This is a genomic window from Calidithermus chliarophilus DSM 9957, assembly GCF_000430045.1.
GTDB lineage: Bacteria > Deinococcota > Deinococci > Deinococcales > Thermaceae > Calidithermus > Calidithermus chliarophilus.
The window spans coordinates 824,273-880,455 of the sequence record NZ_KE387027.1 but is presented as its reverse complement, the minus strand read 5'-3'; the positions used below and the strand labels follow the sequence as shown (position 1 = coordinate 880,455).

50 protein-coding genes and 1 pseudogene (1 of these 51 cut by a window edge) are annotated in these 56,183 nt (G+C 68.5%); 22 read left to right on the top strand and 29 right to left on the bottom strand.

Features of this window, described 5'->3' with window-relative positions:
- On the bottom strand, nt 1–743 hold the 5' portion of the coding sequence (locus tag MEICH_RS26380) for a phosphotransferase enzyme family protein (RefSeq protein WP_051304398.1). Its footprint begins 301 nt before the window's first position; only the first 743 of its 1,044 coding nucleotides appear in the window; its start codon is at nt 741–743; the stop codon falls past the left edge of the window.
- 64 nt (nt 744–807) lie between these two features.
- Here MEICH_RS26380 and MEICH_RS0121210 point away from each other — a divergent pair, with 64 nt between their 5' ends.
- Complete coding sequence (locus tag MEICH_RS0121210; protein WP_027894281.1) at nt 808–1,587, top strand: ABC transporter permease; 780 nt, start codon at nt 808–810, stop codon at nt 1,585–1,587.
- A 192-nt stretch (nt 1,588–1,779) separates the two neighbouring features.
- Here the strand turns inward: MEICH_RS0121210 and MEICH_RS0121205 are convergent, their stop codons facing one another.
- The 8 genes and pseudogenes from MEICH_RS0121205 to MEICH_RS0121175 form a co-directional block, all read right to left on the bottom strand.
- Complete coding sequence (locus MEICH_RS0121205; protein ID WP_027894280.1) at nt 1,780–2,493, bottom strand: ABC transporter ATP-binding protein; 714 nt, start codon at nt 2,491–2,493, stop codon at nt 1,780–1,782.
- On the bottom strand, nt 2,490–2,633 hold the full coding sequence (locus MEICH_RS30770) for an ABC transporter ATP-binding protein C-terminal domain-containing protein (RefSeq protein ID WP_420804473.1): 144 nt from the start codon (nt 2,631–2,633) through the stop codon (nt 2,490–2,492). The genes MEICH_RS0121205 and MEICH_RS30770 overlap by 4 nt, the downstream gene beginning before the upstream one ends.
- A 120-nt stretch (nt 2,634–2,753) precedes the next feature.
- Nucleotides 2,754–3,212, bottom strand: a pseudogene (locus MEICH_RS30765) (ABC transporter ATP-binding protein); the annotation flags it as partial.
- Nucleotides 3,213–3,292: 80 nt separating this feature from the next.
- Entirely contained in the window at nt 3,293–4,666 is a 1,374-nt protein-coding gene (locus tag MEICH_RS0121195; RefSeq protein WP_027894278.1) for a branched-chain amino acid ABC transporter permease, read from the bottom strand.
- Nucleotides 4,663–5,625, bottom strand: a complete 963-nt coding sequence (locus MEICH_RS0121190; protein WP_027894277.1) for a branched-chain amino acid ABC transporter permease — start codon at nt 5,623–5,625, stop codon at nt 4,663–4,665. Before MEICH_RS0121190 ends, MEICH_RS0121195 begins: the two co-directional genes overlap by 4 nt.
- 358 nt (nt 5,626–5,983) lie before the next feature.
- Nucleotides 5,984–7,147, bottom strand: coding sequence for a branched-chain amino acid ABC transporter substrate-binding protein (locus tag MEICH_RS0121185; RefSeq protein WP_027894276.1), 1,164 nt, complete (start codon nt 7,145–7,147; stop codon nt 5,984–5,986).
- 203 nt (nt 7,148–7,350) lie between these two features.
- Nucleotides 7,351–8,685: a glutamine synthetase family protein gene (locus MEICH_RS0121180; RefSeq protein ID WP_027894275.1), complete on the bottom strand. Its 1,335-nt coding sequence runs from the start codon at nt 8,683–8,685 to the stop codon at nt 7,351–7,353.
- Nucleotides 8,686–8,922: 237 nt separating this feature from the next.
- The gene (locus tag MEICH_RS0121175) at nt 8,923–10,035 is read right to left on the bottom strand and encodes a PQQ-dependent sugar dehydrogenase (RefSeq protein ID WP_027894274.1); all 1,113 of its coding nucleotides are present in this window, start codon (nt 10,033–10,035) and stop codon (nt 8,923–8,925) included.
- A 126-nt stretch (nt 10,036–10,161) separates the two neighbouring features.
- Between MEICH_RS0121175 and MEICH_RS0121170 the strand changes: the two genes are divergently transcribed.
- From MEICH_RS0121170 to MEICH_RS0121160, 3 genes are all read left to right on the top strand, one after another.
- The gene (locus MEICH_RS0121170; RefSeq protein ID WP_027894273.1) at nt 10,162–11,820 is read left to right on the top strand and encodes a bifunctional metallophosphatase/5'-nucleotidase; all 1,659 of its coding nucleotides are present in this window, start codon (nt 10,162–10,164) and stop codon (nt 11,818–11,820) included.
- 123 nt (nt 11,821–11,943) lie between these two features.
- Nucleotides 11,944–12,408 carry a hypothetical protein gene (locus MEICH_RS0121165; RefSeq protein WP_027894272.1) on the top strand — a complete coding sequence of 155 codons (465 nt, stop codon included), beginning with the start codon at nt 11,944–11,946 and terminating at the stop codon, nt 12,406–12,408.
- A gap of 207 nt (nt 12,409–12,615) precedes the next feature.
- Nucleotides 12,616–13,797, top strand: a complete 1,182-nt coding sequence (locus tag MEICH_RS0121160) for a bifunctional folylpolyglutamate synthase/dihydrofolate synthase (protein ID WP_027894271.1) — start codon at nt 12,616–12,618, stop codon at nt 13,795–13,797.
- Between the two features lie 46 nt (nt 13,798–13,843).
- On the opposite strand, the gene MEICH_RS0121155 is transcribed toward MEICH_RS0121160, so the two are convergent.
- The 4 genes from MEICH_RS0121155 to MEICH_RS0121140 all read right to left on the bottom strand — a co-directional run bounded on the left by MEICH_RS0121155 (nt 13,844) and on the right by MEICH_RS0121140 (nt 18,550).
- Entirely contained in the window at nt 13,844–14,890 is a 1,047-nt protein-coding gene (locus tag MEICH_RS0121155) for a protease complex subunit PrcB family protein (RefSeq protein ID WP_027894270.1), read from the bottom strand.
- A gap of 53 nt (nt 14,891–14,943) precedes the next feature.
- Nucleotides 14,944–15,825, bottom strand: coding sequence for an ABC transporter permease (locus MEICH_RS0121150; protein ID WP_245587728.1), 882 nt, complete (start codon nt 15,823–15,825; stop codon nt 14,944–14,946).
- A 9-nt stretch (nt 15,826–15,834) separates the two neighbouring features.
- On the bottom strand, nt 15,835–16,839 hold the full coding sequence (locus MEICH_RS0121145; RefSeq protein ID WP_027894268.1) for an ABC transporter permease: 1,005 nt from the start codon (nt 16,837–16,839) through the stop codon (nt 15,835–15,837).
- A gap of 115 nt (nt 16,840–16,954) precedes the next feature.
- Complete coding sequence (locus MEICH_RS0121140) at nt 16,955–18,550, bottom strand: ABC transporter substrate-binding protein (RefSeq protein ID WP_027894267.1); 1,596 nt, start codon at nt 18,548–18,550, stop codon at nt 16,955–16,957.
- A gap of 213 nt (nt 18,551–18,763) precedes the next feature.
- Here MEICH_RS0121140 and MEICH_RS0121135 point away from each other — a divergent pair, with 213 nt between their 5' ends.
- The gene (locus tag MEICH_RS0121135; protein ID WP_036219809.1) at nt 18,764–19,132 is read left to right on the top strand and encodes a YkvA family protein; all 369 of its coding nucleotides are present in this window, start codon (nt 18,764–18,766) and stop codon (nt 19,130–19,132) included.
- 238 nt (nt 19,133–19,370) lie between these two features.
- Here the strand turns inward: MEICH_RS0121135 and MEICH_RS0121130 are convergent, their stop codons facing one another.
- The 3 genes from MEICH_RS0121130 to MEICH_RS0121120 form a co-directional block, all read right to left on the bottom strand.
- Entirely contained in the window at nt 19,371–19,838 is a 468-nt protein-coding gene (locus MEICH_RS0121130; RefSeq protein WP_027894265.1) for an NUDIX hydrolase, read from the bottom strand.
- A 76-nt stretch (nt 19,839–19,914) separates the two neighbouring features.
- Nucleotides 19,915–20,988, bottom strand: a complete 1,074-nt coding sequence (gene prfA, locus MEICH_RS0121125; RefSeq protein WP_027894264.1) for a peptide chain release factor 1 — start codon at nt 20,986–20,988, stop codon at nt 19,915–19,917.
- 69 nt (nt 20,989–21,057) lie between these two features.
- Entirely contained in the window at nt 21,058–21,510 is a 453-nt protein-coding gene (locus MEICH_RS0121120) for a hypothetical protein (RefSeq protein ID WP_027894263.1), read from the bottom strand.
- A gap of 45 nt (nt 21,511–21,555) precedes the next feature.
- Here MEICH_RS0121120 and MEICH_RS0121115 point away from each other — a divergent pair, with 45 nt between their 5' ends.
- From MEICH_RS0121115 to MEICH_RS0121090, 6 genes are all read left to right on the top strand, one after another.
- On the top strand, nt 21,556–22,431 hold the full coding sequence (locus MEICH_RS0121115; protein WP_027894262.1) for a phosphotransferase family protein: 876 nt from the start codon (nt 21,556–21,558) through the stop codon (nt 22,429–22,431).
- Between the two features lie 295 nt (nt 22,432–22,726).
- The gene (gene upp / locus MEICH_RS0121110) at nt 22,727–23,353 is read left to right on the top strand and encodes a uracil phosphoribosyltransferase (RefSeq protein ID WP_027894261.1); all 627 of its coding nucleotides are present in this window, start codon (nt 22,727–22,729) and stop codon (nt 23,351–23,353) included.
- Nucleotides 23,354–23,489: 136 nt separating this feature from the next.
- Nucleotides 23,490–24,608: an MraY family glycosyltransferase gene (locus tag MEICH_RS0121105; protein WP_027894260.1), complete on the top strand. Its 1,119-nt coding sequence runs from the start codon at nt 23,490–23,492 to the stop codon at nt 24,606–24,608.
- Between the two features lie 67 nt (nt 24,609–24,675).
- Nucleotides 24,676–25,923, top strand: coding sequence for a glycosyltransferase family 2 protein (locus MEICH_RS0121100; RefSeq protein WP_027894259.1), 1,248 nt, complete (start codon nt 24,676–24,678; stop codon nt 25,921–25,923).
- A gap of 54 nt (nt 25,924–25,977) precedes the next feature.
- Nucleotides 25,978–27,096, top strand: coding sequence for a non-hydrolyzing UDP-N-acetylglucosamine 2-epimerase (gene wecB, locus MEICH_RS0121095; protein ID WP_027894258.1), 1,119 nt, complete (start codon nt 25,978–25,980; stop codon nt 27,094–27,096).
- Nucleotides 27,097–27,179: 83 nt separating this feature from the next.
- Complete coding sequence (locus MEICH_RS0121090; protein ID WP_027894257.1) at nt 27,180–28,148, top strand: hypothetical protein; 969 nt, start codon at nt 27,180–27,182, stop codon at nt 28,146–28,148.
- Between the two features lie 221 nt (nt 28,149–28,369).
- Here MEICH_RS0121090 and MEICH_RS0121085 read toward each other — a convergent pair whose 3' ends face one another.
- Together MEICH_RS0121085 and MEICH_RS0121080 are read right to left on the bottom strand one after the other, a co-directional pair.
- The gene (locus tag MEICH_RS0121085; RefSeq protein WP_027894256.1) at nt 28,370–29,584 is read right to left on the bottom strand and encodes an MFS transporter; all 1,215 of its coding nucleotides are present in this window, start codon (nt 29,582–29,584) and stop codon (nt 28,370–28,372) included.
- A 52-nt stretch (nt 29,585–29,636) separates the two neighbouring features.
- Nucleotides 29,637–30,302: a GntR family transcriptional regulator gene (locus tag MEICH_RS0121080; RefSeq protein WP_027894255.1), complete on the bottom strand. Its 666-nt coding sequence runs from the start codon at nt 30,300–30,302 to the stop codon at nt 29,637–29,639.
- A gap of 172 nt (nt 30,303–30,474) precedes the next feature.
- On the opposite strand from MEICH_RS0121080, the gene MEICH_RS0121075 reads away from it, so the two are divergent.
- The 6 genes from MEICH_RS0121075 to MEICH_RS29005 all read left to right on the top strand — a co-directional run bounded on the left by MEICH_RS0121075 (nt 30,475) and on the right by MEICH_RS29005 (nt 38,199).
- Complete coding sequence (locus MEICH_RS0121075) at nt 30,475–31,470, top strand: TAXI family TRAP transporter solute-binding subunit (protein WP_027894254.1); 996 nt, start codon at nt 30,475–30,477, stop codon at nt 31,468–31,470.
- A gap of 104 nt (nt 31,471–31,574) precedes the next feature.
- On the top strand, nt 31,575–33,728 hold the full coding sequence (locus MEICH_RS0121070; protein ID WP_027894253.1) for a TRAP transporter permease: 2,154 nt from the start codon (nt 31,575–31,577) through the stop codon (nt 33,726–33,728).
- Nucleotides 33,729–33,868: 140 nt separating this feature from the next.
- On the top strand, nt 33,869–35,266 hold the full coding sequence (locus MEICH_RS0121065) for an aminotransferase-like domain-containing protein (protein WP_084542456.1): 1,398 nt from the start codon (nt 33,869–33,871) through the stop codon (nt 35,264–35,266).
- 131 nt (nt 35,267–35,397) lie between these two features.
- Nucleotides 35,398–35,937 (top strand): cytochrome P460 family protein, encoded by a 540-nt coding sequence (locus tag MEICH_RS0121060; protein WP_027894251.1) that lies wholly within the window; start codon nt 35,398–35,400, stop codon nt 35,935–35,937.
- A 15-nt stretch (nt 35,938–35,952) separates the two neighbouring features.
- On the top strand, nt 35,953–37,152 hold the full coding sequence (locus MEICH_RS0121055) for a hypothetical protein (protein WP_027894250.1): 1,200 nt from the start codon (nt 35,953–35,955) through the stop codon (nt 37,150–37,152).
- Between the two features lie 168 nt (nt 37,153–37,320).
- Nucleotides 37,321–38,199, top strand: a complete 879-nt coding sequence (locus tag MEICH_RS29005; RefSeq protein WP_157202947.1) for a hypothetical protein — start codon at nt 37,321–37,323, stop codon at nt 38,197–38,199.
- A 32-nt stretch (nt 38,200–38,231) separates the two neighbouring features.
- On the opposite strand, the gene MEICH_RS26375 is transcribed toward MEICH_RS29005, so the two are convergent.
- Nucleotides 38,232–38,813, bottom strand: coding sequence for a YdcF family protein (locus MEICH_RS26375; protein WP_051304396.1), 582 nt, complete (start codon nt 38,811–38,813; stop codon nt 38,232–38,234).
- A gap of 208 nt (nt 38,814–39,021) precedes the next feature.
- Here MEICH_RS26375 and holA point away from each other — a divergent pair, with 208 nt between their 5' ends.
- Nucleotides 39,022–39,954, top strand: a complete 933-nt coding sequence (gene holA / locus MEICH_RS0121045; RefSeq protein ID WP_027894249.1) for a DNA polymerase III subunit delta — start codon at nt 39,022–39,024, stop codon at nt 39,952–39,954.
- A 185-nt stretch (nt 39,955–40,139) separates the two neighbouring features.
- On the opposite strand, the gene MEICH_RS0121040 is transcribed toward holA, so the two are convergent.
- Entirely contained in the window at nt 40,140–40,958 is an 819-nt protein-coding gene (locus tag MEICH_RS0121040; RefSeq protein WP_157202946.1) for a hypothetical protein, read from the bottom strand.
- Nucleotides 40,959–41,123: 165 nt separating this feature from the next.
- Between MEICH_RS0121040 and MEICH_RS0121035 the strand changes: the two genes are divergently transcribed.
- Entirely contained in the window at nt 41,124–42,329 is a 1,206-nt protein-coding gene (locus MEICH_RS0121035) for a caspase family protein (protein ID WP_169730717.1), read from the top strand.
- Between the two features lie 167 nt (nt 42,330–42,496).
- Here the strand turns inward: MEICH_RS0121035 and MEICH_RS0121030 are convergent, their stop codons facing one another.
- The 5 genes from MEICH_RS0121030 to glgC all read right to left on the bottom strand — a co-directional run bounded on the left by MEICH_RS0121030 (nt 42,497) and on the right by glgC (nt 48,440).
- Nucleotides 42,497–43,357 carry an ABC transporter permease gene (locus MEICH_RS0121030; protein WP_027894246.1) on the bottom strand — a complete coding sequence of 287 codons (861 nt, stop codon included), beginning with the start codon at nt 43,355–43,357 and terminating at the stop codon, nt 42,497–42,499.
- A gap of 9 nt (nt 43,358–43,366) precedes the next feature.
- Nucleotides 43,367–44,374: an ABC transporter permease gene (locus tag MEICH_RS0121025; protein ID WP_027894245.1), complete on the bottom strand. Its 1,008-nt coding sequence runs from the start codon at nt 44,372–44,374 to the stop codon at nt 43,367–43,369.
- A 78-nt stretch (nt 44,375–44,452) separates the two neighbouring features.
- Nucleotides 44,453–46,027, bottom strand: a complete 1,575-nt coding sequence (locus tag MEICH_RS0121020) for an ABC transporter substrate-binding protein (RefSeq protein ID WP_036219807.1) — start codon at nt 46,025–46,027, stop codon at nt 44,453–44,455.
- A 120-nt stretch (nt 46,028–46,147) separates the two neighbouring features.
- Nucleotides 46,148–46,837: a SagB/ThcOx family dehydrogenase gene (locus MEICH_RS0121015; RefSeq protein WP_027894243.1), complete on the bottom strand. Its 690-nt coding sequence runs from the start codon at nt 46,835–46,837 to the stop codon at nt 46,148–46,150.
- A gap of 340 nt (nt 46,838–47,177) precedes the next feature.
- Complete coding sequence (glgC, locus tag MEICH_RS0121010; RefSeq protein ID WP_027894242.1) at nt 47,178–48,440, bottom strand: glucose-1-phosphate adenylyltransferase; 1,263 nt, start codon at nt 48,438–48,440, stop codon at nt 47,178–47,180.
- A gap of 308 nt (nt 48,441–48,748) precedes the next feature.
- Between glgC and MEICH_RS0121005 the strand changes: the two genes are divergently transcribed.
- From MEICH_RS0121005 to MEICH_RS0120995, 3 genes are all read left to right on the top strand, one after another.
- Nucleotides 48,749–50,914 carry an AAA family ATPase gene (locus tag MEICH_RS0121005; protein WP_245587727.1) on the top strand — a complete coding sequence of 722 codons (2,166 nt, stop codon included), beginning with the start codon at nt 48,749–48,751 and terminating at the stop codon, nt 50,912–50,914.
- Between the two features lie 230 nt (nt 50,915–51,144).
- Nucleotides 51,145–52,062 carry an aldo/keto reductase gene (locus tag MEICH_RS0121000; protein WP_051304395.1) on the top strand — a complete coding sequence of 306 codons (918 nt, stop codon included), beginning with the start codon at nt 51,145–51,147 and terminating at the stop codon, nt 52,060–52,062.
- A 53-nt stretch (nt 52,063–52,115) separates the two neighbouring features.
- Nucleotides 52,116–52,625, top strand: coding sequence for a hypothetical protein (locus MEICH_RS0120995; protein ID WP_157202945.1), 510 nt, complete (start codon nt 52,116–52,118; stop codon nt 52,623–52,625).
- A gap of 170 nt (nt 52,626–52,795) precedes the next feature.
- Here MEICH_RS0120995 and MEICH_RS0120990 read toward each other — a convergent pair whose 3' ends face one another.
- The 4 genes from MEICH_RS0120990 to MEICH_RS29605 all read right to left on the bottom strand — a co-directional run.
- A complete protein-coding gene (locus MEICH_RS0120990) occupies nt 52,796–54,007 on the bottom strand; it encodes an ABC transporter permease (protein ID WP_027894238.1) in 1,212 nt (403 codons plus the stop codon).
- Nucleotides 54,004–54,681: an ABC transporter ATP-binding protein gene (locus tag MEICH_RS0120985; protein WP_051304415.1), complete on the bottom strand. Its 678-nt coding sequence runs from the start codon at nt 54,679–54,681 to the stop codon at nt 54,004–54,006. Before MEICH_RS0120985 ends, MEICH_RS0120990 begins: the two co-directional genes overlap by 4 nt.
- A 20-nt stretch (nt 54,682–54,701) precedes the next feature.
- The gene (locus tag MEICH_RS0120980; protein WP_027894236.1) at nt 54,702–55,901 is read right to left on the bottom strand and encodes an efflux RND transporter periplasmic adaptor subunit; all 1,200 of its coding nucleotides are present in this window, start codon (nt 55,899–55,901) and stop codon (nt 54,702–54,704) included.
- Nucleotides 55,902–55,992: 91 nt separating this feature from the next.
- A partial coding sequence (locus MEICH_RS29605) for a hypothetical protein (protein WP_036219803.1) occupies nt 55,993–56,183 on the bottom strand: 191 nt, incomplete at its 5' end.

Sequence of the window (56,183 nt, the reverse complement as noted above, 5' to 3'; positions counted from 1 at the left end):
ACGGGGAAGCCCAGCGCGCAGTCGTCGAAGTCGAGCACGGCCAGCCGGCCGCGCCAGAGCTTGAGGTTGAGCTGGTGCAGGTCGGCGTGGAGCGGGATGGGCACACCCGAGGACCACAGGCGCTCGAGCCCCTGCCGTACGTGCTCGAGGCCCATCTCGAACAGGCGCCGCCGCGCGGGCGGCATCCACTGGCGGTACTCGGGCTCGAACAGCGCGAAGGGGGCGAGGTGGAAGCGCGGCCAGTCCAGGGGGTCGAGCCCGGCGCCCGGCGGCAGCGCGAAGGAGCGGGCGTGCCGGTGCAGGAGGGCGGTGATCTCCCCGAGCTGCTCGAGGTTTTCGGGCGTGAGCCGCTCGGCCAGCAGCGGGCCGCTCAGCCAGCCGAAGAGGGCGCAGTGGCGCGGCTCGGGCACGCCGGGGGCGTGGGCCGTGGTGACGAGCTCGCCCGAGCGGTTGGGCACCGGCCTCGGGACCTGGAGGCCGGTGTCGCGGCGCAGCGCGGCCAGCCAGGCCATCTCGGCCCGGATCTGCTCGAGGCGGCGCACCCCGGGCAGGTTGACCCGCAGCACGTAGCGCTGCCCGTCGGCGGCCCAGACCCGGAAGATGGTGTTGTAGCTGTGCTGGAGCAGGGCGAGGCGGCGCACCTCGAGGTCGTAGTGCTCGAGCGCGGCCCGGGCCAGCCGGCGCAGGCGCAGAACCTGCGCCCGGTGGGAAAGCCGGGCGAAGCCGGAGTCGGGCGGGGTCATCGGCCTCCAGCTTGGAGAGCCTGAGCCCGAAATTCAACGCCCCCGATGGAGTAGACTGCGGCCGATGCGCCATCTGCGGGTGCTCAGGCAGTTCTGGGGCAGCGCCATCGCGGCCGAGCTGGAGTACCGGGGGAACTTCTTCCTGGCGACGCTCTCCGCTATCGGGCTGCTGGTGGGGAGCGTGTTCAGCCTCTCGCTGCTGTACCAGGGCGGCTACCGCCCCGGGGGGTGGCGGCTCGAGGAGGCCCTGCTGGTGCTGGGCGCCTTCACCGCGCTGCAAGGGCTGGCCGGGACGCTCTTCCAGCCCAACCTCAACCGCATCGTGCAGCAGGTGCAGCAGGGCACCCTCGACTTCGTGCTGCTCAAGCCCGTCGATAGCCAATTCTGGCTCTCCACCCGCATGCTCTCGCCCTGGGGCCTCCCCGACCTGCTGTTCGGGCTGGGCGTGTGGCTTTATGCCGGGTTCCGGCTGGGCTTCGGGCCTTTGGAGCACCTCGCCGGCCTGGCCTTCCTGGGGGTGGCCGGCTTCATCCTCTACGCGCTGTGGTTCATCCTGGGCACCACCAGCATCTGGTTCGTCAAGGTGGGCAACACCACCGAGGTGCTGCGCTCGCTGCTCGAGGCCGGCCGCTACCCCATCCAGGCCTTCCCCGCCCTGTACCGCCTCTTCTTCAGCTTCGTCGTTCCGGTGGCCTTCCTCACCACCGTACCCGCCGAGGCCGCGCTGGGCCGGGCCAGCCTGAACACCCTGCTGGTCGCGCTGGGCCTGATGCTGGTCCTGTTCGCCTTCTCGCGCTTCTTCTGGCGGCTGGCGCTGCGGAGTTACACGTCGGCCTCGAGCTGAGCCGGGGATGTCAATTGTCGAACGTCAAACGCTGAACGCCGATAGCTGATAGCTAGATGCCCAACGTTAGCAATAGGAATAGCGCCCTCTTGTGCTCTCGAAACTGAGAGCGCAGGCCTGGGCATGGGGGCCAAAAACCCGAGGGGCGACCCCGCGGGGTCGCCCCTCGGCTATCGGTTATCGGCGACCTCGTTAGTGACCGCCCAGGTAGGCTGCCTGCACCTCGGGCTTGGCGGCGAGGTCGGCGGCGGGGCCGCTGAGGGTGAGCTCGCCGGTCTGCAGCACGTAGCCGCGGTGGGCGATCTGCAGGGCGATGCGGGCGTTCTGCTCGACGAGCAGGATGGTCTTGCCGGACCTGTTGAGGTTCTGGATGGTCTCGAAGATGAAGTCCACGAGCACGGGGGCGAGGCCCATGCTGGGCTCGTCCATCAGCAGCAGCTTGGGGTCTTGCATCAGCGCACGGGCGATGGCCAGCATCTGCTGCTCGCCGCCGGAGAGGGTGCCGCCCTTCTGGGCGCGGCGCTCGTAGAGGCGGGGGAAGAGCTGGAAGCCGATCTGCTTGCGCTCCTCGACCAGCTTCTTGTCGTTGAGCAGGTAGGCGCCGATCTCGAGGTTCTCCTCGACGGTCAGGCGGGGGAAGATGCGCCGCCCCTCGGGGACGTGGCCGATGCCCATCGAGACAATCTGCTCGGCGGGCACGCGCTGGACGGGTTTGCCCTGGTAGAGCACTTCGCCGCTGCGGGGCTTGACCATGCCGCTGATGGTGCGCAGCGTGGTGCTCTTGCCCGCCCCGTTGGCCCCGATCAGGGTCACGATCTCCCCTTCCTTGACCGTGAGCGAGATGCCCTTGAGGGCGTGGATGTGGCCGTAGTAGGTGTGGATGTTCTTCAGCTCGAGCAGGCTCATGCACGCCCTCCTGCCTGGCCGGCGGCCCCCTTGCCCAGGTAGGCCTCGATCACGCGGGTGTTGGTGCGGATCTCCGCGGGCAGCCCCTCGGCGATCTTGGAGCCGTACTCGAGCACGGCGATGCGGTCGGAGATGCTCATGACCATACTCATGTCGTGCTCGATGAGCACGATGGTGAGCCCCAGCTCCTTGCGCAGGCGGCGCACGTCCTCCTTGAGCCGGTCGGTCTCCTGCGGGTTCATGCCCGCGGCGGGCTCGTCGAGGAAGAGCAGCTTGGGCTCCAAGGCCAGCGCCCGGGCGATCTCCAGGCGGCGCTGCTCGCCATAGGGCAGGCTGGTGGCGAGCTCGCCCGCCCGGCGGGCTAGGCCCATGTAGTCGAGCAGTTCCATGGCCCGCTCCTTGGCCCGGCGCTCGGCCTCGAGGTGGCGCGGGGTGCGCAGCATGGCGTCGAGGTAGCTGCTGTGGGTGTGGATGTGGTGCCCGATGAGCACGTTCTCCAGCACGGTCATCGCGGCGAAGAGGCGGATGTTCTGGAAGGTGCGGCCGATGCCCTGCGCCGCGACCTTGTCGGGCGACATCCCGGTGATGTCCTTGCCGAAGAAGCGCACGCTCCCCTCGTCGGGCTCGTAGATGCCGGTGAGCAGGTTGAAGAAGGTGGTCTTCCCCGCCCCGTTGGGCCCGATCACCGAGAAGATCTCGCCCGGGCGGACGGTGAGGCTGACGTCGTTGACCGCCTTCAGCCCGCCGAAGCTCTTGGAGACGGACTGCACCTCGAGGGCGCTGGCGACTGCGGTGGCGCTCATTGCTGGGCCTCCTTCGCTTCCTCGATCTCGAGCTGGTGGCGGCGCTCGGGGATGAGCCCCTGGGGCCGGAAGATCATCATCAGCACCAGGATCACCCCGAACACCAGCCGCTCGTACTTGGCCGGCTCGACCTGGTTGGGCAGGTTGAGCACCCCGGCCTGGCGGAGGTTGTTGAGGTACTCGGAGAAGCTCTTGAGGACGTCGGTGTTGATGGCCGTGAGGGCGGCGGCGCCCAGGATCACCCCGGGGATGCTGCCCATGCCCCCCAGCACCACCATGCCCAGGATGGTGATCGAGGCCAGCAGCGTGAAGGACTCGGGGCTGACGAAGGTGCGCTGCGCCGCGAAGATCACGCCCATGGCCCCGGAGAAGGCCGCGCCGGTGGCGAAGGCCAGCAGCTTGGTGCCCAGCATGGGGATGCCCATGGCCTTGGCCGCGGTCTCGTCCTCGCGGATGGCGATCCAGGCCCGGCCGAAGCGCGAGTTGCCCAGGTTGATGTTGACCAGCACCACGACGCCAATGATCACCAGCACCAGCAGGTAGAAGAAGAACTGGTAGTCGGTGCGGGCGTCGAGCTCGACGCCGACGCTGCTCATCAGGCTGTGAAACCAGCCGATGTCCGGGCGCGAGACCGGCGTGATGCCCTGCGGGCCGTTGGTGAAGTTGACCGGGTGGTCGAGGTTGTTCGCCAGCACGCGCACCACCTCACCCAGCCCCAGCGTCACGATCGCCAGGTAGTCCCCGCGCAGGCGCAGGGCGGGCAGGCCGATGAGCAGGCCGGTGATGGCGGTGGTGATGATGGCGAGGGCCATGAAGAGGTAGAAGTAGTTGCCGGGGAGGGGGAAGCTGCCGGAGAGGAAGTTCGCCGCCTGCGGCGAGCCGAAGATGGCCCAGGTGTACGCCCCGATGGCGAAGAAGGCCGCGTAGCCCAGGTCGAGCAGCCCGGCCATCCCCACCACCACGTTGAGGCCCAGCGCCATGGCCGCGTAGATGCCGATCTGGATGCCGAGCTCGAGGAAGAAGGTGTTGTTAAACCCGGCGATCGGCACCGAGATCAGCAGCACGGCCACGCCGAGCAGGCCCTTGATCCAGCGGGGTATGCCCGGGATGGTGATGAGGGCGACGAGCACGGCCACCAGGCCGTAGAACAAGATGGATACCCGGGGCACCTGGGACAGGGCGAGCGTGAAACCCAGGGCCAGCAGGGCCAGCGAGCCCGCGCGCACGGCCATGGCGGGCCTGAGGTAGGCCGTCAGCGCCACCCCGATGAGGCCCAGGAAGCCCGCCAGGGCCCCGGGGGTCAGCCACAGCAGCGCCAGCGAGAGCCCCGCCACCCCCAACACGACGACATTGGCTGTTTGGCGGCTCATACCTTCTCCTTGACCACCTGACCCAACAGACCCTGCGGGCGGAAGAGCAGCAGCAGGATCAGGATCAGGAAGGCGATCACGTCCTTGTACTCGGTGCCGAAGTTACCCCCGGTGAGCGTGGGCAGGTAGGTGCCCGCCAGGGTCTCCATCTGCCCCAGCACCAGCCCGCCCACCATGGCCCCCGTGATGTTGCCGATCCCCCCCAGCACGGCGGCGGTGAAGGCCTTGAGGCCCGGCAGGAAGCCCACGTAGGGGTCGATGGTGCTGTACTGCACGGCGAACAACACCCCGGCCACCCCGCCCAGCGCCCCGCCGATGAGGAAGGTGCGGGAGATGATCACGTCGGGGTTGATGCCCATCAACCGGGCGGTGTTCATGTCCTGCGCCACGGCGCGGATGGCGGTGCCCAGCTTGGTGCGGTTGACGAGGTAGTTCAGCCCCACGAGCATCAGCAGCGAGACCAGGATCAGGATGAGGGCTTTGTACTGGATGAAGACGGTCAGGAAGGTGAAGTTGCCGTCGAGGGGCGGGATCAGGCGCATCTGGAGCTTGAACTCGTTGTGCCAGATGCCCTCCACCAGGCGCACCAGGTCCTGCAGGACGAAGGAGACGCCGATGGCCGTGATGAGGGGGACCAGCCGGTTGGTGGTCCCGCGGGCGCGCAGCGGGCGGTAGGCCAGCCGCTCCACGATCATCGCCATCACGCCGGAGATGATGGCCCCCAGGATCAGCGCGAGCACCAGGACCACGACGCCGTTGGGGATCACCGGGGCGAGGTAGCGGAAGACCTCCACCCCCACCACTGCGCCGATCATGAAGATCTCCGAGTGGGCAAAGTTGATCAGCTCGAGCACACCGTAGACCATGGTGTAACCCAGGGCGATCATGGCGTAAACAAACCCCAGCAGCAATCCGTCGAAGATCACCTGGGGCAGCAGGGCTAAGAGTCCTTCGAGCAAAACGAGCCTCCTTTTACGCAGCACTGTCAGGTGTGGGTTAACTCCCCTAAAGAATATACACGGGCGGGGAAAGTTCTTACCCGCACATGACAGTTCAGGCCTTTCACGGTTATCCCTCTCCTTGGTGACGTGGCAAAGTGTAAGCCGAGCCCGCGCCGACGAAAAGCTGGATTCTAAGGCTTTCAGCGGCCCATTTTACTCTTTTTAAGACGGAAAGGGGGGCATACTTAAAGGGTTAAGGCGGGTTTCCGCCCACCCCGATTGCCTGGAGCACCTCTGGCCAGACCGGCCTACATGCATTTTGTACCACGTCAATAAAAAGGGGTGGCCCTCGGGCCACCCTTTAGCTTTTGAAGGTTTAGCGCGGTGCGGCGACCGAAACCTTCTTCACCAGCTTCTGCTCGGCGTACTTGCCGCTCTCGAGGTGGATGACGAAGTAGTCGGCCACCTTGATGTCGCCCTTGGAGTTGAAGGAGATCTTGCCGGTCAGGCCGTCGAGGTTCACCAGGCGCACGCGCTGGGAGACGAGCTGGCGGCTAGGCTTCTTGCCGCCGCTCTGCTTGATGGCGGTCTCGATGGCGTTGATGATGACGTTGGCCGAGTCGTAGGCGTAGACGCCGAAGCCTTCAGCGTTCTTGCCGAACTTGGCGCGGAAGTCCTGGGCGAACTTGGCGGCCTTCGGGAACTCGCTGATGGGGCCGGCGACGGTGGTGAAGTAGGTGCCCTTGGCCGCTTCGGCGCCAGCCAGGCGCTCGTACTCGCTGGCGTCGAGGCCGTCGCCGCCCATGATGGGGGCGCGGATGCCGCGCTCGCGGAGCTGCTTGGCGAAGGGGCCCACCTGGTCGTAGATGCCGCCGAAGTAGATCAGGTCGGGGCGGAAGGCCTGGATCTGGGTGATGAGGGTGGCGAAGTTGCTCTTCTCCTCGGTGCCCACGAAGGCGTTGTTGGGGATCTCGGCGCCGAGCGCCTGGGCCCGCTTGCGGAAGTTCTCGGCCAGGCCCTGCCCGTAGGCGGTCTTGTCGTGGAGCACGAAGATGCGCTTGGCCTTGAGGTCGTTCACGGCGAACTCGGCGCCGGCCGGGCCCTGCACGTCGTCACGGCCGCAGATGCGGTTGACGTTGGACAGCCCGCGGTCGGTGACGCGGGGGTTGGTGTTGGCCGGGGAGACCATCACCAGGTTGACACGGGCATACACCTCGGACGAGGGGATGGCCACGCCCGAGTTCAGGTGGCCCACCACGCCCAGGATGTCCGGGTCGTTGATGATGCGGTTGGCGTTGGCCACGCCGGTGTCAGGGTTGGCCTGGTCGTCGTAGGGGGCCAGCTCGAGCCGGAAGCCCAAGCGCTGGAAGCGGGCCTGGGCCTCTTCCACCGCAAGCTGGGCACCCAGCTTGATCTGTTCACCCAGCGCAGCCTGGCCGCCCGAGAGCGGGGATTGCGTGGCGATCTTGATCACGTTGGACTGAGCCGAAGCCAGCCCCAGGGCAAGGACGCCCAAAGCGACGATGCCGACTTTCTTCATCCGATCCTCCTGATTCCACGCCAATAGCGGCGACTTGGTTGAACCGTACTGGCGAGGCCATTCTACACAGGCTCATTGCGTTCTTGTCAACGAGATTGTAACTACAGCAACAACTTATACCCCATCCCACGCTCCCGGTCAAGAACCGGCCGGCGGAGGCCCGGAGCGTTTGTGGGCGCGGCGGGCGGGCTTCCCGGAGGGGGTCAGTACTCGGCGAGGTACTGCTCGAGCTCCCACTGGTGCACCGAGCTGCGGTAGGAGTTCCACTCCACTTGCTTGGCCCGCAGGAACTGCTTGTAGAGGTGGTCGCCCAGCGCTTCGCGGATCACCTCGTCCTTCTGCAAGGCCTCGAGCGCCTCGCGCAGCGTCCCGGGCAATTCACTGACCTTGTGCTTGCGCCGGTCGCGCACCGAGAGCTGGTAGATGTTGCGCTCGATGGGGGGCGGGGGAAGTTCTTGCTTCTTGATGCCGTCGATCCCGGCGGCCAGGATCACCGCCAGCGCGAGGTAGGGGTTGCAGGAGGGGTCCGGGGCGCGGAACTCGGCCCGCGTGCCCAGCCCCCGCCGGGCCGGCACCCGGATCATGGCCGAGCGGTTGGAGTCGGACCAGGCGATGGAGGTGGGGGCCTCGTAGCCGGGGGTGAGGCGCTTGTAGGAGTTGACCAGCGGGTTGGTGATGGCCACCATCCCCTCGGCGTGCTCCAGGAGCCCCTGGATGAAGTAGAGCGCCACCTCGGAGAGCTTGTTTTCGCCCTTGGGGTCGTAGAAGGCGTTCTCCCCGCCCTTGAACAGCGACAGGTGCATGTGCAGCCCCGAGCCGTTGATCCCGGCGATGGGCTTGGGCATGAAGGTGGCGTGGAGCCCGTACTTCAGCGCGACCTTCTTGACCACGAACTTGAAGGTGGTGATGTTGTCGGCCGTGCGGAGGGCGCCGGAGTACTTGAAGTCGATCTCGTGCTGGCCCGGGGCCACCTCGTGGTGCGAGGCCTCGATCTCGAAGCCCATCTGCACGAGCACGTTGACCATCTCCCGCCGCGCCTCCTCGCCCTTGTCGAGGGGGGCGAGGTCGAAGTAGCCCGCCCGGTCGTGGGTGACGGTGCTGGGGTCGCCCTCGGGCGTGCGGGTGAAGAGGAAGAACTCCGGCTCGGGCCCGGCGTAGAGGTCGTCGAAGCCCATCCGACGCAGGCGCTCGAGCTGCGCCTTGAGCACCTGGCGGGGGTCGCCCTCGAAGGGCTGCCCGTCGGGGTAGGCGATGTCGCAGATCAGGCGGGCCACCCGGCCCTGGTGGGTGCTCTCGAGCTCCTCGGGGAACACCAAAAAAGTCGAGTAGTCGGGCTTCAAGAGCATGTCCGCCTCTTCGCTGCGGGTGAAGCCCTCGATGGTCGAGCCGTCGAACATCACCTCCCCGTCGAGGGCTTTCTCGAACTGGGAAGCGGGGAGCTCGACGTTCTTGTTGATGCCCAGGATGTCGGTGAACTGCAGCCGCAGGAACCGCACCTCCTGTTCACGCAGAATTTGCAGGATGTCCGCTTTCGTCATGACAGGCTACAGCATAGCGGGGCCGTGCGTCCTACGTCGTACGCCGGGTGAGGGACGTCGATGGTCGATGGTCGATAGCCCATAGCCGATAGCCAAACGCAAGACGCAAAACGCCTTGTCACCCCCCTTAGCAAGGGGGGCTGGGGGGATACCCCCTCCCCGCGGGCGGGGAGGGCTGGGGAGGGGTGAACCACGAGCCTTTGGCTGACGGCCGATAGCTGACCGCTGACCGCTCTCCTACCTGAGCCCGATCCGGTACACCGTGCCCCGGTGGTCGAGCAGGTACAGCTCACCGTCGGCGTCCTCGCCGAAGGAGCTGATGCCGTAGCCGGTTTCGATGGTCTGGCGGACCGCCCACTTGCCCCCTTGCTCCGTGGCGATCCAGACGCGGCCCGAGCAGTAGTCGCCGTAGATGTAGGCGCCCCGGAGGCTGGGCATCGCCTTGCCGCGGTAGCGGTAGCCGCCGGTGACCGAGCAGCCCTGGGAGTGGTTGTACTCGAGCACCGGCAGCACCAGGTTGCCGTTGTTGCAGTTATTGCCGGGGTTGAAGCAGGCGCTGGCCTCCATCAGGCGCCAGCCGTAGTTGAGGCCGCCCTTGCCCTTGGGCTCGAGGTTGATCTCCTCCCACTGGTTCTGGCCCACGTCGGCGATCCACATGTCGCCGGTCTCGCGGTCGAAGCTGAAGCGCCAGGGGTTGCGCCAGCCGTAGGACCAGATCTCCGGGCGGGCCCCCTGGCGGCCGACGAAGGGGTTGCCGGCGGGGATGGCGTAGGGCCGCCCGCCCTCCTCCTTGTTCACGTCGATGCGCAGGATCTTGCCCAGCAGGGTGTTGAGGCTCTGCCCGGCGTTGAGGGGGTCGCCCCCGCTGCCCCCGTCGCCCATGCCGATGTAGAGGTAGCCGTCGGGGCCGAAGGCCAGTTGCCCCCCGTTGTGGTTGGCGTAAGGCTGTTCGATGGTGATGATCACCTTGGCCGAGGCGGGGTCGGCGCGGCTGCCGCCCTCGGCGACCTTGTAGCGGGCGACCACCGTGGCCCCGTCGGGGCTGCGGGTGTAGTTGACAAAGAAGAAGCCGTTGTTTTTGAAGTCGGGGTGGAACACCAGGCTCAGCAGGCCCCGCTCCCCACAGCAGGAGATGCGGCCGCTGAGGTCGAGGAAGGGCTCAGGGCGCAACCGGCCGCCCTGGACCACCCGCACCTTGCCGGTCTGCTCGGTGATGAAGAGCCTTCCCGAGCCGTCGGGGGCGTAGGTCAGGAAGGTGGGGCGCTCGAGATCGGTGGCCACGGGGGTAAAGGTCAAATTCTGTGCCTGGGCCAGCCCCAATACCAGCAACACGAACATTAGCTTTGGCATGTACCCAGTTTAGGCAGTTGTGCCCCTCCGTCAGCGCAGTGGTCTACAATCCTCGCCGCCGCCCGGCTGCCGCCCTGATCCACACTTGACGCCTGGCCCTTTATGATTGGGCAAGGAGGAAAAAGCATGAAACGCAGAGACGTACTCAAGGCCGGATTGGCTACGGGCATTGCCGCCGCGGGCCTGGGGCGAGCCCAGGGCGGCGGGGTCTTCCGCATGACCATCATCCACACCAACGACACCCACGCCCGCATCGAGCCCGTCGAGCTAACCCTCAACGGGCAGAAGGCCAAGGTGGGCGGCGTGGCGCGGCGCATCCGCCTGTACGACCAGTTGCGCTCGAGCGAGCCCAACCCGCTGTTCCTGCACGCGGGCGACGTGTTCCAGGGCACCCTCTACTTCACCCAGTACCGCGGCCTGGCCGACCGCTACTTCATGCACCGCGAGGGCGTGCGGGTGATGGCGCTGGGCAACCACGAGTTCGACCTCGGCCCCGACGCCCTGGCGGCCTTCCTCGACGGGGCGCGCTTCCCCGTGCTGGGCGCCAACGTGGACGTGAGCAAGGAGCCCAAGCTCTCCAAGGTGCAGCCCTACACCGTCGTGCGCGTAGGGGGCCAGAACGTCGGCATCGTGGGCCTCACCACCCCCGACACCGCCATCATCGCCAACCCCGGGCCCACCGTCTCCTTCACCGACCCCGTGGCGGCGGCGCAGAAGTCGATCAACGAGCTGCTGGCGCGCGGCGTGAACAAGATCGTCATCCTCTCCCACCTGGGCTACCTCGCCGACCTCGAGCTCGGCAAGAAGATCGTGGGCGCGCAGGTCATCGTGGGCGGGCACAGCCACACCCTGCTGGGCACCTTCGAGGCCAAGGAGCTCCAGCCCGCCGGGCCCTACCCCACCCTCGTCAAGAACCCCGAGGGCCGCGACGTGCTGGTGGTGCAGGCGTGGGAGTGGGGCAAGGTGGTGGGCAAGCTCAACCTCGAGTTCGACGACAAGGGCCTGCTGGTGGGGCACAAGGGCGAGGCCATCCTGGTCACCGACCAGAAGTTCCGCGAGGACGCCTACGCCGCCGAGGCCGTGCGCGTGTACTCCATGCCCATCGCCGCGCTCAACACGCAGGTGGTGGCCCAGACCCGCAACAACCTCAACGGCGACCGCACCGTGGTGCGCAAGCGCGAGAGCGCCCTCTCCAGCCTCATCGCCGACGGCATGCTGTGGAAGACCAAGGGGGCTAACACCCAGATCGCGCTGCAGAACGGCGGCGGCGTGCGGGCGACCATCCCCGCCGGCCCCATCACCGTGGGCAAAATCTACGAGGTGCTGCCCTTCGGCAACACCCTGGTGGTCATGGACCTCACCGGGGCCGAGGTGGTCGCCGCGCTCGAGAACGGCGTCTCCCAGTGGGAGCAGGGCGCCGGGCGCTTCGTCTCGGGCGTGGGCGGGCTGCGCTACACCTTCGACCTCGCCAAGCCCGCGGGCAGCCGAGTGACCAAGGTCGAGGTGCTCAAGGGCGGCCAGTACGTGCCCATCGACCCCGCCGCCACCTACCGCGCGGTGGTCAACAACTTCATCGCCGCCGGCGGCGACGGCTTCGAGAGCCTCAAGAACGCCAAGGGCGCCCGCTACGACACCGGCTTCAGCGACGCCGAGGCCTTCCTCGAGTACGTGCGCAGCCTGGGCACCGTCGACGTCAAGGAGGACGGGCGCATCACCATCGTCAACGAGCCTAAGGCCGGCCTCGAGCCCGCCCCCTACCAGCCCGACCGCTTCGCGCTGGCCTAAAACCCAGAGCCGATCCAGAGTCCGGGGTTGGAGCCCCGGACTTTACTTTTCTGAGCAATATGGAAAGCACGATTAATGATCGCTCACTACAGCTCGTTTTCAGCCTGTGACACAATCAGCTTCATGTCGGCACGCCTCATCGCCTACGTCCAGTTCCAGCGCACCCGGGCGGTTTCGCCCGAGGAAATACGCTCCCGCCTGATCGCCAAAGGTTGGCCCCTGCAGGAGATCGAATCGGCCCTCCGCCTCACCGAGCCCGACCCTAAGCCCACCCCGGACAACCCCACCGGCCTGTGGATGGCGACCTCGCACCCCCTGCACTGGGTCTTCCGCCTGGGCTTCGCCAGCATCTTCCTGGTCAACAGCCTCACCGCCCTGCTCGACCCCGCCGCCTTCCTCAAGCTCATGGAGCGCAGCTTCCTGCGCCTGCTGCCGCTGCCGCTGGAGCCCATGGTCTGGTTCATCGCCATCAACGACCTGCTCACGGGCGTGCTGGTGCTGCTGGGCTGGAAACGGCGCTACGTGTATACCTGGGCCGGGGTGTGGTTGCTGGCGGCGACGTGGGTGAAGCTGAGCACGTTGGTGTAAGTCGATGGTCGATAGCCAAACGCCAAACGCAAGACGCAAGACGCAAAAAAATCCCCTCCCTCCGGCCGGAGGGAGGGGCAGGGGGAGGGTGGGACCGGCTGACGGCTGAGGGCTGACGGCTGAAGGCTTGCCGCCGCCTACCACGAGCCAATAGCCGCGCGTTCCCCACCCCCCGTTCCCCCTCTCCCCTACCCCTACAATGAGCCCGTGACTTACGACGAAGCCGTAGCCTGGCTCTTCCGCCAGACCCGGGCTGGGGGGCCGCGCGGGCTCGAGCGCGTGCGGGCGGTGCTCGAGCGGTTGGGGAACCCTGAGGGGCGGTTTTCTGCCGTGCACGTGGTAGGGACCAACGGCAAGGGGAGCGTGGTGGCGTTCCTCGAGGCCATCCTCCAGGCGGCCGGGAGGCGCTACGGGGCCACGACCAGCCCCCACCTGGTGGACTTCCGCGAGCGCATCCGCACCTACCGCGGCCTGATCCCCCGTGAGGCGGTCGTGGAGTTCGTGGAGTGGGCCCGGCGGCAGAGCTTCCCCGAGCGGGTGGCCTTCTTCGACTACAGCACCGCGCTCGCCTTCGGGCACTTCGCCGAGGCAGGGGTCGAAACGGCGGTGGTGGAGGCGGGGGTGGGCGGGCGGCTCGACGCCACGCGGGTGCTGCCCCGCGTCGAGGCCGTGGTGCTGACCAACGTGGGCGAGGACCACCTCGAGGCGCTGGGCGGTTCGCTCGAGGCCGTCGCCCGCGACAAGGCCGGGGCGGCCCGCCCGGGGGTGCCGCTGGTGACGGCGGCCGAAGGCGGTCCGCTGGAGGTCGTCCGGGAGGTCGCGCAGGGGTGGGCGCCCCCCCTCCACGTCCTCGGCGACGGTGACGCCCTGTTCGACCTCCCCTGCCCGCCCGCGCTGCCCGGGGCCTTCCAGCGCGCCAACGCGCGGCTGGCCGTCGCCACCGCCCGCCTGCTGGGCCTGCCGGAGGAAGCCATCGCCCAGGGGATCGCCCGGGCGCAGCACCCTGGGCGCTTGCAGCGGGTGGAGTGGCGGGGCCTCGAGCTCACCCTCGACGGGGCGCACAACCCCCCGGCCGCTCGAGCCCTGGCCCAGGAGCTGGGCGCCTACCACCTCGTCTACGGCGGCTTCCCCCGCAAGGACTACCGCCAGGTGCTGGAAATCCTGCTGCCCAAAGCCCTGTCGGTGCGCTACGCCCGCGCCGGCGAGGGGGCCCTGGACGCGGCGACGCTGGGCGCGGCGCACGGCGCGCCGTTCTTCGACGACCCGCTGGAGGCGCTCGAGGACGCCCGCAGAGCGGCCAAGGGCAGCGAACCCGTCCTGGTGACCGGCTCGCTGTACCTGGTCGGGGAGGTGCTCCGGCGGTTAGGGTACGCGCTGTACCAGGCATAGGAAAGGGCGAGCCGGTGGCTCGCCCTATGGCGCTCGACGTCCGACCCTACTGCACCAGCGCGGTCCCCTCCGCGATCACCCGCCCGGAGGTGTCCCGGAAGACCACCTTGCTGGGCTTGCCGGGGATCTGGAGCAGCAGGTAGGGGCTGGTGATGACCTGGGTCACGATGGAGCCGGGGGCGGGGCTGGTCAGGCTGACCGTGATCTCCCAGGTCGAGCCCTGCTGGCGCGCCGAGACGAAGCGCACCGAGTAGCCGCCCGTGGGCTTCTGCCCGATGAACAGCGCGGCCAGGCTGGCGTCGTTGAAGGCGAAGTTGGGGGCGTCGGGCAGGAGGTTGCGGAAGCGCGAGTAGCTGATGGGGGTGGTGGCGAGGTAGGCGAGCGGCGAGGTGTCGCTGTAGTTGCTCTGCGAGCCCTGGCCCAGCACCTCGACTCGAGCGGGTTCGGGGTTCACGACGATCTCCTGGGGTACTCCATACTGCACCACCAATCCGGCCTGGCGGTAGAGGAAGGGGCCCGGCTCGAGCCGCAACCGCGGCAGCGGCGGGGTGATCTCGTAGAGCACCACCGGGCGGTTGCCGCGGCGGGCCAGGACCTCCCGCAGCACCACCTGCTCCTCGGCGCTCGTGAGCCCGTCGAGGTCGGGGGTGCGGGCTTCGGGCTGGGCGACGATCTGCCGGTTCACGCCCACCGAAGCGCTGAGCTGGTACCAGCGGGAACCGTCGTAGTACCACGCCGACTTGATCTCCTGGTCGGCCTGCACCACCAGATTGCCCGAGGGGATGGTGGACACGGTGCGGGCCACCGTGCGGTTCCAGCGCGGGGACACCTCACGCAGCACGGGCTCTTTGTTGACCCAAAGCGCCTCCTTGACCTCCCAGATGTTGTTCTGGCCCTCGGGCTTGGGCTCGAGGCTCAGGCTGCGCTGTTCGCCGACCACCAGCATGCTGTCGCCGTAGAAATACAGCCAGCGCTCGCTGGAGTCGGGGAAGAGCATCTGCACGTCGGTGACGTTGTAATAGGGGCGCTGGGGCTCGAAAACGCAGGCCGAGAGCCCCAAGAGCAGCAGCGGCAATGCCAGCAGTCGCTTCATAGGCACATCCTAAGCCAGGAAGATGAGAAAAGCGCCCCGGTGGGCTTTCCGGCCTATTTATTCGCCCGCGGGTCGAGCGCGTCGCGCAGCCCGTCGCCCAGCAGGTTGAAAGCCAGCACGGTGAGCAGGATGAAGAACCCGGGGAACACCATCATCCACGGCGCGTCGAGCCAGTGCCCCTGCCGGAAGGCGTCGGAGAGCATGGCGCCCCACTCGGGCGCGGGGGGCTGAGCGCCCAGGCCCAAAAAGCCCAGCGCGGCGGTCTCGAGCGTGGCCGTGCCGATGGAGAGCGTGGCCTGCACGATCACCGGCGGCAGGGCGTTGGGCAGCAGGTGGCGCAGCAGGATGCGGCGGTTGGGGGCCCCCAGGGCGGTGGCCGCCTGGATGAACTCGAGCTCGCGCACGCTCAGCGCCACGCTGCGGGCCAGCCGGATGTAGATGGGGATCTGGGTGACGCTCACCGCGATCATGGCGTTGGTGAGGTTGGAGCCCAGCACCGCCACGATGGCGATGGCCAGCAGCGTGCTGGGAAAGGCCAGCAGGATGTCGGTGATCCAGCCGATGAAGACCTCGAGGCCCCCCCGGAAGTAGCCCGCCATCAGGCCCAGCAGGGTCCCGATGGTCAGGCTCAGGCCCACCGCGACCAGCCCCACCTGCAAGGAGATGCGGCTGCCGTGGATGACGCGGGTGAACACGTCGCGGCCCAGGTTGTCGGTGCCGAAGAGACGCTCGGCCGAGGGGGGCTTCTTGATGTTGAGGAAGTCGCGGTCGGTGGCGGGGTTGTAGGGGCGGAAGACCGGGGCCAGCAGGGCGACGAGCACCAAAAAGGTGGCCATCACCAGCCCGATCTTGCCCGACGTGGACTTCATGAAGCGCTTGAGCGCCATGCGCGTGGGGGTTTCCACGCGGGAGGTTGCGGTTGCGGTCGCGGCCATACGAACTCCTTATCGGTATTGGATGCGCGGGTCCAGCAGGGCGTAGGAGAGGTCAACGAGCAGGTTGATGAGCACGAAGACCAAGGCCACGAAGACCACCCCGCCCTGCACCACCGGGTAGTCGCGGTTGATGATGCCCTCGTAGATCCAGCTCCCGATGCCCGGCCAACTGAAGATGGTCTCGGTGAGGATGGCCCCGCCCAGCAGGGTGCCGAACTGCAGGCCGATGATGGTCACCACCGGCAGCAGCGCGTTCTTGAGGGCGTGCCGCCAGATCACCACCCGCTCGGTCTGGCCCTTGGCCCGCGCGGTGCGCACGTAGTCCTGCGAGAGCACCTCGAGCATGGCGCTGCGGGTGATGCGGGTGAGGATGGCCAGCGGGATGGTGCCCAGCGTGACGGCCGGAAGGACCAGGTGCGAGAGCACGTCGGCCACCCCGCTGCGCTGGAGGAGGGAATCGAGCACGTAGAAGCCGGTGACTGGGCGGAAGAAGGCGTCGGCCTCGACCGACAGCCGCCCGCCCGAGGGCAACCACTGGAGGTTGACGGCAAAGAGGTAGACCAGCATCAGGCCCAGCCAGAACACCGGCAGCGACACCCCGATGAGGGCGAAGCTGGTCGCCAGGTTGTCCCAGATGCTGTTCTTACGCACCGCCGCCAGGATGCCCAGCGGCACCCCGATGAGGATGGCCACCAGCATGGCCGCGACCGCCAGCTCGAAGGTGGCGGGCCACTTGGCGATAAGCAGGGAGCGCACCTCGAGCAGGCTGAAGGTGCTGCGGCCCAGGTCACCCTGCAGGAGCTGGCCCACGAAGATGAGGTACTGCTCGGGGATGGGCCGGTTGAGCCCCAGCTTCTCGCGCAGCGCCTCGACCTGCTCGGGCGTGCCCCGCTCGCCCAGCATCACCACCGCCGGGTCGCCGGGGATGGCGCGCAGGAAGCCGAACACCAGCAGTGAAATTCCGAACAGCACCGGGATCAAGCCCAGCAGACGACGAGCGACATAAGCCCACATGTAAACACCTGTCTGCCGATAATACCGAGCAGGGCATAATTTGTGAACCCCGCCGGGCGGAGGACACAAAGGGGCAGGGGCGCAGCACGCTGCGCCCCTGCGGCGATCGTGAAGGTTAGAGGTTGGTCTTGACCACGTCTTCCAGGCTCTCGCTGCCCAGCGGCGAGGGCACCCAGCCGCTGATGTTCTTGCGCTTGGCGAGCAGGGGCTGGCTGTGGACGATGGGGATGCGCAGGGCCAGGTCGAAGGCTATCTTGTCGGCCTGCTGGTAGATCCGGATGCGCTCGGCCTGGTTGGTCGAGCTCGAGCCCCGGGCGAGCAGGGCGTTGAGCTCCTTCACGTCGAGCTGCTTGCCCGCGGCGTCGAAGAGGTCGGTGATGGGCGAGGCGAAGTGGGGGTCGAAGAAGTTGGAGGGGTCGCCGTAGTCGCCGGTCCAGCCCAGCATGTAGGCCTGGAAGCCGGGGGCCTTCTTGCGGTCGTCGAGGTAGGTGGCCCAGTCTTTGGTCTGGAACTTGACCTTGATCCCGATGGCCGAGAGGTCGGCGCCCATGGCCTCGGCGATCTCCTTGGGCGTGGGGAAGTAGGGGCGGGAGACCGGCATGTACCAGAACTCGAGGTCGAAGCCGTTGGGGTAGCCCGCCTGAGCCAGGAGCTGCTTGGCCTTGGTGGGGTTGTACTCGTAGTCGGTGACCTCAGAGGACCAGTAGGTCTTGAAGGAGCTGGGGGTGAAGTGGCCGTTGGTCTCGCCCAGCTTGCCCCAGAAGGCCTGCACGATGGCCTTCTTGTTGATCGCCATGGCGATGGCCTGGCGCACGCGCACGTCGGAGAGGGGCTTGTAGGAGGGGTTGAGGGCGAGGTAGCCCACGTTGAAGGACGGGCGCAGCACCGGGTCGAGGTTGCGGTCCGACTCGATGGCCCCGAGGTTGGCCGGGGGGATCTGGATGGTGAGGTCGATGGAGCCCGCCTTGAGCTCGGCCAGCCGCGCGGCGGGGTCCTTGATGAAGCGCATCACCAGCGCGTCGGTCTTGGGCAGGCCCTGCTTCCAGAAGGTGGGGTTCTTCTCCAGGATCAGGCGGTCACCGACGCGCCACTCGCGGAAGCGGTAGGGGCCGGTGCCCACCGCGCCGCCCGCGGGGGTGCCGTACTTGGCGCCCTGGGCCTTGACGGCGGCCGGGGAGGCGATGCCGAAGTAGCCCGCGCCGATGGCCACGGGGAAGTACGGGAGGGGGGCGCCGAAGTCGAAGCGGATGGTGTACTTGTCCACCACGCGCACGGCCTTGAGGAAGCTGCCGTCGGTGCCCTTGTAGCCGCCGAAGAGCTCACCCCAGATCTCGTAGTTGGCCCCGCCCTGGATGCGGCTGGCGTCCTTGGGGTCCCACCAGCGGTTGACGTTGAACAGCACGGCGTTGGCGTCGAAGTCGGTGCCGTCGTGGAACTTGACGCCCTGGCGCAGGCGGAAGGTCCAGCTCTTGCCGTCGGGGGAGGCGAACCAGCTCGTCGCCAGCGCCGGGATGGGGTCGGTAGAGCCGGCCTTGAAGTCTACGAGGGTGTCGTAAATCTGGCGCTGGGCGTAAATCGAAACCCCGTCGGTAATGTTGCCGGACTCGAGGTTCACCGGCTCACCCTCGTGCCCGAATACCAGGGTCCTCTGGGCCAGCCCGGCGCTCGCGAGGGCGCTCAGGGCCAGAGCCATCAGCCATTGACGTCTCATACCTCACACTCCTTTCACCATGTAGAACCACCTTCCCGCACCAGTGGGGTGCGCGGATGTTTAGAACGGTGGTCTAGACTACGCCACGAGTATACACAGGGCACGCACAAAGGCAACTGCCCACCGGCCGACCCTGCAAAGCTCCTCACCCACGCCCCGGAGGGGGTGCTACCATGAGCCTTGCAGCCCGCGGCTGCGCGCGGAGGACAAGGAATGGCTGAAGAAATCCAGCTCTATTCTCCCCCCAACCTCGAGGCCACCGAGCGCCTCAACGAGCGCTCGTTCTGGAACAAGCTCAACCGCTTCGCCCGCCGGGCGGGCCGCGAGGTGGTAGAGAAGGCGCTGTGGCTCTACTACGCCTACAAGCGCCCCGAAACCCCGGCCTGGGCGAAACGGACCATCCTCGGCGCGCTGGCCTACTTCATCCTTCCGGTGGATGCCATCTCCGACCTGTTGGTAGGGGTAGGGTACACCGACGACTTAACGGTGCTGGTGTTCGCCGTAGGCACCGTCGCCGCCTACATCAACCCCACGGTAAAGGAGCAGGCGCGGCAGAAGGTTATCGAGTGGTTCGGGGAGTGAGGAGCGGGAAGCGGTAAGCCGTCAGCTATCAGCCGTCAGCCGTCAGCGAAAGGCTCGTGGCTCGTGGTAGACCCCTCCCCCTCGCTCCCCGCACGCGGGGAGGGGGTATCCCCCCAGCCCCCCTTGCTAAGGGGGGTAAACAAAGGGCGTTTTGCGTTTGGCGTCTTGCGTACGACGTACGACGTAGGACGTAGGACCTGCGTCCGGCGCCCGGCTATCGGCTATCAGCCATCAGCGTTCAGATCTTCCGCCCCTCCCCGCCCCAGCTCGGGTACACGTAGAAGCGGCCACGCTCCCCGCGCAGGTAGTCGAGCAGCGGCTCGCGCAGGGGGCGGTGCTCCTCGAGCTTCTGCGCGACCTCCTCGAGGCTGAAGAAGCGGGCCTCGACGATGTGGCCGTCGGGGTCGCGGGGGTTGAGCAGGCCGTCGTAGTTGGCCCGGAAGGCCATGGCGATGGTGCGCTCGGCCTTGCGGGCGTCCTCGATCTGCACGGCGTAGGCCAGGTGTTCGATGCTCTTCACCCGCAGGCCGGTCTCCTCCCGCACCTCGCGCGCCACGGCGTCCAGGAGGCTCTCCCCTGCCTCCACGGCGCCGCCGGGCAGGGTGTAGCGCACGTGCCCCCGGCGGCTCCAGTCGTTGGCGACGAGCAGCACCCGCCCCTGTTTGTCCATGAGAATCGCTGCCGCCACCAGCAACTCGCGCCGCAGCCCGGCGCTCATCGCGCCCCTCGCGAAAGGCCGGAAGGGGTGAACCGGATGTTCACCGTCATCGCGCCACCCCTTTCTAGACCCGTTCGGTCAGGGCCTCGAGCTGGCGTTCCTGGTCGGCCTTGCGCAACGCTGCGTGCAACTCGGAGAGGTCGCCGCCGATGACGGTGTGGAGGTCATGGTTTTTGTCCTCGCCCTCCAGGCGGTGGTCGGTGACGCGGGACTGGGGGAAGTTGTAGGTGCGGATCTTCTCGCTGCGCTCGCCGGTGCCGATCTGGGCCAGGCGGTTCTCCCGCAGCTTGGCGGCCTCCTCGGCGCGCTTGATCTCCAAAAGCCTCGAGCGCAGGATGGTGAGCGCCTTCTCCCGGTTCTTGATCTGGCTGCGCGACTCCATGCAGCTCACGATCATGCCGGTGGGCTTGTGCAGCACCTGCACCGCGCTGTCGGTGGTGTTGACGCCCTGCCCGCCGGGGCCGCTCGCGCGCGAGACGGTGATCTCGAGGTCGGCGGGGTCGATCTTCACGTCCACCTCCTCGGCCTCGGCCAGCACGGCCACGGTGGCGGTGGAGGTGTGGATGCGGCCCTGGGTCTCGGTGGCCGGGACCCGCTGCACGCGGTGGACGCCCGACTCGTACTTGAACACGCCGTAGGCGCCGGGGCCGTTGACCTCGAAGGAGACCTTGGAGAGGCCGCCGAGGTCGGTGAGCTGGGTGTCGAGGGTCTCGGTCTGGAAGCCCAGCTTCTGGGCGTAGCGCAGCAGCATCTCGTAGAGGTCGCGGGCGAAGAGTGCGGCCTCTTCCCCGCCCGTGCCCGCGCGGATCTCGATGATGGCGTTCTTGTCGTCGGCGGGGTCTTTGGGCAGGAGCATGACCTCCAGCTCCTTCTCCATCGGCGGGATGCGGGCCTCGAGCTCGGCCACCTCGGCCTTGGCGACCTCGCCCATCTCGGGGTCGAACATCAGGCTCCGGGCGCCCTCGAGGTCCTCGAGGGCCTTCTTGTAGCGGCGGATGAGCTCGACCAGCGAGCCCATCTCGGCGTAGCGCCGCGACAGGCGCTGATATCGGGACTGGTCCGAGAGCACAGCCGGGTCGGCCAGGCTGGCCTCGAGGTCCCGATATTCGTCTTCGAGTTGGTTGAGTTTCTCCAGCATATACCCTTCAGGATACCGCCATGCCCGGCGGGTTGAACATGTGGCCGGCCGCCGGGGAGGGCGCGGGCGTCAGCCCAGGTTGGCCGCGATGCGGCTGAGCAGCCAGCCCAGGGCCGCCAGCGCCAGCAGCACCCGCAGCACCCGCCAGGCCTGCTCGAGGAAGCCGGGACCGGAGGGCGCCGCGCCGGGGGCCTGGCCCTGGGCCATGAAGCTGTGGACCGGAGCGGCCGCCTCCTCCCCGAGCGCACGCTCGGCCTCCGTCAGGGCGTCCTCGAGCTGTGCGCGCAGCTCGGGCGGCACGGCCTCGAGGCTGTCGTAACGCTGGCCGTTGATCACGTAGCTGCGCTCGACCGACTGGATCTCGACCGGCTCTGTGCCCCCGCGGACGCCCTCGAGCAGGTCCGGCGCGCCGTCGGCGTCCCCCAGCAGGTCCATCATCTGGCGGTAGGTCTGCTGCGCCTCGAGGGGCATCTCCTCGGGGCTCGAATACTCCGCCCCGTTGTAAACGATCTTCCGGCTCATGCCCCGAGTTTAGCCACCCGCCCCGGGCGCGGGGCGAGTTTTGGTATGGTGAGGGCCGCTGTGACCGACCTGCTGCACCAGCTCGAGCAACGCTTCGGCCACCCGCTGCGACCCCTGACCCAGGGGAGCGAGGCCCGCACCTTCGGCACCGACGGGCTGGTGTGCAAGATCTACGGCCCCACGCCGAGCTGGCCCAACCAGCCCGCAGGCCCCTTCGCGGCGCACCTCGAGGCCGCCAACATGAGCAAGGCGGGCCTGGGGGCGTGGGTGGTGGAGGCCTTCGAGCTCGAGGGCAACGGCGTCCTGGTCACCCGCCGGTTCCCGGGCCAGAACTTCGCCCCCGAGCGCTTCACCCCCGAGGCGCTGGAGAGCCTGGGGGACTTCTTCCGCCAGTTGCACCAGATCCCGGAGATGGGCGTGGTCAGCCAGCAGCGGTTGGAGGCGCGGCTCGAGCAGTTCGGGGGAACGTTGCACGACCTCGAGGACGCCCAGCGCCTGGTGGGCTGGCTGCGGGGGCACGTCGAGGAGGTCGCGGGCACCCCCCAGGCCTTCTGCCACCGCGACCCCCACGCCGGCAACGTCCTGCTGCGCGACCCGGGAGCAGACGCCGGCGTCCCCGCCGCCTTCTTGGTCGATTGGGTGCGCGCCTGCCCCGACGACCCCGCCCGCGACCTCGCCATCCTCAAGACCGGCACCCTCGACCTCCTGGGCGAGCCCCAAGCCCTCTTTGCCCTGCGCTCAATCGTCCGAGGCTACCCCGACGCCCCCACCCTCTGGCCCCGCCTGCGCTTTTGGGTCCCCCTGACCTACCTCCACGACATGCACTGGTTCCGCACCAACGAGCCCGAAGGCTTCGAATCCGCCGTCACCGAGAAGATGCCCAAGGCCCTGCGCTTCTACCAGGAGTTCCCGGAGCTTTAGGGAAGGACGGTCAAGGGTCGAGGGTCAAGGCAACTCGCGTTATGTGTCTTGCGTACGACGTAAGACGTAGGACTTACGACTTGCGTCTTGCGTCTTGCGCTTTGCGTATTGCGTACGACGTAGGACGTACGGCATGCGTTTAGCGTTTCGCGTTTAGCGTTTAGCGTTTCGCGTTTAGCGTTTAGCGTTTCGCGTCTTGCGTCTTGCGTCTTGCGTCTTGCGTTTAGCGTTTTGCGTCTTGCGTTTTGCGTCCAGCTATCGACCCTCCCTCACCCTCGGTGTTACGATTTGCCCGATGAAGCTGACCGTTGTCGACCACCCCCTGGTCCAGCACAAACTGGCGATCCTGCGCGACAAGAACACCGGGAGCAAAGACTTCCGCGAGCTGATGGAGGAAGTTTCGATGCTCATGGCCTACGAGGCGATGCGCGACCTCGAGCTCGACCCCGTGACCATCGAGACCCCGCTCACCTCCATGACCGCGCACGTGCTCTCGGGCAAGAAGCTGGCCCTCGTCGCCATCCTGCGGGCCGGGCTGATCATGGTGGACGGCATCTTGAAGCTCGTCCCGGCGGCGCGGGTGGGGCACATCGGCCTCTACCGCGACCCCCAGACGCTCAACCCGGTCGAGTACTACGCCAAGCTCCCCGAGGACATCGGGGGCCGCCGGGTCTTCCTCACCGACCCCATGCTGGCGACGGCGGGCAGCGCAGTCCACGCCATCGACGTGCTCAAGCAGCGGGGGGCCAGCCAGATCAAGCTCATGAGCATCATCGCCGCGCCCGAGGGGGTCGAGCGGGTGCGGAAGGCCCACCCCGACGTGGACATCGTGGTCGCGGCCGTGGACGAGTACCTCAACGACCACGGCTACATCGTGCCGGGCCTGGGGGACGCGGGGGACCGGATCTACGGCACGAAGTGACGCCGGTGGCCTGTAGCCGATAGCCCGCGGCCCGTGGGGAAAGGCCTTTCACCCTAAGCCGTGAGCCCCAGCGACCGGGCGCTCGGCTATCGGCCATGGGCTATCGGCGATAAGCTATTAGTCGAGTAGTCGAGCCATGAGCGATTTTCTCGAGTCCTTAGGCATCGCCAACCCCGCGGGCGCCGGCTGGCTGACGGTGGTGTTCACCTTCGTGGTGGCCTGGGTCATCACCTGGCGCTTCATCCCCAGCGTGCGGCGCTTCGCGCTGAAGGTGGGCTGGGCCGACCAGCCCAACGCGCGCCGGCTCAACAAGGAGCCTTTGCCCAACGCCGGGGGGCTGGCGATCTACGCCGGGGTCATCGCGGCGATGATCGTGGCTACCGCGCTCAACCCCATCCTCATCCAGCAGGTGCAGATCCAGGTGCTCGCCATCCTGCTGGGCGGCTCCATCCTGGTGCTGGTGGGCTTCATCGACGACCAGTTCAGCCTGCCGCCGGTCTTCCGGCTGGTGGTGCAGTTCCTGGCGGCCTTGCTGCTGGTGGCGGTGGGCATCCGCTTCGACACGGCCTTCGGCACCGCGCTCGACCCCCTGCTGGGCACCTTCCTGACGGTGGTATGGGTCATGGGCATCACCAACGCCATCAACCTGATGGACGGGGTGGACGGGCTGGCGGGGGGCATCAGCTACATCACCGCGATGAGCCTGCTGGCGGTCTCGGCCCAGGACCCGCGCTGGGCCGCGGCGACGCTGGTGCTCGCCGCCATGAGCGGGGCGGCGCTCGGGTTCTTGCGGCACAACTTCCACCCCTCCAAGATCATCATGGGCGACGCCGGGGCCTACTTCTTCGGCTACGTGCTGGCGGCTACGGCGCTGCTGGGCAGCCTGAAGGTGACCACGGTTTTCTCGCTGGTGCCCACCGCGCTGTTCCTGCTGCTGCCCATCTTCGACACGGCCCGGGTCATCATCCGGCGGCTGCTCCAGCGGCAAAACCCCATGTCCACCCCGGGCAAGGACCACATCCACCACATCCTGCTCGCCCGCGGGCTCTCGCAGCGGCGCACCACGGTGGCGCTGTGGATCCTCACGCTCATCTTCAACATCATCGCCATGACGGTGCAGCCGAGCGTGCCCCCGCAGGTCGTGGTGGCCTCGGCCATCGGGACCACGGCGCTGCTGGCGTATACCGTCTGGCGCAAGCTGCGGGCGGTGTGGCGGGAGGAGCGGCAGCTCGAGGGCCACATCCCGGCCCCCTGAAACCGGCGCCCGAATTGTGCCTTCCGGCGGCCCCCGCGGGGGCCGCCGTTGCCATACTGATGATGGATTGAACTCAGCCATTTGGTGGATAATTCAACTCGGATTGGCCGGCCTGGGCACCGTTTTGCTGCTGGCGTCGCTGTACCAGTTCCTCCTGGGCCTGCGCGGCTTCCAGGGACCCCGGCTGCTGCCGCGGGCCCGCGCCTTGAGGCGCTTCGCGGTGCTGATCCCCGCCCACGACGAGGCGCGGGTGATCGGGCCGCTGCTGCGAAGCCTCCAGGCCCAGACGTACAGGGGCGAGTTCGACGTGCTGGTGTGCGCCGACAACTGCACCGACGCCACCGCCGCCGTCGCCGGGGCGCACGGGGCGATGGTGCTCGAGCGCCACGACCCCCAGCGCCGCGGCAAGAGCTGGACCCTGCGCTGGGCGCTGGGCCAGATCGGGCTCGAGCGCTACGACGCGGTGGCGATGCTCGACGCCGACAACCTGGCCCACCCGGAGTTCCTCGAGCGCATGAACGACTACCTCGAGGCCCACCCCGAGGCCGAGGCGGTGCAGGGCTACCTCGACACCAAGAACCCCGACGACAGTTGGGTCACCCGCGCCATCGCCCTGGCCTACTGGCACTCCAACCGCTTCTGGCAACTCGCCCGCCAGCACCTGGGCCTCTCCGGGACCCTGGGCGGGACGGGCTGCGTCATCCGCAGCCGCACCCTGCGCCGCACCGGCTGGCAGCCGCAGAGCCTGACGGAGGACCTCGAGTACACCGCGATGCTGGTGCTGGGGGGCGGACGGGTCCACTGGAACGACTGGGCCGTCGTCTACGACGAGAAGCCCCTGACCCTGCGGAGCTCGGTGCGCCAGCGCACCCGCTGGATGCAGGGGCACTTCTGGGTGCTCAGTCGCTACGGGCCGCGGCTGCTGCGGGCCTGGCTGCGCACCCGCCGCTGGCAGCACCTCGACCTCCTGCTCTACCTGGCCTCCCCCGTCCTGATGCTGCTCAACTTCGTGGCGATGGGCCTCGCCTACGTGCTCATCGCCGCCGGGGAGGGTTACAGCCTGCCGGGCCAGTTGGGGGTCGTGGCCTCGTGGCTGGGCATGGCGAACGCGGCGTTGCTGACCGCCATCGCCCCCTCGCTGCACTCGGGCCGGGTGGTGCTGCGCTACCTCCCCGCGCTCCTGGCGACCGTGGGCTTCGGCCTGAGCTGGGCCATCCCGCTCTTCAGCGCCCTGTGGCTGGTGCGCGACCAGGGCCGCTGGGAGAAGACCGAGCACACCCGCGCGGTGCCGCTGGAGGAGCTGCGCCGCCGCTGAGCCTCGCAGAGCCTGTCGCCCCTGGAGGCCGGGTGCGATAGACTTGCAAGGCTTATGAAGCGCGTCGTCCTCGCCTTCGGAACCCGCCCCGAGGCCACCAAGATGGCCCCGGTTTACCACGCCCTCAAGGAAACGCCGGGCCTCGAGCCCGTGGTGCTGCTCACCGGGCAGCACCGCGAGCAGTTGCTCCAGGCCATCTCGCTGTTCAACGTGCCCGCCGAGCGCAACCTCGACGTGATGACCGAGCGCCAGACCCTCCCTGAGCTCGCCGCGCGCATCCTGCCCCAGGCGGCCCGCTCCCTGCGCGAGCTCGAGGCCGACTACGTGCTCGTGCACGGCGACACCCTCACCACCTTCGTGGTGGCCTGGGCGGCTTTCCTCGAGCGCATCCCCGTGGGGCACGTGGAGGCCGGGCTGCGCAGCTTCAACATGGCCGAGCCCTTCCCCGAGGAGGCCAACCGCCGCCTCACCGACGCCCTCACCGACCTCGACCTCGCCCCCACGCCCCTCGCCAAGCAGAACCTGCTGGCCGAGCACAAGAACCCCGAGCAGGTGCTGGTGACGGGCCAGACCGGCATCGACGCGGTGCTCTACGCCGCCAAGGTGGGGCAGCTCCCCGAGGGCGTCCCCGGCGGCAAGCTGGTCACGGTGACGCTGCACCGCCGCGAGAACTGGGAGGTGCTGGGCGAGCTGGCCCGCGCGCTGGCCCGCGCCGCCCACGACCACCCCGACTTCACCTTCGTCTTCCCCGTCCACCTCAACCCGGTGGTGCGCGAGGCGGTGTGGCCGGTGCTGGAGAAGGTGCCCAACTTCCGCCTCACCGACCCGCTCGAGTACGGCCCCATGTCGGCTTTGATGGGCAAGAGCGACCTCATCGTCACCGACTCGGGCGGCCTGCAGGAGGAGGGCGCGGCGCTGGGCGTGCCGGTGGTGGTGCTGCGCAACGTCACCGAGCGGCCCGAGGGGGTGGAGGCGGGCATCCTGCGCCTGGCGGGCACCGACCCCGAGCGGGTCTACCGGATGGTCACGGGCCTCCTGGCCGACGAGGCCGACCGCAAGAAGATGGCGAGCGCCAAGAACCCCTACGGCGACGGCCAGGCGGCCAAGCGCTGCGCGCAGGGCGTGGCCTGGCGCCTGGGCCTGGCCGAGCGCCCGCAGGACTGGCAGCCCTGAGCGGTCGGCGCGACCACAGCCGCGCGGCGTGACATGAACCCTGCCTCAAGGGCGGGGAGCCTGGGACTTCCTAGACTGGGGGCATGGCTCGAGCACCTGCCGCCTGGCTCCTGGCCGCGCTGCTCGCGGGCTGTTTCCACGCCCCGGCAGGGGGCGGGGGCAACGACGACCCGCCCCCTTCCCTGGGCGACTGCACGCTCTTCCCGGCCGACAACGTCTGGAACACGCCCGTAGACACCCTGCCCCTCGACCCCAACTCCGAGGCCTACGTCCAGACCATCGGGGCGGGCAAGTACCTGCACCCCGACTTCGGCTCGGGCCTCTACGAGGGCCAGCCCATCGGCATCCCCTACACCACCGTCCCGGGGAGCCAGAAGCGGGTCCAGGTCAGCTTCACCGTGGACGACGAGAGCGACCCCGGCCCCTACCCCATCCCCCCGGACGCCCCCGTCGAGGGCGGTCCCGACAGCCGCGGCGACCGCCACGTGCTGGTGGTGGACCGCGACGACTGCGTGCTCTACGAGCTCTTCAGCGCCTACGTGCAGCCGGACGGGAGCTGGCGGGCCTACTCGGGCGCCGTCTTCGACCTGAAGCCCAACGCCCTGCGCCCCGACACCTGGACCTCCGCCGACGCCGCCGGCCTGCCCATCCTGCCCGGCCTGGTGCGCTACGACGAGGTGGCCGCCGGGAAGATCAACCACGCCCTGCGCTTCACCGCCCCCCAGACCCGCCGCGCCTACGTCTGGCCCGCCCGCCACTACGCCTCCAGCCTCACCGGCAGCCAGTACCCGCCCATGGGCCAGCGCTTCCGCCTCAAAGCCGGCTACGACATCTCCGGCTTCTCCCCCCAGGTGCAGGTGATCCTGCGGGCCCTGAAGAAGTACGGCATGATCCTGGCCGACAACGGCTCGAGCTGGTACATCAGCGGCACCCCCGACGAGCGTTGGGACAACGACGTGCTGCGCGAGCTCAAGCGCGTCCCCGGCTCGGCCTTCGAGGCGGTGGACTCGAGGGCGCTGATGATCGACCCGGATTCGGGGCAGGCGAGGTAGCAGTGATGGTCGATGGTCGATAGTCGATAGTCGATAGTCGATAGTCGATAGCTGATAGTCGATGGCCGGGCGCCGGGCGCGGGTCGTACGTCCTACGTCCTACGTCGTACGCGAGACACAATACGCAATACGCCTTGGCCCTCGACCCTCGACGCCGCCGGGGTGGGGTCTACCACGAGCCACAAGCTGACGGCTGATAGCTGACGGCTGACCGCTTACCGCTACCCCCTCACCGACTTCGGCCTCTCCTCCACCGTGCGCGGCCAGGGGCGGCGGGAGAGCCACAGGGCCGAGAGGACCAGCAGCAAGGAGAGCACCAGGCTGGCGGTGCGGCCGCCTAGCTGGTCCATGAGGGAGCCGGTGAGGTAGCCGCCGACCGGGGCCACGCCCAGCAGCACCATCGAGTACACCGACATCACGCGGCCGCGCAGGCGGTCGGGGACCAGGAGTTGCACGGTGGTGTTGGCGTTGACCAGGGTGGTGATCATGCCGAAGCCGCAGATCGCCAGGACCATCGCCACGCCCCAGGGCGGCAGCGGCAGGAACAGCAGGGCCAGCGACAGGGCCAGGATGCCCGAGCCCAGCAGGGTGCGGACGGGGCGGGCCTGGGCGGTGAAGGCCTGCAGCAGCGCCGCGCCGATGGCCCCGACGCCCACCGCCGACATCAAGAAGCCGTAGCCCTCGGCGTCGAGGCCCAGCACCAGCCTCGAGTACGCCGGGACCAGGGTCTGGAAATTCATCCCGAACAGGCTCGCCAGCCCCACCATCAGCACCACCTGGCGCACCAGCGGCTCTTGCCACACGTAGCGCAGGCCCTCGAGCGCCTGCTGCACGGCGCTGCCGTGGACCGGCTCGACGGCGCGGCTGGCCGTGCGCAGCAGCAGCACCAGCATGATCACGAAGGACAGGGCGTTGAGCACATAAGCCCACCCCAGCCCGACGCCCGCGATGAGCAGGCCCGCCACCGCAGGGCCCGTCACCCGGCTGACGTTGAAGCCGAAGGAGTTGAGGGCGATGGCGCCCGGGTAGCGCTCCCGCCCGGCGAGCTCGACCGTGAAGGACTGCCGCACGGGCAGGTCGATGGCGTTGAAGGCCCCGTAGAAGAAGGCGAAGAGCAGCACGTACTCGTAGCGGATCAGGTCGGTGAGGATCAGCACGGCCATTAAGCCGGCCAGCACGGCCATCCCCCCCTGGGTCAGCAGCAGCAGGTTGCGGCGGGAGTGGCGGTCGGCGAGGACGCCCGCGGGCAGGGAGAGCACCAAGGAGGGCAGGAACTGGCAGACCATCACCAGCCCCAGCCGCTCGGCGCTGCCGGTGAGCTCGAGCACCAGCCAGCCTTGGGCGGCGGCCTGCATCCAGGTTCCGAGCTGGGAGATGAACAGGGCGAGCCAGTAGTTGCGGTAGCGGGGGTCGCGCAGCAGGGCCAATGCGAGCACGACCCAATGCTAAGCCACGATCCGGGGGCGTGGCTGAGACGGGGCGCGGGTTTCAGTGCCGCGCCCGGCTGAGGCGGTCGATCTCGAGCCGGGTGCTGGCGAGGTGGCGGCGCATGGCGGCCTCGGCCGCGCCGGAGTCGCGGGCCTCGAGGGCCTCGACGATGCGGCGGTGTTCCTGGTGACCGCGCATGGTGTGGGCGGGGTTGTTGGAGAGGGTGCGGAAGGCGAGCTGCATCTCGCCGAAGAGCAGCGCCAGGATGCGCTGCAGCCGGGGGTTGCCGCTGCTCTGGCTAATGAGGGTGTGGAGCTGCTGGTTGGTCTGGCTGTAGAGCTGGGGGTCGCGCGACTCGACCGCCTGGCGCTGCCGTTCGAGCACGTCCCGCATCGCCCGCAACTGCTCGGGGCGGGCGCGCTGGGCGGCGAGCCGCACGGCAAGGGCCTCGAGCACCTCCCGCACCTCGTAAATCTCGCCGAGGTCGCGCGCGCTGAGGTTGGCGACGACCACCCCGCGGCGGGTGCGCTCGACCGCCAGGCCCTCCCCCACCAGTTGCAGGATGGCCTCGCGCACCGGGCTGCGCGAAACGCCCATCTGGCGGGCGAGCTCGGGCACGCTGAGCTTTTGCCCGGGCGCCAGGCGGCCCTCGAGGATCGCCTCGCGCAGGGTTTCCCGCACGGTATCGACCACGCGCTCGTTGGGGGGTAGCATAGGAATATTCATAGGTCACTCCGCTACGCCTGCAATATGGGCTGGTTCCGTAAGGCTCGTGTTTACATTTTACATGCAACATGCTTATAATCCACTCGTTACTTTGCAAAGCTATGCAAACCCCCGCCTGGGGTGTCGGGCTCGAGCCCGGCGCATGGCGAGCCAAGATCCCGGAGGTGAGCTTGTGAAACGAGTTTGGGTCCTACTGGCGGCTGCGGTGCTGGCGGGTACGGCACTGGCGCAAAAACCCCGCGTGGTCATCCCCACCGGCAGCACCGGGGGCGTGTTCTTCTTCTACGGTCAGGCCATCGCCAAGCTGCTGACCGAGACCGGCGTGGCCGACTCCACCGCCCAGCAGACCGGCGGCTCGTACGACAACCTGCTGCTGCTGCGCGACCGCACCGACCCCGGCTCCAACACCTACTACTGCGCGCTGGCCACCACCGACTCCGCGCTGGTGACCTACACCGGCCAGGAGCCGCGCTTCGCCCAGAAGAAGGCCGACATGCAGCGCATCATGTTCTACATGTACCCGAGCCTGATCCACATCGTCACCACCGAACAGTCGGGGATCAAGGTGCTGCAAGACCTCAAGGGCAAGCGGGTCTCCACCGGCCAGCCGGGCTCCTCGACCGAGAACCTGGCGCTTCTGGTGCTCCAGGGCGCCGGCGTAAAGCCCGAGAGCTTCTCCAAGCGCGAGCGCCTGCCCGCCGCCGAGAGCGCCAAGGCCCTGTCCGAAGGCACCATCGACGCCTACTTCTGGGTGGGCGGCGTGCCCACCGCCAGCGTGGTGGAAGTCGGGCAGTCCCTCGCCCGCACCGGCAAGAAGATCCGGCTGATCCCCGTGACCAAGGACAGCACCACCGCTCAGCTCCTGCTCAAGCGCTTCCCCGGCATCGTCAGCGTCGGCACGGTGCCCGCGAGCGTGTACGGCACCGCCGGCAACGTCCCCGCGCTCTACACCGGCAACGTCTTCCTGTGCCCGGCCTCCATGCCCGACGAGCTGGCCACGGCGATCATGAAGGCCGTGTTCGGCAACCTCAACACCCTGGTCACGGCGACCGCGGCGGCCCGCGACACCACCCTCAAGAACACCGCCGACCTCTACGCGGCCAAGACCGTCATCCCCTTCCACCCCGGGGCCGTGAAGTACCTGCGGGAAGCCGGGGCGATCAAGTAAGCCTGCCCTAGCGAAGCTTTTGCCCAAGCTCCCTGCGACCTCTCCCGGCCAGGGAGCTTTGTGCAGCCCCTCCCGCGCCTGCGTGCTCGAGAAAGCGAGGCCCTATGGAGCTAGCTCAGGAGACTTCCGGTAAGAGAACCCCCTTCGGGTGGGTGGTCTGGGGCGTGCTGCTGGCCGCGGCCCTCTACAGCATCTACCTGGTCGTCCACCCCTTCACCCCGCTCGCACGGGCCGACATCGCCGTCCTCGACATCGTGCAGCTCGAGCGGGCCGTGCACGTGTTCTTCCTGGTGCTCGCCGGGTACCTCATCACCGCTCGCCAGACCCCCCAGAAGCCCACCCTGGGGAGCTGGGTGTTCGCGCTGCTGAGCCTGGTGTTCCTCTACACCTTCTGGGTGCCCAACGTCACGGGGGTCGACATCCCCCTGGCCGGGAAGCTGGTGGGCACGCTGGCCTGGGCCCTGGCGGTGCTCCCGGCGCTGATGCCGAGGTTGCGCGCGGTCGGCGACGTCCTGGCCGCGCTGCTGAGCGTGGCCCCCCTGGTCTACCAGATGCGCTTCTACGAGGAGCTGGTCTACCGCGCGGTGATCCCGGCGGGCTGGGACATGGCGATGTCCTTCAGCCTCATCGTGCTGGTGCTGGGGCTGGTCTACCGCCTGCTGGGGCCGGTGATGCCCTCGCTGGTGCTGGTCTTCCTGGCCTACAACCTCTACGGGCACTACGTCCCCGGCACCTTCCGCGGGGCCAAGAACGGCATCGACCTGATCCTGGGCAAGACCTACAACGAGACCGAGGCGGGCATCTACGGCCTGATCACCGGGGTCTCGGCCAAGTACTTGGTCTACTTCACCATCCTCTCGGGCCTGATCGGTGCGCTGGGGCTGGGGCGCATCGTGGCGAACCTGGCGCTGGCGCTGGTGGGGCGTACCCCCATGACCCCCGGGCGGGCTACCGGCGTGGCCTCGATCTTCATGGGCATGTTCAGCGGCTCGGGCGCCGCCGACACCCAGTTCGTGGCGACGCTGACCAAGCCGCTGTACGAGCGGGCGGGCTACGACCGCATGATCGGGGCGGGGCTGGTGGCGACGGCCGGGACCATCGCGCTCATCACCCCCCCGGTGCTGGGGAGCATCGCCTTCGTGATGGTGGAGGTCCTGCAGATCCCCTACCTCACGGTGGTGATCATGTCCATCGGGCCGTGCCTGCTCTACCTGCTGTCGGTGCTGGCCTTCAACGAGTTCTACGCCCGCAAGGCCAAGCTGCCGCCGGTGGGCGCCGACCTCGCCATGAGCCGCCGCCGCTACATCGCCCGGTACAGCACCATCTTCCTGCCCATCCTGCTGATCGTGGCCATGCTCTACCGGGGCTTCGAGGTCAGCACGGCGGTGAGCCTGGCGATGCTGGGCTTCGTGCTCATCACCTACCTCGACCCCACCCTGCGCCCGCGGGGCCTGATGCCCATCCTCGAGGGCCTCGCCGACGGCTTCCGCCAGCTCATCCCCATCGGCACGGCCATCGTGGCGGCCAACCTGATCTTCGGCATGATGGTGATCACCGGGCTGCCCTCGAAGTTCTCGATCTTCCTGGGCCAGGTCTCGGGCGAGAGCCTGCTGCTGGCGACAGCGGTGACGGCCGTGTTCAGCCTGATCCTGGGCATGGGCATCCCGCCCACCGCCACCTACGTGCTCACCTCCTCGCTCACCGCCCCGGCCATCGTCAAGATCGCCGAGGCCAACGGCATCCCGGCCGGGGCCGCGCTGCTGGCGACCCACATGTTCCTCTTCTACTACGCGGTGCTCGCCGACGTGACGCCGCCGGTGGCGCTCTCGGCGTACGCCGCGGCCTCGGTGTTCAAGACCAACCCGCTGGTGACGGGGATCTACGCCGCGCGGGTGGCGCTGTCGAAGTACCTGGTGGGCTTCTTCTTCCTCTTCGCCTTCGCCGGGACAGGCCTACTGATCATGCCGGTGCTGCAGGACACCACCTTGGGCCTGTCGCTGGCGCAGAAGTGGGGGATCATCGGGGAGCGCTTCCTGGCCGTGGGGGTGGGGATCGTCTTCCTCTCGGCGGCCACGGTGGGCTACACCCGCCGCACCCTGCAGCGCTGGGAGAGCTGGGTGCTGGGCGTGCTGGGCGTGGCCTGCTTCACGCCGTACTGGTACGTCAACCTGGTGGCCGGGGGGCTGGGCCTGCTGTGGTTCTTCATCCTGGCGCGGCCCGAGCCCAGGACCGAGCCTTCGCAGCAGGCGGCGGACTAGGCTCCGTGTGGTCGTCGGTAGCCCATAGCCGGTCGCCGCTGGCCCGCGACGGTCACGGGCGCTTTCAAACGAGGTTTTACGACACCCGAGGGGGTAGCCGCCGCGCTGCCCCTTCGGCGTTGTGGTAGCTTCGAACCGAGATGGCCTCGCGCTCGCCCCAGCCCGCCCACCACCTGCTGGCCCAGCAGCTCAAGGAGCAGTTGCGGGCGCTCGAGCCCGGCTCCCGCCTGCCCACCGTGCGCGAGCTGGTCGCGCGCTACGGGGTGAGCCCGGTGACGGTGAACAAGGCGCTCAGCCAGCTCACGCAGCAGGGGCTGGTGGTGGTGCGGCCCGGCAGCGGGACCTACGTCGCCGAGCGCAGGCCCGCGCAGGAGGACTACGGCTGGCAGGAGGTCGCGCTGGGGCAGCGGCTCGACCCCACCGCGGGCATCCGCGACCTGATGGTGCCCGCCAAGGCCGGGATGATCCCGCTGGGCGAGGCCTACCCCGACCGCTCGCTCACGGCGCTGAAGGAGATCCAGGCCGCCACCCGCCGGGTGGCGCGGCGGCTCGAGGTGTGGGACTGGGCCCCCGCCGAGGGCCTGGAGAGCCTGCGCAGCGTGGTGGCGGGCGAGCTCGGCGCGGGCGTCACCTCGCGCGACGTGCAGATCACGCCCGGGGCACAGGCCGCCCTCTCGACGGTGTTCCGGGCGCTGGCCGCCCCCGGCAGCCCCGTCCTGATGGAGTCGCCCACCTACCCCGGGGCCGTGGGGGTGGCGCGCAGCCTGGGGCTACACCCGGTCCCGGTGCCCGCCGACGCCGAGGGGGTGCGGCCCGACCTGCTGCAGGAGGCCTTCGCCAAGAGCGGGGCCCGGGTGTTCTACTGCCAGCCCCTGCACGCCAACCCCAGCGGCGCGGTGCTCTCCCCCGAGCGCCGCAGGGCCGTGCTGAGGGTGGTCGAGGCCGCCGGGGCCTTCGTGGTGGAGAACGACTACGCCCGGGGCCTGACCTTCGAGGGCGAAGCCCCCCCGCCGCTGGCGGCGCTCGAGCCCGCCCGGGTGGTCTACGTGCGGCCCTTCTCCAAGACCACCGCCCCCGGCCTGCGCGTGGCCGCCGTGGTGGCCAAGGGCCCCGCGGGGTCGCGCATCCGCTCGCTGCGGGTGCTCGACGACCACTTCGTCTCGGCGCTGCTGCAGGAGGTGGCGGTGGACGTGCTGACCTCCCCCTCGCGCCGCGCCCACCTCCAGCGCCTGCAGGCCGAGCTGCGCCGCCGCCGGGACAGCGCCCTCGAGCACCTTCGCCAGGCCCTGCCCCAGCTAAGGCCCTGGCGCATCCCCACCGGCAGCGTGTTCCTCTGGCTGCGCCTGCCCGAGGGCTGGGACGACGCGGAGGTCTCGAGGCGGGCTATGCTCGCCGGGGTGCAGGTCTTCCCGGGCCGGATCTTCTTCCCCGGCGAGCCGTCGGGGACCTTCCTGCGCCTGAGCTACGCCGCCGTACCCCCCGAGGGCCTCGAGGAAGGTATCCACCGGCTGGCCGAGGCCCTGCGGGCTCGAGGCTGACGTGTTATCATTGGGCGCGAAATCCCGGAGTATCGTTACTCAAATACAGCGATCGGGGCTTTGAGCGTTACTCGTCCGGTTCGCGCGAACGCGGCCGAAACGCCGTGCTGCTCTGATGGAGTGTGGGATCGATGCTGAAGCGGACACTGGGGCTGGCGTTTCTGATCGGCGGGCTCCTGGCGGGGTTGGCCCAGGAGACCGGGCTCGGCGACTACAAGACGCGGCTGGTGCGCTACGCCACCGTAGACCGCGTCGACGGGCTCATCCGCGACATCTACATCGCGCCGGAGGCCCTCGAGGCCGTGCGGAAGGGGCAGCCGCTGCCGCCGGGAACGGTGGTGCTCGTGGACCTGCACCAGGCCAAGCCCAACGGCCGGGGCGGCTTCGTTCGGGAGGGCGGCTTCTTCGTGCGGGCCTCCGACGAGCCCTACGTGCACACCATGACCCGGCTCGAGGGCCAGGACAGCCTCACCTCCTGGCGCTTCGGGGCCTTCGACCCCCGGACGGGCGAGCTCGAGCCCGGCGTGGAGGTGCCCGGCGACTGCCTGGAGTGCCACCGCACCGCCCTGACCACCGAGATGCTCTTCAGCTACCCCCAGCTCCAGGCCTTCGCCCGCAGCGGCGAGGTGCAGCGCAGCTTCTGCAAACAGCCCGGCCGCCAGCTCTGCTAGAGCGAAAGGAGAACCATGCGCACACCCTTCTTCCTGGCCTCCGGCCTGCTCGCCCTGGCCTCGCTCGCCGCCGCCGCGCCCACGCTGGTCAACTTCGACCCCGCGCAGGACGCGGTGCAGCCCTCGCTCGACCTCGACCGGCAGGGCCGCCCGGTGGTGGCCTGGGTCGAGAGGACCGGCGGGGTCTACAAGGCCTACGTGCGCCGCTGGGAGGGCACCGGCTGGAAGCGGCTGGGCGGGGCGCTCAACCGCGAGGCCGCCTGGAACGCCTCCTATGCGCTGGTGCGCGTGGGCCCCGACGGCCAGCCGGTGGCCGCCTGGACCGAGAAGAACCCGGTGTTCCAGGGCAAGCTCGCGGGCAACGGCAAGCTCTACGCCGCGCGCTGGGACGGCCAGGCCTGGCAGGCGCTGGGCGACTCCCCCAGCAACAGCCCCCTCACCACCTCCGACATCCCCCGCATGGCCCTCGACCCGCGGGGCAACCCCTACCTGCAGTGGAGCGAGATGACCCCCGACTTCAACGGCGACAGCGTGTACGTCGAGCGCTGGACCGGCCTCGAGTGGCAGACGGTGGACAACGGCTCCCTCAGCACCGACATCAGCGGCTCGTCGCGCTCGAGGGACATCGCGGTGAACTCCAAGGGCCAGGCCGTCCTGGCCTGGAGCATCCAGCTCTACAAGGAGGGCGAAGGGCCGCTCGGGTTCAACGTGTACGCGGGCACCTGGGGCGGCAAGAACTGGATCCCCTTCGGCAAGTCGCTCAACGCCGACCCCTACAACTACGCCGCCGGGGTCTCGGTCGCGGTGGACCGCCAGGACCGCCCGGTAGTGGCCTACCACGAGGCTGGGGGCGGCAAGGGCTACAACGTCTACGTCAAGCGTTGGGAGGGTGGCAAGTGGGTGCAGTTCGGCCAGAGTGTCAACGCCCTCAGCGGCGGTGGTTCCCAGCCCAAGGTGGCGCTCGACGCCAGGGGCAACCCGGTGGTGGGTTGGCTCGAGAACGCGGGGCGGCTCGAGCTGCGCGTGGCGCGCTGGGACGGCAAACAGTGGGTACGCCTGGGCCCGGCGGTGAGCACCAACGAAGCCGCGGCCTTCTCGCTGGCGATGGGCCCCGACGACCGGCCCCTCGTGGCGTGGCACGAGGGCAAGGACGGGCAACGCAAGGTATTCGTGGCGCGATGGAGCGGCCAAGCCTGGATTGGTCTAGGCATTTAAAACAGTCTTTTCGTCTCATAATGCTCCATTTTTGTAGGGGCACCCCCTTGTAGATGCTCTTGTCTTATGGGAGGTCAGGGTGGCCACAGGAGGCTGCCCCTACAGTTCAATCCCTATGAAGAAGGCTGCAGGACTTGTGTCTATCACAGTGATAGACTTAGAAACAATATGAGCAATCATTTTCACCCAAGAGGCCAACGACCTGTCTGCTCTCCGATAAATCAGTGCATATATTGCGGCATAACAGGCGTACCTTTATCTGATGAGCATATTGTTCCTTATGGACTTGGAGGATCACTTTACTTGCCGAAAGCCTCCTGTAAAGACTGTTCAGCCATTACTAGTGCTTTTGAGGGAAAAGTCCTTGGAGGGCCATTCAAAGCTATCCGTGGCTTGCTCGATATGCCAAGTCGCAAGATGGCACAGCAGCGGGCAATGAAATACAGTTTGGTTATAAATGGCAAGACTGTAGAGTTATCTGCAAGCGATTATCCTGCTCCTCTACTATATCCAATACTTCCTCCAGCGACATTTTTACACGGAGGAGTAACGCAAGATGACCAAGTAAATGTGGAATACGAGATTTTCTACCCTTTAAGAGTAACTAAGAAGCTCATTGACATTTATGGCGAGCCATTGCATATCTCTCATCCTATTTCTAGCTTCAGTGACGAACAAATACGCGCTTTCATTAGGATGCTCGCCAAAATTGGCTACTGTTCCTTGGTACAGAAACACGGGCTGCGGAGCTTGGATAGTATCTTTGTATTAGATCTAATCTTAGGCCGCTCAAAACAGTATAATCTATATGTCGGCACCGTTCCACCCAAGCTTGCCCCACTATCATTTGGTCAGCCCGCAACCGGCCTGAGGGAAAACGAACAAATTAGCCATCGGTTCGCCGTCCGCACTCTATTAACAAGAGTGATTGACCCACAAACAGGGCATCAGCAAGAACGGAAGCTTTATTGCGCTTATATCCGACTCGGAGAGGGTTATGCTTTCGGCGCTCCTATTTATGAGGTAGCTCTAGCTCCGGCAAAATAATGCTAGTACCAGCTTAGCTAAACTACAACTTCTTATTCCTTCCAACCCCGCAAGGCGTAGTACAGCAGCACCAGGGGCTCGCGGAGGAAGGCGGGTAGGTTCTGTGGGCAGTGGGGTGAGGGGGCGAGGGCGAACTCGAGCCCCAGCCGGCGGGCCATCAGGGCGGCCCTGGGGAGGTGGAAGGGCTCGCTCACGATCACTACGGTGTTCCAGCCGCGTTCTTCCATGATCTGCCGGGTGAAGCGGAGGTTCTGGTAGGTGGAGCGGGCTTTAGGCTCGAGCACGACGCGTTCTTCGGGCAGGCCGCGCTGCTGCGCGATCCGGGCCATCGCCTGGGCCTCGACGGTGCCGGTCTCGCGGTCAAGCCCGCCCGAGACCACCAGCCAGCGGGCCCAGCCCTGCCGGACCACCTCGACCCCCTCCTCCACCCGCTTCACCAGGCAGGGGTTGAGCTGCTCGCCGCGGTAGACCCTCGAGCCCAGCACCAGCACCACGTCGGCCTGCTGAAGGGTGCTGCGGTTCATGTTGAGCACGACATAGCCCAGGGCGGCCAGATAGGCGGCAACGCCCAGCCCCAGCGCGATCAGCAGAGCGATCCCGACCCGGCGGCGCATCCTTCCCAGACTACCGGCCGGCGGTGAAGAGCGCATGGCATTGGGCGTTTCGGGCGGGCGTGTTTATACCCGATTCGGTCAGTCCGTCGCCGGACGGCGACGGACTGACAGGGCCGAAGGGAGTGCTCTGGGATTCAAAAAGATAGCCCCTGAAAGTCTTTGGATTGGACGATTATCTTTTTGAATCCGGTATTAGACTGGAGGGGCTGTGATCCAGGTGTTTACCGGCGACGCGTTTCTGGCTCGAGAGGCCCTGCTGCACGAAGCCCAGCTCCAGGGCCTCGCACCCCGCCTCCTGCCGCCCGAACCGGGGGTGGTGGCCCAGGAGGCCAGCGGGGGGCTCTTCGGGCCCAGCGGGGCGCTCGTGGACCTGCGCGAGGTGACCGAGGGCGAGTGGAAGCCCCTGCGGGAGGTGCTGGAGAAGCTCCCCCAGGACGCGCTGGTATTGCTGCTCGACCCCCGCCCCACCGCCGCCCGCAGCAAGTGGTACGGCGAGCACGCGCAAAAGCGCGACAACCCCACCCCAGGGCCCCGCGAACTCGCCCAGTGGGTGACCAACCGCGCCCGCCTCTACGAGCTCAAGCTGCCCGCCGCCATCACCAACTTTTTGGGGGGCCTCATCGGCGGCAAGGGCAGCTACGAGAACCCGGCCTACGGCCTCGAGGCCCTCGACCAGGAGCTCCGCAAGCTCACCCTGCTCGACCCGCCCCTCACGCTGGAGAAGGTGCAGGCGGTGGTGGCGCTCGAGCCCCCCCTCTCCGGCTTCGACCTGGTGCGGGCCGTCACCGAGGGCAAGGGAACGGCAGCCTTCAAGCACCTGCAGAACCAGATGGAGCGCGGCGAGGACCCCATCCGCACGCTGGGGGCGCTCTCCTGGCAGTACAGCAAGCTGGCGCGGGCCTGGGCCTACCTGCAGGAAAAGCCCCTGCTGGGCGAGGGCGAGGCCGCCGGCCTGCTGGGGATGCACCCCTTCGCCGCCAAGCAGACCCTGGCACTCGCCAAGCAAGCCTCGAGCCACGCCGTCAAAGCCGCCCTGCAAATCCTGCTCGAGGCCGAACAGGCCGCCAAGACCGGCGGCGACCCCCGGCTAGCGCTCGAGCGCGCCGTGAGCGGGCTGCTGGCACTAGCTGCTAAGCGCTGAGAGGCGTGGGACAGGGGCCCGTGGCGTGTGGCCTGTGGATTGTCGAGGGTCGAGGCGTTTTGCGTTTGGCGTTTGGCGTTTTGCGTTTGGCGTCTTGCGTACGACGTACGACCCGCGCCCCGCGTGTGGCGTTTTGGCTATCAGCTATAGGCTATCGGCTATCGACCATAATTTCCGCGAAAACCCTACCTCGCCGTCCCCACGAAGGACTCCCGGATCTGCTTCTCGAGCGTCTGGGCGAGCTGCACGTCGCCCGAAGCCAGGAAGTAGCTGTAAGCCGCCGGGGCGTAGCTCAGCGACTGGCCCAGGAACAGGCTCAGGCCCCGCTCGCGCAGGGTGGGCAGGGCGGGCCACTCGCCCTGCACCCACAGCACCGGGGCCTCGTAGAAGACGGTGTTGTCGGTGCTCTTGACCTGAACCCGGGCGGCGAGGCGGAGCTTTTCGGCGGGCAGGCTGTAGGCACCCTCGAGGTCCTTGCGGGCGATCTCCTCGCGGTAGATCTCCTTGCCCTGCGCGTCGAGGAGCTTGAGCACCTTGGGGTAGCGCTCCCCGGCGACGGGCAGGCGCAGGGCGGGCAGGTCGAAGAACTCGGGCACGTACAGCAGCGGGGCGGCGCCGGCGGCGTCCCCCCGGCTCTTGGCAGGCTTCGCGAAGGCGGCCTCGGCCTCCCGCTGGCAGATGCCCACGTCCTGGCAGGTCTGCACCAGCTTGTCCCATAGGCTCTTGGGCCGGGCGACCTCGAAGCAGGCTTTGGGGGCTTGCAGGGTGAAGACACGGTTGCCGTAGGTGAGCCGGGCCTTGCCCTGGGTCACGCAGGCCCGGTCACCGGGCTCGAGGTTGAGGTTCAGTGCGCCCCCGCCGCTGCGGGTGTAGCTCTGCTGGGTCTTGTCGGCGCGCTCGAGGAGCAGCTTCCCGTCGAGTTCGACCTTGGCCACGGCGGCCAGGCTGAGGCTTCCGACCGCCATCCCCAAAGCAATTGCGGGGACTTTCCACGTCCAGGCCATAATTACTCCTTCGGCGCAAGCGCCAGGCAACATTCGGGCTACATCCAAGGTATATAATGTAAGCTCTCCCTCGATTAGCTGCCCCCTACGCCGCATTCATCGAGCCTTAACCCTGGGATTTCGAGCGGGCGCGGGCCGGGATTGGCCCGCACACCGGAGGGCGCGGTGCCCTGGATTTGCCTTGCATTCCTGCTGCTGTCGGCGCTGGCGTGGGCAAGCCCCGCGCCGGGCCGGGTCTACGCGCTGGTCGTGGGGATCAACAACTACCGCAGCTACCCCGAGGTCCCGCCCCTGCCGGGCCTCAGCTACGCCGAGAGCGACGCCCGCAAGTTCGCCCGGGCGCTGGGCGGCGTGGCCCGCCTGCGGCTGCTGCTCGACGACGAGGCCACCAAGAACGCCCTCGAGGCCGAGCTGCGCGACCTCGCCCGCCGCCTGGGGCCGGCGGACGTGCTCGTGGTCTACTACGCCGGGCACGGCCTGCCCAACAGCGAGGGGCAGGCCAGCCTCATCCCCTCCGACGCCCGCACCACCGACGAGGAGACCTGGCTACCCCTCGAGCGCGTCCAGGCCATCGTGCGGCAGTACAGCGCCAACCAGGGGCGGCTCATGCTCATCCTCGACGCCTGCTTCAGCGGCCAGTCGCAGGCAGGTTCGCGCAGCTTCACCCCGCCCGGCGACTACCAGCTCGCCCAGGCGCCGCAGGTCGAGGAACAGAACGTGCTGCTGGCCTCCAGCAGTGAGACCCAGCCCTCCTGGGAGGACGACGAGCTCGGCGGCGGGGTCTTCACGGCCTTCTTGCTCGAGGCCATGAGCGGCAAGGGCGACGCCAACAACGACGGCTACGTGACGCTGCAGGAGGCCTTCGTCTACCTCGCGGGGCGGGTGGAGGGCTACTCGAGGCAGAAGGGCAAGAGCCAAACCCCCCGCCTCTACGGCCCCGGCCACGCCTTCCGGCTGGTGCAGAACCCGGTGGTCGTCACCCGCAACCGCCTGGGCAACCTGCTGCGCCTGGGCCAGATCCACGGCGACGCCTTCGACGCCCTGATGGGCTGGCTCGAGGCCCCCAAGCTCCCCGAGGACTTCCGGCTCTACCTCGAGGGCGCCCTGGGCGAGCCCGGCTTCGTGCTGCTGGCGCGCTCCGGGGCCATCCCCAAGGTGCCCGCCAACCCCCAGCAGGACAAGCGCCTCGTCAGGATCGGCGGCCTGCGCCTCAAGGCCCTCATCCGCCGCGACCAGTTCTGGCCCCTGGCCCAGATGATCAGCGCGGGCAGAGCCCCCAAGGACGTGAGCGACTACCTGGCGGGGCGGCTCTCGGAAAAACGCTTCCTGCAGCGGGTGTGGGCAGGGGCGATCGTGGGAGTGCCGCGCTAAGGAAGTCAGCGGGGGCAAGAGGCGGGGCGGGCACGGGGGCCCGCCCCTACAATCGGCGTTTTGCGTTTTGCGTCTGGCGTTTTGCGTACGACGTACGACCCGTGTTCGGCGTTGGACGTCCGGCTATCGGCTATCGGCGTCCAGCATTCAGCCACCAGCGTCTTTCCTCAAGCATTCGCCCGCGGGTCCAGCACGTCACGCAAAGCGTCGCCCAGGAGGTTGAAGGCCAGCACCGTGAGCAGGATCGCGACGGCGGGAGAAGTGGGGGCCCAGAAGGCTTCGGCGATGTAGCTGCGGGTCTCGGAGACCATCGCGCCCCACTCGGGGATGGGCGGTTGGGCGCCGAAGCCCACGAAGGAGAGGCCGGCGGCGGTGAGGATGGCCCCGCCGACGTCGAAGCTGGCCTGCACGAAGACGGGGGTGAGGGTGTTGGGCAGCAGGTGGCGCAGCATCAGCCGCCACTGCGGCACGCCCAGCGCCCGGGCGGCCTCCACGAACTCCCGCTCGCGCAGGGCCAGCACGTTGGCCCGCACCAGCCGCGCGTAGACCGGCCAGCTCACCAGCGCCACGGCCAGGATGGTGTTGCCCAGGTTGGGGCCCAGCGCCGCCGCGATAGCCATAGCCAGGATCAGGGAGGGGAAGGCGAAGAAGATGTCGGTCAGGCGCATGAGCAGGTTGTCCCACACCCCGCCTAAGCTCCCCGCCATGAGCCCCACGGCCACGCCCAGCAGCACCGCCAGCACAACCACCCCGAAGCCCACCTTGAGGCTGATGGCCGCGCCGTGGGCCACCCGCGCCCAGACGTCGCGGCCGAGCTGGTCGGTGCCCAGGAGGTGGGCGCTCGAGGGCGGGCTGAGCCGCTGGGCGATGTTCTGCTCGACGGGGTCGGGGGCGATGAGCGGCGCCAGCAGGGCTACCAGCAGCAGCAGCGCCAGCAGCGCCAGCCCCAGCAGGCCGCCGGGGTTGCGCAGGAAGCGCCGCAGGGGCCTCGAGCGGCGGTCAGAGGGGGCGTTCACGGCAGCGGCCATCGGGGTCCTCTAGGTGTAGCGGATGCGGGGGTCGAGGAAGGCATACAGCAGGTCGGTGACGAGGTTGACCAGGGCGTAGACCAGCCCCACCAGCAGCGTCACGCCCATCACGGCGGGGAAGTCGAGGCTGGTGGCCGACTGGGTCACGTAGCGTCCGATGCCGGGCCAGCTAAAGATGGTCTCGGTCAGCACCGCGCCCGAGAGCAGGCCCCCCAGCAGGCTGCCCAGCAGCGTGAGGATGGGCAAGGAGGCGTTCTTGAGGGCGTGGCGGAAGATCACCGACGAGGCCACGGCCCCCTTGGCCCGGGCGGTGCGGATGTAGTCCTGGGCGAGCACCTCGAGCATGGTCGCGCGGGTCATGCGGGCGAGGATGGCCGCCGAGAACATCCCCAGCACGAAGGCGGGCAGGATGAGGTGCTCGAGCGAGTCGAGGAACACGGTCCAGTCGCGGGCCAGCAGCGCGTCGAGGCCCATCATGCCCGTGACGCGGGGCGGGGGGAACAAGAAGCCGTCCAGGCGCCCCTGCACCGGCAGCAGGTCGAGGCGCTGGGCCAGCAGGTACTGCATGAGCACCGCGCTGAAGAACACCGGGGTGGCCCCGCCCAGCAGCGCCAGCACCCGCACCGCCACGTCGGGGGCGCGGTTGGGCCGCAGCGCGGCCACGATCCCGGCCGGGATGCCCAGCAGCACGGCGAAGACGAAGGCGGCGAGGGAGAGCTCGAGCGTGGCCGGGAAGAACTCGCGCAGGTCCTCGGCCACCGCCCGTCCCGTGCGCAGCGACTGGCCCAGGTCGCCCGAGATCAGGCGGCCCATGTAGATGAGGTACTGCTCGAGCTTGGACTTGTTCAGCCCGTAGCGCTCGCGGAACTCCTCGAGCTGCTCCTCGCGGGCGTTCTCGCCCAGCGCGGCGATGGCGGGGTCCACGGGCACCACCTGCGCGATGAAGAAGGTGGCGAAGGTGACCCCCCACGCCACGAAGAGCACGAAGAAGAGGCGCCGGACGATGTAGGAAAGCATGATGGGGTTCAGGGTTTCGGGTGCCGGGACGGGAAAAGCCTTCCCTCCGCCCGGCACCCGCCCTTACGGGGCCCTGCCTCAGGGCTGCTTGCTGATGTTCTCGAAGCGCACCTGGCCCTGCGCGTTGCGCACGTACCCCTCGACCTTGGCCGAGAAGCCCAGCGGGATGGAGGGCTGGTAGAGGATGACGTAGGGGCCGCTCTTGAGCGCGTAGTCGGTGAGCAGCTTGTACAGCGCGGCCCGCTTGGAGGGGTCGGTCTCGAGCGAGCCCTGGTTGGCGAGCTTGGAGGAGGTGGCGTCTTCCCAGACGTTGCGCCAGGCCAGGCTCTTGGCGGCGAAGTCGGCGAGCGGGGTGGCGTTGCCGTCGGGGTCGGGGAAGTCGGGGCTCCAGCCGCCCAGGTAGACCTGGTGGTTCTGCGCGCGGTAGATCTTCAGCGCCTCGGCGTTGGCGATGGCCTTGATGTTGGCCTTTATGCCCGCCTTGGCCAGGTCGCTCTGGATCTTGGCGGCGATGTCCTGGCAGGGGATGCCGCCGCCGCACAGGCCGGTGCTGGTGAGCAGCTCGAACTCGAAGCCGTTGGGGTAGCCCGCCTCGGCCAGCAGCTGCTTGGCGCGCGTGGGGTCGTACTTGTAGGGCAGGGCGTTGTTGTAACCCAGCAGTCCCTTGGGGATGATGGTCTGGATCTTGGTGCCGTTGCCCTGGACCAGCCCGTTGACCAGCTCGTCCTGGTTGACCGCCCAGCGCATGGCCTCGCGCACCTTGGGGTTGGCGAAGGGGCTGCCCGGCTTGACGTTCATGCCCATGTAGTTCAGCCGCAGGCTGTCGGCCTTGAGGGTCTTGAAGCGGGGGTTGGCGGCGATGGCCTTGAGGGCTTCGGGGGTGAGGCCCTCGGCGATGTCGATCTCGCCGGACTCGAGCGCGGTGCGCAGTACGGTAGGCTCCTTGATCTCGCGCATGATGATGCGCTGGAGCTTGGGCTTGAGGCGGGCGTTGGGGTTGGCCTCGAGCAGCACCTGCGAGCCCCGGTCCCAGCGCACCAGGCGGAAAGGCCCCGAGCCGGCGGAGTTGTTGGTGAGCCACTCCTTGCCGAAGTCGCCGCCCTTGGCGTGCTTCTGCACCTCCTCGCTATCCACGATGCCGCCGATGTTGAAGGTCAGGATCGAGAGGAAGGAGCCGGGCGAGGCGGTCTTGGGGATGCGCACCTCGACGGTGTAGGGGTCGACGGCCTTGGTGCCCCCCACCTTGAGCTGCGCGATGTCGATGAAGAGGAAGGAGGAGGGCCCCTTGAGCTGGATGGCCCGGTCGAAGCTGTACACCACGTCCTTGGCGGTCACCTCGCGCCCGGTGGAGAACTTGCTGCCCTTGCGCAGCTTGAAGGTGATGACCCAGGAGTCGCCCCCGCGCTCGACCTTCCAGCTTTCGGCCAGGCCGGGCTTGAGGGTGGAGAGGTCGGCGCCTTCGAACTTGACCAGCGTCTCGTAGAGGTTGTCGGTGATGAGGCCGCCGGAGAATTCATAAGAAACCTGGGGGTCGAGGGTGATCAGGTCGGACCAGTCGCCGCCGTAGATCAGCGTGCTGGTGCGGTCTTGGGCCACGGCCAAGCTCGCCAGCACGATCCCCAGGCTCGCCAAACGCTGAAATTTACGCTGCATACGCCTTCCCTCCTTTGGGTATGGCGTTAGCCTAAGCCCCTCCCACCGGAGGGTCAAGACGTCCCCATCGGCCTGAAGGTGGACGCCGCCATCCGGAAGGTGGGCTCGTCCCGGGCCGGTTCAGCGCCCCAGCAGCAGCACGACCGCCGGGTACTCCCCCTCCGGCAGCGACAGCAGCGTGCGCACGTTCTCGTCGTAGAAGGTCTCGGCCGGGTAAGCCTGCAGGCCCAGCGCGGTCGCGGCCACCATCACCTCGCCCACCGCGTAGCCCGCCTCGAGCAGCGCGTAGCGGTAGCCCCGCAGCCCGAACACCGCCTCGCTGCGGTCGGGGACGGCGGTGAAGATCAGGAACACCGCGGCCTGCTCGAGCGACTCCAGGTCCATCAGGGCCTCGCGCCAGGCCGCCAGGTTGAGCTTGGAGGAGAGCTGCTCGAGCTGGTGCGACTTGGCCGCGTAGTGGTAGATGCCGGGGAAGGTGTCCTGCAGGTTCTGCACACCCAGGTAGACCTCGAGGGGGTAGGCCCCGCCCGCCGAGGGGTATCCGCGCCCTCCCCGGCGCACCGAAAGCGGCTGCAAGAGCTGCGAGATCTCGGCCTGGCTGATCGAGGAGCCCACCTTGGGCGGCTGGGGAGCCACCCTCGAAAGCACCTTCCACACCGGGGCCCCGCCCTCCTTGGTCGGCGCGGGCAGGTCTACGGACTCCAGCGGGTTGGCGTACACCTTCGCCGCCGGCGCGCGCCCCCCCGGCAAGCCATCTCCAGGAAATAGACGGGTAAGACGGTAGAAGAGTTTGCCCGGGTGCTTGTCCATAGTGCCGGTGTACTGGCGAACAGGCTACCGCAAGGCACGGAGAAATTTCCAGCCTCCGCCACGTTGCTAAAGATGAGGACTGCACACCACCCTCGAGACACCCTCGGCCGAAGGCCCGGCTCGTGGCTCGTGACCCGTGGCTCGTGGTTTACCCCACCCCGACCCTCCCCGCCTGCGGGGAGGGGATATCCCCCCAGCCCCCCTTGCTAAGGGGGGAACAAGGCGCCCCGCGTCTTGCGTTTTGCGTTTTGCGTTTGGCGTATTGCGTCTTGCGTCTTGCGTTTGGCGTACGACGTAGGACGTACGACCCGCGCCCGGCTACGGGCCATCGGCCACCCGATCAGACCAGCGCCGGGGTGAACCGGAAACTCTTCGACACCACCACGATGCCCGAGGCCGTGACGGTGAAGCCGCGGGCGCGGTCGGCCTCGAGGTCGTAGCCGATCTCGGTGCCGGGGGGGATCTTCACGTTCTTGTCGATGATGGCGTTGCGGATCTTGACGTTGCGCCCGATCTCCACCTCGTCGAAGATCACGCTGCGCTCGACGAGGCTGTAGGAGTTGATGCGCACGCGCCTGGAGAGCACCGACTCGCGCACAGTGGCCCCCGAGATGATGCAGCCCCCCGCGATCAGGCTGTTGAAGGACTGCCCGATGCGGTTGCCCGCCTCGTGGACGAACTTGGCCGGGGGGCTGAAGTAGTTGGCGGTACGCAGGGGCCACTCGGGGTTGAAGAGGTCGAACTCCGGGGTGACCTGGATGAGGTCCATGCTGGCTTCGAAGTAGGCGTCCAGCGTCCCCACGTCGCGCCAGTAGGTGTTGGGGCCGTCCTGGCCGGGGATGGGGTTGCGCTTGAAGTCGTAGACCTGGATGCGGTAGCCCTCCTTGAGGGCGTGGGGGATGACGTCCTTGCCGAAGTCGTGGGAGGAGGCGGTGTCGCGGGAGTCGTACTCGAGCAGCTCGAGCAGCGCCTCGGTGCGGAAGACGTAGTTGCCCATGCTCGCCAGGGCCCAGTCGGGGCGGCCGGGGATGGGGGTGGGGTCCTTGGGCTTCTCCTGGAAACCCACCAGCCGCCACTGGTCGTCTACCTGCAGCACGCCGAAACGGCTGGCCTCGGCCACCGGCACGGGGTAGGCCGCGATGGTCAGGTCGGCGCGGGTGTCGTTGTGGTACTCGACCATGTGCGCGACGTTCATCTTGAAGATGTGGTCGCCGCCGAAGATCGCCACACACTCGGGCTTGTTGTTGTTGACCAGGTGCAGGTTCTGATAGATGGCGTCGGCGGTGCCGCGGTACCACACCGGCCCCAGCTCCTCGTAGCGGTACATCTGGGCCGGGACCAGGATGATGAAGTGGTCGTCGAGGAAGCCGCCGAAGCGCCAGTGCCGCTGGATGTGCTCGGTGAGCGACTGCGCCTTGAACTGCGTCAGCACGTAAATGCCGTAGATCCCCGAGTTGACGAAGTTGTTGAGCACGAAATCGATGATGCGGTACCTCGAGCCGAAGGGGACCGCCGGCTTGGCCCGCTTAGCCGTGAGCGGAAATAGGCGAGAGCCCTGCCCCCCGGCCAGGATCATTCCCAGGACCTTCAACTTAGCGCTCATTCAGCCTCCTTTTTTGAATAGCATAACGGAAAACGGTCATCCGAATGCGTCTTAGGGAATGGAAAATCTGCGGGAAGGGGGTAGTGGGGGGAAGGCCCGTGGCCTGTGGCTCGTGGCCCGTGGTAGACGGCGGGAAGCTGTCAGCGGTCAGCCGTCAGCTCGTGGCTCGTGGTTACCCCTCCCCGCCGGCGTCGAAGGTCTAGGGCGTTCGGCGTTCGGCGTAGAACGTACGACCTGCGGTACGACCCGCGCCCCGCGTCCGGCCACCGACGCTTTCCCGCCCCACGACCTACAGTAGACTTTCCTGCGTGTCGGCGTTGCGACTCCCTTACCAGAGCCTCGAGTGGCGTACCTTCCCCACCGACCCTGAGCGCGTGGCCGAGTCTCCCCCGCCGCCGCCCTTCTTCGGGCAGGAGCGGGCGAGGGCCGCGCTCGAGATGGCCCTCAGGGGCGGTTTTCACGCCTACCTCGTGGGGCCGCCGAGCCTGGGCAAGCACGAAGCGCTCTTGCAGTACCTGAGGGCGCAGCGCGTGGAGACACCGCCCGACCTGCTCTACGTGCCCCTCTCCGAACGCCGGGCCGCCGTGCTCACCCTGCCCAGCGGCAAGGAGAACGAGCTGGCCGAGGGTGTCGAGAGCCTGCTGGACGAGGCCGCGCGGCTCGAGGCGCTCTTCCGCCAGGGGGCCTTCCTGCGCGAAAAATCCCGGCTGGAGGCCCACTTTCGCGAGCAGCAGGAGGCTCAGGTCGAGCAGTTGCGCCAGGAGGCCCGGGCGGCCGGGTTCAACTTGCTCACCAGCGAGGAGGGCGTCGAGCTCAACGGCCAGGCCAGCATCCCCACCGAGCTCGCGGCGCGCCTCGAGGAGGTGACGCTGCACAACCTGGCCCTCTCGGCCGAGGCCGCCCAGGCCCTGCGCCGGCTGCGGCGGGAGTGGGCGAGCCACTACCTGAACAACCGGGTGGAGCCGCTGATGCGGCGTTTCCCCCAGGCCCGCCCCTACCTCGAGGCCCTGCGCGACCGGCTGGCCCGCGCCGCCGAGACCGCGGAGGCCTTCGACCCCACGCCCTGGCGGCCCAACCTGCTCACCACCTCCAGCACCGGCTCCCCCCCGCCCGTGGTGTTCGAGCCCTACGCCACCGCCCCCCGGCTCTTCGGGCGGCTCGACCACCACACCGAGCGCGGCGTGCGCAGCACCCACGTGGGGCTGATCCGGCCGGGCGCGATCCACAAGGCGCAGGGCGGCTTCCTGATCCTCGACGCCTCGAGCCTGGTGCGCGAGGGCACCTGGGAGGCCTTCAAGCGGGCGCTGCGCAACGGGCAGGTGGAGCCCGTCACCGAGGCCGACGGGCCGGGCGGGCTCGAGGTCGAGCCCTTCCCGGTGCAGGTGCAGGTCGTGCTGGTCGGCAGCCACGAGGCCTTCGAGCCGCTCGAGCACGACCCCGCCTTCAGCGAGCTCTTCCGCATCCGCGCGGAGTTCTCCCCCACCCTCATCGCCACGCCCGAGCACTACTGGGCCTTCGGCGGCTGGCTGGGCCAGCAGGGCTTTGCGCTCACCGAGGGCGGGCTGGCCCGGCTGTGGGACGAGGGCCGCCGCATGGCCGAGCAGCGCGACCGCTTCGACGCGCGGCTGGTCGAGTTGCGGGCCCTGGCCGAGGAGGCCGCCGTGCTGGCCGAGGGCCCGCTCACCGCGCACGACGTCGAGCGGGCCATCCGCGCCCGCGACGAGCGGGCCTTCTACTCCGAGGAGGAGTTCGTGCGGGCGGTGCAGGAGGGCACCTGGAGCTTCCGGCTCGACGGCAAGGCCGTGGGGCAGGTCAACGCGCTGGTGGTGCTCGAGACCGACCCGCCCTGGGGCCGCCCCTCCCGCCTCACCGCCCGGGCCGCCCCCGGGCGCGACGGCGTGCTCTCCATCGACCGCGAGGCCGGGCTGGGCGGCCACATCTTCCACAAGGCGGTGCTCGCGCTCAGCGGCTACCTGCGCGGCCACTACGCCGAGGCAGGCTCGTGGGCGGCCACCGTGAGCCTGGTCTTCGAGCAGAACTACGTCTCCATCGACGGCGACTCGGCCGGGCTGGCCGAGTTGCTGGCGATCCTCTCGGCCATCGGGGAGGTGCCGCTGCGGCAGGACCTGGGCGTGACGGGGGCGGTGGACCAGACCGGCCAGGTGCTGGCGGTGGGCGGGGTGGCCGCCAAGGTCGAGGGCTTCTTCCGCCTCTGCCAGGCCCAGGGGCTCACCGGCAACCAGGGCGTGGTGGTGCCCAGGAGCAACCTGATCAACCTCACCCTCAGCGGCGAGGTGCTCGAGGCCGTCCGCGACGGGCGCTTCCACGTCTACGCCGTCGAGACCGTGGACGAGGCCATCGAACTCCTCACCGGCAAGCGGGCCGAGGGCTTCGGCGGGGTGCACGAGAAGGTGCGGCAGAACCTGGAGCGCTTCCGCGAGCTCGAGAACGGGGAGAACGAGGGGCATGAGTAGAGACAGCCGAACGCTGAACGCCGATAGCCGAACGCTCAATGCGGGTCGTACATCGTACGTCCTACGTCCTACGCAAAACGCCGGACGCCTGGGCCCCGGCCCCCGACCCTCGACGGCAGCGGGGCGGGCCAGGATGGGATGTCTTTTCACTACGAGCCACGAGCCGCAAACCTCCCTCCCCGTACCCTGCACAACACCCGGCATCCCTCCCATCCAATACGCTAGAGCTCGTGGAAACCATTCAGATTCCGGGCCTCGAGCCCGTCCCCCCGCTTGGGCTGGGTACCTGGCAGTGGGGGGACAGGCTGTTCTGGGACTACGGCAAAGGGTACAAGGACGGCGACCTCGAGGCCGCCTTCGGGGAGTCGCTGGCGGCGGGGGTCAGGCTCTACGACACCGCCGAGGTGTACGGCATGGGCAAGAGCGAGCGATTGCTGGGGCGTTTTATCCGCGAGTCGGGGCAAAGGCCGCTGGTGGTGAGCAAGTGCTTCCCCTTCCCCTGGCGCTTTAGCCGTAAGAGCCTGATCGCGGCGCTGAGGGCGAGCTTGAGGCGGCTCGAGCTTCCCCGGCTCGACCTCTACCTGCTGCACTGGCCCTGGCCCCCGGTCCCGCTCGAGCAGTGGGCCGAGGCGCTGGCCGAGGCCTACGAGCTCGGCCTGACCCGAGCGGTAGGCGTCTCCAACTGCGACCTCCCCCAGATGGAGCGGGTGGTGCGAACCCTGGCCCGTCATGGCGTGAAGCTGGCCGCCAACCAGGTGGAGTACAGCCTGCTCGAGCGCAAGCCCGAGCGCGACGGGCTGCTCGAGGCCATGCGCCGCGAAGGCGTCGTGCTGATGGCCTACAGCCCGCTCGCCATGGGCTGGCTCACCGACAAGTACAGCCCGCAGAACCCGCCCACCGGCCCCATGCGCGGCCGCAAGTACCGCCTGAGCGAGGGCAAGATCCCCGGCCTGCTCGAGGCTTTGCGCGAGGTGGCCCAGGCCCACCAGGCCACGCCCGCGCAGGTGGCCATCCGCTGGTGCGTCCAGAAAGGCACCCTGCCCATCCCCGGCGCTAAGACGGCGGCCCAGGCCCGTTCCAACGCGGGCGCCCTGCACCTGCGCCTGAGCGAGGCCGAGATGCGGCGGCTCGAGCAGGCCGGCGCCTGATGGGTGAGGCGGAACCCCTTTCGCTCCTCATGAGTTTCGGTTGTAATGGGAACATGAGGCGAATCCCATTCCTCCTCAGCGCATTCGTTCTCGGTCTGACCGCCTGCATGCCCATGGAAAGCAACCGCGACCCCGCCCCCAGCACCACCCCTCCGACGGCCGGACAGCCCGCCCCGCGCCCGGCGCTCGAGCTCAAGCGCGGCGAGATGTGGAAGGTGCAGCTCAAGGGCAGCAACGCCCCCCAGGACTTCTTCATCATCGAAGTCGGCGCCGAGGGGCTCAGCAGCAGCACCCTCCGCTCCGCCAGCGCCACCGCCGAGGTGCCCACCGGCAAGCTCCCGGCCGCCCTCGTCCACAGCATCACCTCGAGCGGCCCGGTCTTCAGCGTGACCGTCTTCTTCCCCGACGGCCAGCGGGTCGTCTGCCGCGCCACGCCCACCAACACGCCCGAAGTCTGGGAAGGCTTCAGCGCCTACGGCAGCGCCGAAGCCACCTCCGCCGCCCTGGCCCGCGCCCCACTGAGCAGCACCTGCACGATCACAAAGCTAGTGGGAAAGCTCTAAGGCTCGTCTAAGGGTCGAGGGTCGAGGGCCAAGGCGTCTTGCGTCTTGCGTCTCGCGTACGACGTAGGACGTACGACCCGCATCAGACGTACGACCCGCGCTTAGCGTTTTGCGTTCAGCTATGGGCTATCGGCGTTCGGCGTATGACGTACGGCGCACAACCCGCGTGACTACTCGTACCGCAACGCCTCGATCGGGTCCAACGCCGCCGCCCGCGCCGCCGGCCACACCCCGAAGAACAGGCCGATGAGGGCGCTCACCGCCAGGGAGAGCAGGATGGTGGTGGGGCTGAGGATGAAGACCTTGAAAAAGGGCACCGTGGCGGTGATGAGCACCAGCAGCCCGGCCGCCAGGGCCACGCCCAGGACACCCCCCACCAGGGTGAGCACCACCGCCTCGATGAGGAACTGCTGGCGCACCAGGCCCGCCGTGGCCCCGAGGGCCTTTCTCAGCCCGATCTCGCGGGTGCGCTCCGTGACCGAGACCAGCATGATGTTCATGATCCCGATGCCCCCCACCAGCAGGCTCAGGCCCGCGATGGCGCCCAGGAGCGCCTGCAGGATGACGGTGATGCTGCGCAGGGTGTCCTGGAAGCTCTCGGTGGACTGGATGGAGAACTTGCCCTTGCCGTAGCGGGCCTCGAAGATGCGGCGCACCTGCTTCGAGACCTGCTGGGCGTCGGCGCCCTTGTCGAGGGAGAGCACCAGGAAGTCGTACTGGCCCTTGCGGGTGAAGGGCGAGGTGCTCCAGATGAGGGGGATGGGCGCGTAGACGGTGGCGCTGGAGGAGAGTCCGCCGAAGAGGCCGCTGGGGGGCTCGAGCACCCCCACCACGGTGAGCTCGAGGCGGCCCCCGCTGGGGTAGTAGAGCCGGGCCACCTGGCCGACGGGGTCGCGGTTGGGGAAGAGGTCCTTGGCCGCGCGGTCGGAGAGCACCGCGACCGCCAGCCCGCCCCGGGCCTCGGCCTGGGTGAAGTAGCGGCCGCGGGCGATCTTGTTGGTGGGGTCGAGGCCGGGCAAGTCGCCGGGGGTGCCCTGCAGGGTGATCGAGCGGCGCTCGCCGGGCTTGCTCTCGTACTGGGCGTTGGTGAAGAGCTGGGGCAGCACCTTGACCGGCAGCACCTGCAAGGCGGCCACGTCCTCGTCGCGGATGGGGGCGGTGTCGGAGGTCTGGCCCTCGTTGAAGTTGGGCTGGACGAAGATGCTGCGCCCGGCGATGGCCTCGAGGTCCTGGGTGATGCCGGCCGAGGCCATCTGCCCCAGGCTGATCATGGCCGTCACCGCGAAGACCCCGATCACGATGCCCAGCAAGGCCAGGAAGCTGCGCAGCTTGTTGCCCCACAGCGACTCGAAGGCCATGCGGAAGTTCTCGAGCGGGTTCATGCCGCGCCTCCCTCGGCGATCTTGCCGTCCCGCAGCCGCACGATGCGCTGGGCGCGGGCCCCCACGTCGGGCTCGTGGGTCACCATCACGATGGTCTTGCCCTGGCGGTGCAGCCGGTCGAAGAGCTCGAGGATCTCCTCCGACGAGCGCGAGTCGAGGTTGCCGGTGGGCTCGTCGGCGAGCAGGAGGTCGGGCTCCTGCACCAGCGCCCGCGCGATGGCGACGCGCTGCTTCTGCCCGCCGGAGAGCTCGGAGGGGAGGTGGTCGAGCCGGTCACCCAGGCCCACCGACTCCAGGGCGGCCCTGGCCCGCCGCAGGCGCTCGGCGCTCGGCACGCCCCGGTAGACCAGCGGCAGCGCGACGTTGTGCAGCGCGGTGAGGCGGGGCAGCAGGAAGAAGGCCTGGAACACGAAGCCCACCCGCTGGTTGCGGATGCGCGCCAGCTCGGCCTCGCTCAGGCCCTCCACCGGCTGCCCGCCCAGCCGGTAGCTGCCTCCGCTGGGGGAGTCGAGCAGCCCGATGATGTGCATCAGCGTGCTCTTGCCCGAGCCGGAGGGGCCCATCAAGGCCACGTATTCCCCCTGCCCGATGCTCAGGTCCACCCCGCGCAGGGCGTGGACCTCCACCGTGCGGGCGCTGCTGCCCGAGCGGTAAGTCTTGGTGATGCCCTGCATCTCCACGACTGCGGCCACGGTCACTCCTCGCCCGGCCCGGGCAGGCGGTAGCTGAGCTTCTGGCCGTCCTCGAGGGCCTCGGGCGGCAGCGAGACCAGCAGGGCGCCGGCCCCGAGCCCCTCCACCGCGGCGTGGGTCAGGTTGCGGGCTCGCACGGTCACGGCCTGGCGCCGGGCGGTCTTGGTGGCCTCGTCCACCCGCCACACGTAGCTCCGGCCCCCCTCCTCGACGAGCACCTCGAGCGGCACCTTGACCGCCTGAGGGAGGCGCAGGGTGGTGATGCGGGCGGTGGCGGTGAGGCCGGGCCGGGCCAGCTTCTCGGCCTGGGGGGTGAGGAAGCGGACGAACACCGGTAGCACCGCGCTGCCGCCGCTACCCGCGACCTCGGCCTGCACGCCCAGGCGCTCGACCTTGCCCTCCAGCCCCACGCCGGGGGCCGCGTCGAGCTCGACCCGGACGGGCTGGCCGGGCCGCACCGTGCCCACGTCGGCCTCGGCCAGGCGGGCCTGCACCCGCAGGCTGCCGGCCTCCACCACCCGGACGGCGTTGGTGCCGGTGTCCACGCCCGCTAGGTAGCCCACGCTCGAGACCGTCCCGTTCACCGGCGAGCGCAGCTCGGCCTGGGCCAGGGCGCGCTCGAGCGCGGCGATCTCCGAGCGCCGAGCGGCGAGCTGGGCCTGGAGCTCGGCCAGGCTGCTGCGGTTGCCCTGGGCCAGGCTGGCGAGCTGGGCCTCGAGGTCGGCCACCTGGCGGCGCAGTTGGGCCACCTCGTTGGGGGCCGCGCTGCCCAGGGCCAGCAGGCGCTCGGCGAGCTCGAGGTTGCGCCGGGCCTCGGCAAGCTGGGTCTGCAGCTTGGCGCTGTTGGAGCGGTAGTCGGCCTCCTGGGCCTGCACCCGGCTCTGCAAGGCGGCCAGGCTCTCGCGGCTGGCCCGCAGCTTCTCGCGGTCGTCGGCGGTCTCGAGCACGGCCAGCACCTGGCCGGCCTTCACCGCCTGCCCCTCCTTGACCCGCACCTCGGCCACCCGGCCCGGGCGCGGGAAGGTCAGGGCGTAAAGCCGGGCCTCCACCGAGCCGCTGGCCCGCACCTCCCGCACGAACTCCCCCTGCTCGGCGCGCACCACACTCACCGCGAGCCCTCGCTCCCCCTGGGGCCGGAGCAACCCCCAAAGGGTGAGCCCGCCCGAGAGCAGAATCAGCACGATCCAAATCCAGCGTCGCATGTTTCTCCTATGGGGCTGTCAGCCTTCAGCCTTCAGCGCAATCTTCGGGCCCGTGGCGCATGGGAAATGCCCTACAGCCACAAGCCATCTTCTACCCGTTCCCCGCCACCGTCAGGCCGTAGATCGCCTGCCACAGCTCGACCTGGGCGGCGAGCACGCCGCGGTCGGCCTCGGCCTTGGCGATCTCGCTCTGCTTGAGGGCGAGCTGGGCGATGGAGCCGGCGGCGAAGCGCTTGCGGGCGGCCTCGAGCTCGCCGGCGCCGCGGGCCTGGGCCTCGCGGG

Bases quoted from the DNA above. Each gene is read 5' to 3' on its own strand.
- MEICH_RS0121210 (WP_027894281.1), top strand. From the start codon at position 808: ATGCGCCATCTGCGGGTGCTCAGGCAGTTCTGGGGCAGCGCCATCGCG.
- MEICH_RS0121145 (WP_027894268.1), bottom strand. From the start codon at position 16,839: ATGTGGGCTTATGTCGCTCGTCGTCTGCTGGGCTTGATCCCGGTGCTG.
- MEICH_RS0121205 (WP_027894280.1), bottom strand. From the start codon at position 2,493: ATGAGCCTGCTCGAGCTGAAGAACATCCACACCTACTACGGCCACATC.
- MEICH_RS0121150 (WP_245587728.1), bottom strand. From the start codon at position 15,825: ATGGCCGCGACCGCAACCGCAACCTCCCGCGTGGAAACCCCCACGCGC.
- MEICH_RS0121140 (WP_027894267.1), bottom strand. From the start codon at position 18,550: ATGAGACGTCAATGGCTGATGGCTCTGGCCCTGAGCGCCCTCGCGAGC.
- MEICH_RS0121195 (WP_027894278.1), bottom strand. From the start codon at position 4,666: ATGAGCCGCCAAACAGCCAATGTCGTCGTGTTGGGGGTGGCGGGGCTC.
- MEICH_RS0121030 (WP_027894246.1), bottom strand. From the start codon at position 43,357: ATGGCCGCTGCCGTGAACGCCCCCTCTGACCGCCGCTCGAGGCCCCTG.
- MEICH_RS0121185 (WP_027894276.1), bottom strand. From the start codon at position 7,147: ATGAAGAAAGTCGGCATCGTCGCTTTGGGCGTCCTTGCCCTGGGGCTG.
- MEICH_RS0121135 (WP_036219809.1), top strand. From the start codon at position 18,764: ATGGCTGAAGAAATCCAGCTCTATTCTCCCCCCAACCTCGAGGCCACC.
- MEICH_RS0121060 (WP_027894251.1), top strand. From the start codon at position 35,398: ATGCTGAAGCGGACACTGGGGCTGGCGTTTCTGATCGGCGGGCTCCTG.
- MEICH_RS0120985 (WP_051304415.1), bottom strand. From the start codon at position 54,681: ATGCAGGGCATCACCAAGACTTACCGCTCGGGCAGCAGCGCCCGCACG.
- MEICH_RS0121055 (WP_027894250.1), top strand. From the start codon at position 35,953: ATGCGCACACCCTTCTTCCTGGCCTCCGGCCTGCTCGCCCTGGCCTCG.
- MEICH_RS0121080 (WP_027894255.1), bottom strand. From the start codon at position 30,302: ATGAATATTCCTATGCTACCCCCCAACGAGCGCGTGGTCGATACCGTG.
- MEICH_RS30770 (WP_420804473.1), bottom strand. From the start codon at position 2,633: ATGAGCATCTCCGACCGCATCGCCGTGCTCGAGTACGGCTCCAAGATC.
- MEICH_RS0121105 (WP_027894260.1), top strand. From the start codon at position 23,490: ATGAGCGATTTTCTCGAGTCCTTAGGCATCGCCAACCCCGCGGGCGCC.
- MEICH_RS0121170 (WP_027894273.1), top strand. From the start codon at position 10,162: ATGAAACGCAGAGACGTACTCAAGGCCGGATTGGCTACGGGCATTGCC.
- MEICH_RS0121175 (WP_027894274.1), bottom strand. From the start codon at position 10,035: ATGCCAAAGCTAATGTTCGTGTTGCTGGTATTGGGGCTGGCCCAGGCA.
- MEICH_RS0121115 (WP_027894262.1), top strand. From the start codon at position 21,556: ATGGTGAGGGCCGCTGTGACCGACCTGCTGCACCAGCTCGAGCAACGC.
- MEICH_RS0121090 (WP_027894257.1), top strand. From the start codon at position 27,180: ATGGCTCGAGCACCTGCCGCCTGGCTCCTGGCCGCGCTGCTCGCGGGC.
- MEICH_RS0121070 (WP_027894253.1), top strand. From the start codon at position 31,575: ATGGAGCTAGCTCAGGAGACTTCCGGTAAGAGAACCCCCTTCGGGTGG.
- MEICH_RS0120990 (WP_027894238.1), bottom strand. From the start codon at position 54,007: ATGAACCCGCTCGAGAACTTCCGCATGGCCTTCGAGTCGCTGTGGGGC.
- MEICH_RS0121065 (WP_084542456.1), top strand. From the start codon at position 33,869: ATGGCCTCGCGCTCGCCCCAGCCCGCCCACCACCTGCTGGCCCAGCAG.
- MEICH_RS0121120 (WP_027894263.1), bottom strand. From the start codon at position 21,510: ATGAGCCGGAAGATCGTTTACAACGGGGCGGAGTATTCGAGCCCCGAG.
- MEICH_RS0121025 (WP_027894245.1), bottom strand. From the start codon at position 44,374: ATGCTTTCCTACATCGTCCGGCGCCTCTTCTTCGTGCTCTTCGTGGCG.
- MEICH_RS26375 (WP_051304396.1), bottom strand. From the start codon at position 38,813: ATGCGCCGCCGGGTCGGGATCGCTCTGCTGATCGCGCTGGGGCTGGGC.
- MEICH_RS29005 (WP_157202947.1), top strand. From the start codon at position 37,321: ATGAGCAATCATTTTCACCCAAGAGGCCAACGACCTGTCTGCTCTCCG.
- MEICH_RS0121020 (WP_036219807.1), bottom strand. From the start codon at position 46,027: ATGCAGCGTAAATTTCAGCGTTTGGCGAGCCTGGGGATCGTGCTGGCG.
- glgC (WP_027894242.1), bottom strand. From the start codon at position 48,440: ATGAGCGCTAAGTTGAAGGTCCTGGGAATGATCCTGGCCGGGGGGCAG.
- MEICH_RS0121015 (WP_027894243.1), bottom strand. From the start codon at position 46,837: ATGGACAAGCACCCGGGCAAACTCTTCTACCGTCTTACCCGTCTATTT.
- MEICH_RS0120995 (WP_157202945.1), top strand. From the start codon at position 52,116: ATGAGGCGAATCCCATTCCTCCTCAGCGCATTCGTTCTCGGTCTGACC.
- MEICH_RS0120980 (WP_027894236.1), bottom strand. From the start codon at position 55,901: ATGCGACGCTGGATTTGGATCGTGCTGATTCTGCTCTCGGGCGGGCTC.
- upp (WP_027894261.1), top strand. From the start codon at position 22,727: ATGAAGCTGACCGTTGTCGACCACCCCCTGGTCCAGCACAAACTGGCG.
- wecB (WP_027894258.1), top strand. From the start codon at position 25,978: ATGAAGCGCGTCGTCCTCGCCTTCGGAACCCGCCCCGAGGCCACCAAG.
- MEICH_RS0121155 (WP_027894270.1), bottom strand. From the start codon at position 14,890: ATGAAGCGACTGCTGGCATTGCCGCTGCTGCTCTTGGGGCTCTCGGCC.
- MEICH_RS0121040 (WP_157202946.1), bottom strand. From the start codon at position 40,958: ATGGCCTGGACGTGGAAAGTCCCCGCAATTGCTTTGGGGATGGCGGTC.
- prfA (WP_027894264.1), bottom strand. From the start codon at position 20,988: ATGCTGGAGAAACTCAACCAACTCGAAGACGAATATCGGGACCTCGAG.
- MEICH_RS0121180 (WP_027894275.1), bottom strand. From the start codon at position 8,685: ATGACGAAAGCGGACATCCTGCAAATTCTGCGTGAACAGGAGGTGCGG.
- MEICH_RS0121165 (WP_027894272.1), top strand. From the start codon at position 11,944: ATGTCGGCACGCCTCATCGCCTACGTCCAGTTCCAGCGCACCCGGGCG.